This window comes from Rickettsiella massiliensis 20B (assembly GCF_000257395.1).
Classification (GTDB): Bacteria; Pseudomonadota; Gammaproteobacteria; order Diplorickettsiales; family Diplorickettsiaceae; genus Diplorickettsia; species Diplorickettsia massiliensis.
Genome location: NZ_AJGC01000002.1, coordinates 1 through 42,500, shown reverse-complemented (window position 1 = coordinate 42,500; position 42,500 = coordinate 1). Strand labels below are relative to the sequence as shown.

At 38.3% G+C, this 42,500-nt stretch carries 50 protein-coding genes, 1 rRNA gene and 7 pseudogenes; 46 read left to right on the top strand and 12 right to left on the bottom strand.

All coding sequences use genetic code 11. The features are described from left to right. Nucleotides 1-138: 138 nt before the first annotated feature. A 5S ribosomal RNA gene (gene rrf, locus S3O_RS0105820) occupies nucleotides 139-254 on the top strand. Nucleotides 255-388: 134 nt separating this feature from the next. Here the strand turns inward: rrf and S3O_RS0105815 are convergent. The 4 genes from S3O_RS0105815 to S3O_RS20430 form a co-directional block, all read right to left on the bottom strand. Further along, on the bottom strand, nucleotides 389-616 hold the full coding sequence (locus S3O_RS0105815) for a hypothetical protein (RefSeq protein ID WP_033227399.1): 228 nt from the start codon (nucleotides 614-616) through the stop codon (nucleotides 389-391). A 49-nt stretch (nucleotides 617-665) separates the two neighbouring features. Continuing rightward, complete coding sequence (locus S3O_RS0105810; RefSeq protein WP_010598133.1) at nucleotides 666-986, bottom strand: hypothetical protein; 321 nt, start codon at nucleotides 984-986, stop codon at nucleotides 666-668. Nucleotides 987-1,084: 98 nt separating this feature from the next. After that, on the bottom strand, nucleotides 1,085-1,747 hold the full coding sequence (locus S3O_RS0105805) for a gamma-glutamylcyclotransferase family protein (RefSeq protein WP_192805897.1): 663 nt from the start codon (nucleotides 1,745-1,747) through the stop codon (nucleotides 1,085-1,087). A gap of 202 nt (nucleotides 1,748-1,949) precedes the next feature. Then, complete coding sequence (locus tag S3O_RS20430; protein ID WP_156792859.1) at nucleotides 1,950-2,174, bottom strand: hypothetical protein; 225 nt, start codon at nucleotides 2,172-2,174, stop codon at nucleotides 1,950-1,952. 224 nt (nucleotides 2,175-2,398) lie between these two features. On the opposite strand from S3O_RS20430, the gene S3O_RS0105800 reads away from it, so the two are divergent. From S3O_RS0105800 to lysS, 22 genes and pseudogenes are all read left to right on the top strand, one after another. Next, complete coding sequence (locus tag S3O_RS0105800) at nucleotides 2,399-2,755, top strand: NADH-quinone oxidoreductase subunit A (protein ID WP_010598131.1); 357 nt, start codon at nucleotides 2,399-2,401, stop codon at nucleotides 2,753-2,755. Further along, nucleotides 2,746-3,237 carry a NuoB/complex I 20 kDa subunit family protein gene (locus S3O_RS0105795; RefSeq protein WP_010598130.1) on the top strand — a complete coding sequence of 164 codons (492 nt, stop codon included), beginning with the start codon at nucleotides 2,746-2,748 and terminating at the stop codon, nucleotides 3,235-3,237. The genes S3O_RS0105800 and S3O_RS0105795 overlap by 10 nt, the downstream gene beginning before the upstream one ends. Further along, entirely contained in the window at nucleotides 3,230-3,928 is a 699-nt protein-coding gene (locus tag S3O_RS0105790; RefSeq protein ID WP_010598129.1) for an NADH-quinone oxidoreductase subunit C, read from the top strand. The genes S3O_RS0105795 and S3O_RS0105790 overlap by 8 nt, the downstream gene beginning before the upstream one ends. Further along, nucleotides 3,921-5,144 (top strand): annotated as a pseudogene (locus S3O_RS11670) (NADH-quinone oxidoreductase subunit D); the annotation flags it as partial. The gene S3O_RS0105790 and the pseudogene S3O_RS11670, both read left to right, overlap by 8 nt. Next, nucleotides 5,124-5,639: an NADH-quinone oxidoreductase subunit NuoE gene (gene nuoE, locus S3O_RS18865; RefSeq protein ID WP_235776227.1), complete on the top strand. Its 516-nt coding sequence runs from the start codon at nucleotides 5,124-5,126 to the stop codon at nucleotides 5,637-5,639. The pseudogene S3O_RS11670 and the gene nuoE, both read left to right, overlap by 21 nt. Next, nucleotides 5,629-6,887 (top strand): annotated as a pseudogene (nuoF, locus tag S3O_RS13995) (NADH-quinone oxidoreductase subunit NuoF). Before nuoE ends, nuoF begins: the two are co-directional and overlap by 11 nt. 8 nt (nucleotides 6,888-6,895) lie before the next feature. Beyond that, complete coding sequence (locus S3O_RS15540; RefSeq protein WP_010598125.1) at nucleotides 6,896-7,450, top strand: 2Fe-2S iron-sulfur cluster-binding protein; 555 nt, start codon at nucleotides 6,896-6,898, stop codon at nucleotides 7,448-7,450. Beyond that, complete coding sequence (locus S3O_RS13990; RefSeq protein ID WP_010598124.1) at nucleotides 7,416-8,738, top strand: molybdopterin-dependent oxidoreductase; 1,323 nt, start codon at nucleotides 7,416-7,418, stop codon at nucleotides 8,736-8,738. The genes S3O_RS15540 and S3O_RS13990 overlap by 35 nt, the downstream gene beginning before the upstream one ends. Then, nucleotides 8,735-8,986 (top strand): NADH dehydrogenase subunit G, encoded by a 252-nt coding sequence (locus S3O_RS15535; protein ID WP_010598123.1) that lies wholly within the window; start codon nucleotides 8,735-8,737, stop codon nucleotides 8,984-8,986. The genes S3O_RS13990 and S3O_RS15535 overlap by 4 nt, the downstream gene beginning before the upstream one ends. Nucleotides 8,987-9,117: 131 nt before the next feature. Beyond that, the gene (gene nuoH / locus S3O_RS0105770; RefSeq protein ID WP_010598122.1) at nucleotides 9,118-10,131 is read left to right on the top strand and encodes an NADH-quinone oxidoreductase subunit NuoH; all 1,014 of its coding nucleotides are present in this window, start codon (nucleotides 9,118-9,120) and stop codon (nucleotides 10,129-10,131) included. A gap of 5 nt (nucleotides 10,132-10,136) precedes the next feature. Then, complete coding sequence (gene nuoI, locus S3O_RS0105765; RefSeq protein ID WP_408005672.1) at nucleotides 10,137-10,628, top strand: NADH-quinone oxidoreductase subunit NuoI; 492 nt, start codon at nucleotides 10,137-10,139, stop codon at nucleotides 10,626-10,628. Nucleotides 10,629-10,840: 212 nt separating this feature from the next. Then, on the top strand, nucleotides 10,841-11,434 hold the full coding sequence (locus S3O_RS0105760; RefSeq protein ID WP_029463680.1) for an NADH-quinone oxidoreductase subunit J: 594 nt from the start codon (nucleotides 10,841-10,843) through the stop codon (nucleotides 11,432-11,434). Then, entirely contained in the window at nucleotides 11,431-11,736 is a 306-nt protein-coding gene (gene nuoK, locus S3O_RS0105755) for an NADH-quinone oxidoreductase subunit NuoK (RefSeq protein WP_010598119.1), read from the top strand. The genes S3O_RS0105760 and nuoK overlap by 4 nt, the downstream gene beginning before the upstream one ends. Nucleotides 11,737-11,740: 4 nt before the next feature. After that, nucleotides 11,741-13,568: pseudogene (nuoL, locus tag S3O_RS13985) on the top strand (NADH-quinone oxidoreductase subunit L). An 18-nt stretch (nucleotides 13,569-13,586) separates the two neighbouring features. Continuing rightward, nucleotides 13,587-15,140 carry a complex I subunit 4 family protein gene (locus tag S3O_RS0105745; RefSeq protein ID WP_010598116.1) on the top strand — a complete coding sequence of 518 codons (1,554 nt, stop codon included), beginning with the start codon at nucleotides 13,587-13,589 and terminating at the stop codon, nucleotides 15,138-15,140. A 2-nt stretch (nucleotides 15,141-15,142) separates the two neighbouring features. Next, on the top strand, nucleotides 15,143-15,325 hold the full coding sequence (locus tag S3O_RS17320; protein ID WP_029463678.1) for a hypothetical protein: 183 nt from the start codon (nucleotides 15,143-15,145) through the stop codon (nucleotides 15,323-15,325). A gap of 169 nt (nucleotides 15,326-15,494) precedes the next feature. After that, nucleotides 15,495-16,337 (top strand): annotated as a pseudogene (locus S3O_RS18860) (NADH-quinone oxidoreductase subunit N). After that, a complete protein-coding gene (locus S3O_RS15520) occupies nucleotides 16,295-16,594 on the top strand; it encodes a hypothetical protein (RefSeq protein WP_156792784.1) in 300 nt (99 codons plus the stop codon). The pseudogene S3O_RS18860 and the gene S3O_RS15520 overlap by 43 nt, the downstream one beginning before the upstream one ends. Before the next feature lie 15 nt (nucleotides 16,595-16,609). Further along, the gene (locus S3O_RS0105720; RefSeq protein WP_010598113.1) at nucleotides 16,610-17,164 is read left to right on the top strand and encodes a BON domain-containing protein; all 555 of its coding nucleotides are present in this window, start codon (nucleotides 16,610-16,612) and stop codon (nucleotides 17,162-17,164) included. Nucleotides 17,165-17,285: 121 nt separating this feature from the next. Then, nucleotides 17,286-18,464, top strand: coding sequence for a DesA family fatty acid desaturase (locus S3O_RS0105715; protein WP_010598112.1), 1,179 nt, complete (start codon nucleotides 17,286-17,288; stop codon nucleotides 18,462-18,464). Nucleotides 18,465-18,611: 147 nt separating this feature from the next. Beyond that, nucleotides 18,612-19,706 (top strand): annotated as a pseudogene (locus S3O_RS15515) (PCRF domain-containing protein); the annotation flags it as partial. Between the two features lie 278 nt (nucleotides 19,707-19,984). Then, nucleotides 19,985-21,499, top strand: coding sequence for a lysine--tRNA ligase (gene lysS / locus S3O_RS0105705; RefSeq protein ID WP_010598109.1), 1,515 nt, complete (start codon nucleotides 19,985-19,987; stop codon nucleotides 21,497-21,499). Nucleotides 21,500-21,578: 79 nt separating this feature from the next. Here lysS and S3O_RS15510 read toward each other — a convergent pair whose 3' ends face one another. Together S3O_RS15510 and S3O_RS0105695 are read right to left on the bottom strand one after the other, a co-directional pair. Further along, nucleotides 21,579-21,812, bottom strand: coding sequence for a hypothetical protein (locus tag S3O_RS15510; RefSeq protein ID WP_050816848.1), 234 nt, complete (start codon nucleotides 21,810-21,812; stop codon nucleotides 21,579-21,581). A gap of 605 nt (nucleotides 21,813-22,417) precedes the next feature. Beyond that, a complete protein-coding gene (locus S3O_RS0105695) occupies nucleotides 22,418-22,783 on the bottom strand; it encodes a hypothetical protein (protein ID WP_010598107.1) in 366 nt (121 codons plus the stop codon). 315 nt (nucleotides 22,784-23,098) lie between these two features. Here S3O_RS0105695 and S3O_RS19630 point away from each other — a divergent pair. Together S3O_RS19630 and S3O_RS17310 are read left to right on the top strand one after the other, a co-directional pair. Further along, nucleotides 23,099-23,188, top strand: a pseudogene (locus S3O_RS19630) (hypothetical protein); the annotation flags it as partial. A 199-nt stretch (nucleotides 23,189-23,387) separates the two neighbouring features. Further along, entirely contained in the window at nucleotides 23,388-23,675 is a 288-nt protein-coding gene (locus tag S3O_RS17310) for an acetate and sugar kinases/Hsc70/actin family protein (protein WP_156792783.1), read from the top strand. A 65-nt stretch (nucleotides 23,676-23,740) separates the two neighbouring features. Here S3O_RS17310 and rpmG read toward each other — a convergent pair whose 3' ends face one another. The 5 genes and pseudogenes from rpmG to S3O_RS0105665 all read right to left on the bottom strand — a co-directional run bounded on the left by rpmG (nucleotide 23,741) and on the right by S3O_RS0105665 (nucleotide 27,153). Beyond that, entirely contained in the window at nucleotides 23,741-23,893 is a 153-nt protein-coding gene (rpmG, locus tag S3O_RS0105685; protein ID WP_010598106.1) for a 50S ribosomal protein L33, read from the bottom strand. Between the two features lie 13 nt (nucleotides 23,894-23,906). Beyond that, the gene (gene rpmB, locus S3O_RS0105680; protein WP_010598105.1) at nucleotides 23,907-24,146 is read right to left on the bottom strand and encodes a 50S ribosomal protein L28; all 240 of its coding nucleotides are present in this window, start codon (nucleotides 24,144-24,146) and stop codon (nucleotides 23,907-23,909) included. 77 nt (nucleotides 24,147-24,223) lie between these two features. Then, nucleotides 24,224-24,901: a RadC family protein gene (gene radC / locus S3O_RS0105675; RefSeq protein ID WP_010598104.1), complete on the bottom strand. Its 678-nt coding sequence runs from the start codon at nucleotides 24,899-24,901 to the stop codon at nucleotides 24,224-24,226. Between the two features lie 132 nt (nucleotides 24,902-25,033). After that, nucleotides 25,034-25,464, bottom strand: a pseudogene (locus S3O_RS13975) (EVE domain-containing protein). Nucleotides 25,465-25,491: 27 nt separating this feature from the next. Further along, nucleotides 25,492-27,153 (bottom strand): proline--tRNA ligase, encoded by a 1,662-nt coding sequence (locus tag S3O_RS0105665; RefSeq protein ID WP_010598101.1) that lies wholly within the window; start codon nucleotides 27,151-27,153, stop codon nucleotides 25,492-25,494. A gap of 212 nt (nucleotides 27,154-27,365) precedes the next feature. Here S3O_RS0105665 and S3O_RS0105660 point away from each other — a divergent pair, with 212 nt between their 5' ends. The 9 genes from S3O_RS0105660 to ruvA all read left to right on the top strand — a co-directional run bounded on the left by S3O_RS0105660 (nucleotide 27,366) and on the right by ruvA (nucleotide 33,256). Continuing rightward, the gene (locus S3O_RS0105660; protein ID WP_156792782.1) at nucleotides 27,366-27,650 is read left to right on the top strand and encodes a hypothetical protein; all 285 of its coding nucleotides are present in this window, start codon (nucleotides 27,366-27,368) and stop codon (nucleotides 27,648-27,650) included. After that, nucleotides 27,647-28,039 carry a hypothetical protein gene (locus tag S3O_RS0105655; protein ID WP_010598099.1) on the top strand — a complete coding sequence of 131 codons (393 nt, stop codon included), beginning with the start codon at nucleotides 27,647-27,649 and terminating at the stop codon, nucleotides 28,037-28,039. Before S3O_RS0105660 ends, S3O_RS0105655 begins: the two co-directional genes overlap by 4 nt. A gap of 175 nt (nucleotides 28,040-28,214) precedes the next feature. Continuing rightward, nucleotides 28,215-28,541 carry an FmdB family zinc ribbon protein gene (locus S3O_RS0105650; RefSeq protein ID WP_010598098.1) on the top strand — a complete coding sequence of 109 codons (327 nt, stop codon included), beginning with the start codon at nucleotides 28,215-28,217 and terminating at the stop codon, nucleotides 28,539-28,541. An 18-nt stretch (nucleotides 28,542-28,559) separates the two neighbouring features. Beyond that, nucleotides 28,560-30,335 carry an aspartate--tRNA ligase gene (gene aspS / locus S3O_RS0105645; protein WP_029463675.1) on the top strand — a complete coding sequence of 592 codons (1,776 nt, stop codon included), beginning with the start codon at nucleotides 28,560-28,562 and terminating at the stop codon, nucleotides 30,333-30,335. 3 nt (nucleotides 30,336-30,338) lie between these two features. Then, nucleotides 30,339-30,779: a hypothetical protein gene (locus tag S3O_RS0105640; RefSeq protein WP_010598096.1), complete on the top strand. Its 441-nt coding sequence runs from the start codon at nucleotides 30,339-30,341 to the stop codon at nucleotides 30,777-30,779. Nucleotides 30,780-30,831: 52 nt separating this feature from the next. Then, on the top strand, nucleotides 30,832-31,233 hold the full coding sequence (locus tag S3O_RS0105635; protein WP_156792781.1) for a hypothetical protein: 402 nt from the start codon (nucleotides 30,832-30,834) through the stop codon (nucleotides 31,231-31,233). Nucleotides 31,234-31,300: 67 nt separating this feature from the next. Continuing rightward, entirely contained in the window at nucleotides 31,301-32,017 is a 717-nt protein-coding gene (locus S3O_RS0105630; RefSeq protein WP_010598094.1) for a YebC/PmpR family DNA-binding transcriptional regulator, read from the top strand. Between the two features lie 103 nt (nucleotides 32,018-32,120). Beyond that, the gene (gene ruvC, locus S3O_RS0105625; RefSeq protein WP_010598093.1) at nucleotides 32,121-32,657 is read left to right on the top strand and encodes a crossover junction endodeoxyribonuclease RuvC; all 537 of its coding nucleotides are present in this window, start codon (nucleotides 32,121-32,123) and stop codon (nucleotides 32,655-32,657) included. Next, complete coding sequence (gene ruvA / locus S3O_RS0105620; RefSeq protein ID WP_010598092.1) at nucleotides 32,654-33,256, top strand: Holliday junction branch migration protein RuvA; 603 nt, start codon at nucleotides 32,654-32,656, stop codon at nucleotides 33,254-33,256. Before ruvC ends, ruvA begins: the two co-directional genes overlap by 4 nt. Nucleotides 33,257-33,793: 537 nt before the next feature. On the opposite strand, the gene S3O_RS0105615 is transcribed toward ruvA, so the two are convergent. Next, nucleotides 33,794-34,600, bottom strand: a complete 807-nt coding sequence (locus tag S3O_RS0105615; RefSeq protein ID WP_010598091.1) for an outer membrane protein — start codon at nucleotides 34,598-34,600, stop codon at nucleotides 33,794-33,796. 531 nt (nucleotides 34,601-35,131) lie between these two features. Between S3O_RS0105615 and S3O_RS0105610 the strand changes: the two genes are divergently transcribed. The 12 genes from S3O_RS0105610 to S3O_RS0105555 form a co-directional block, all read left to right on the top strand. Next, the gene (locus S3O_RS0105610) at nucleotides 35,132-35,425 is read left to right on the top strand and encodes a hypothetical protein (RefSeq protein WP_010598090.1); all 294 of its coding nucleotides are present in this window, start codon (nucleotides 35,132-35,134) and stop codon (nucleotides 35,423-35,425) included. A gap of 77 nt (nucleotides 35,426-35,502) precedes the next feature. Next, nucleotides 35,503-35,670 carry a hypothetical protein gene (locus tag S3O_RS17305; RefSeq protein WP_156792780.1) on the top strand — a complete coding sequence of 56 codons (168 nt, stop codon included), beginning with the start codon at nucleotides 35,503-35,505 and terminating at the stop codon, nucleotides 35,668-35,670. A gap of 83 nt (nucleotides 35,671-35,753) precedes the next feature. Continuing rightward, complete coding sequence (locus tag S3O_RS0105600; RefSeq protein ID WP_010598089.1) at nucleotides 35,754-36,488, top strand: coiled-coil domain-containing protein; 735 nt, start codon at nucleotides 35,754-35,756, stop codon at nucleotides 36,486-36,488. Beyond that, on the top strand, nucleotides 36,472-37,113 hold the full coding sequence (locus S3O_RS0105595; RefSeq protein WP_010598088.1) for a hypothetical protein: 642 nt from the start codon (nucleotides 36,472-36,474) through the stop codon (nucleotides 37,111-37,113). The genes S3O_RS0105600 and S3O_RS0105595 overlap by 17 nt, the downstream gene beginning before the upstream one ends. After that, the gene (locus tag S3O_RS0105590; protein ID WP_010598087.1) at nucleotides 37,104-37,394 is read left to right on the top strand and encodes a hypothetical protein; all 291 of its coding nucleotides are present in this window, start codon (nucleotides 37,104-37,106) and stop codon (nucleotides 37,392-37,394) included. Before S3O_RS0105595 ends, S3O_RS0105590 begins: the two co-directional genes overlap by 10 nt. 407 nt (nucleotides 37,395-37,801) lie before the next feature. Then, nucleotides 37,802-38,119, top strand: coding sequence for a hypothetical protein (locus tag S3O_RS0105585; protein WP_010598086.1), 318 nt, complete (start codon nucleotides 37,802-37,804; stop codon nucleotides 38,117-38,119). Between the two features lie 94 nt (nucleotides 38,120-38,213). After that, a complete protein-coding gene (locus tag S3O_RS0105580) occupies nucleotides 38,214-38,636 on the top strand; it encodes a hypothetical protein (RefSeq protein WP_010598085.1) in 423 nt (140 codons plus the stop codon). Between the two features lie 173 nt (nucleotides 38,637-38,809). Continuing rightward, nucleotides 38,810-40,213 carry a hypothetical protein gene (locus tag S3O_RS0105575; RefSeq protein WP_010598084.1) on the top strand — a complete coding sequence of 468 codons (1,404 nt, stop codon included), beginning with the start codon at nucleotides 38,810-38,812 and terminating at the stop codon, nucleotides 40,211-40,213. Nucleotides 40,214-40,312: 99 nt separating this feature from the next. Beyond that, on the top strand, nucleotides 40,313-40,828 hold the full coding sequence (locus tag S3O_RS0105570; protein WP_010598083.1) for a hypothetical protein: 516 nt from the start codon (nucleotides 40,313-40,315) through the stop codon (nucleotides 40,826-40,828). Between the two features lie 18 nt (nucleotides 40,829-40,846). Next, the gene (locus S3O_RS0105565) at nucleotides 40,847-41,317 is read left to right on the top strand and encodes a hypothetical protein (protein WP_010598082.1); all 471 of its coding nucleotides are present in this window, start codon (nucleotides 40,847-40,849) and stop codon (nucleotides 41,315-41,317) included. A gap of 25 nt (nucleotides 41,318-41,342) precedes the next feature. Further along, entirely contained in the window at nucleotides 41,343-42,107 is a 765-nt protein-coding gene (locus S3O_RS0105560; protein WP_010598081.1) for a hypothetical protein, read from the top strand. A 13-nt stretch (nucleotides 42,108-42,120) separates the two neighbouring features. Continuing rightward, nucleotides 42,121-42,500 (top strand): hypothetical protein (locus S3O_RS0105555; RefSeq protein WP_010598080.1); only part of this gene is annotated, 380 nt, incomplete at its 3' end.

The window sequence follows — 42,500 nt, the reverse complement described above, 5'->3', positions numbered from 1 at the left end:
TCCAACTGGTTATTTTTAATCAAATTGACAATCAATGAAAGCGACATATCCACATTAAAAATAAAGATACAAACAAACGCTTGTTACAGATTTTATGGTTTAGTAGAAAGCATTTAAAAACGCTTTCGAAATCGATCGCCTGGCGACCTTAGCAAGTAGGTACCACCTGATTCCATCCCGAACTCAGCCGTGAAACTACTTTGCGCCAATGATACTTTGGGGTTCCCCCACGGGAAAGTAGGGCATTGCCAGGCTTCTTACAAAACAAAAACCCCGGTCGTCAAATGACTTCCGGGGTTTTTTTATACCTATATTTTTTTATCTTCGTGCATTGCTTTAAGGGCACACAAGTGATGTTAAGAGAAACAGCGGTGCTACCTGCTTATTATTAGTTTTTTGTTGAAATGTCTCCTCCGTATCCTGAATGCTGAACGGCACGCTGATCAACGTTTTTTGTTGAAATGTCTCCTCCGTATCCTGAATGCTGAACGGCACGCTGATCAACAAGACCATAATAAACCGAATGTTGAGCAATCAACAAAACAGGTTGACGAGCGTCGCCCAACATGTGGTTACGTTGACCACCGACGAAATAACCATTTAAATGTGCATCCAAACGCCTGCCCAACAGTTCAAAGCCTGGGTTCGCTACCCAGAGGTTCGCTTCATGATTCCCACGACTGTATCCACCAAAAAGATAAAATCCAATAATAAAGGCTTTGTTTTGCAGGCCAGCGGTATCCTAAACCTAAATCAGCGTAACCTTGATAATCGCTTCCGAATTCAAGTGTTGGATTTAAGTAAAAAGTATGACCGCTATCACCGAGGAGAGGGAACAAGATATCTGCGTTGCCTAAGGTATAACTGGCCACAGAAAGTTCTCCTGAATAACGGTTTGGTAAAGGTGTAGCATGCAGTGGTAACAAAACAAAGACTAAATTAAGTACGGTAATGCAAAGAATAATAAGGAGAGTGACACGACGCATACCCTATCCATATTAGTTATTAGAATAATGCTATCATCGGTATTAAAAAAGATAAATCGAATTAAAGAGATGGTAGAACAGAACAATACGAAAGAAAATTAATCACGACCTTCTATTTTTACTTGTGAAAACGCTTTAGGTACTTTTTTTGCTAAAAGCGCATCAATTTCGAGTGCTTTGGGTTCAAAAACAAAGGGACGACGTGGATAAAGGCGATCATTGACCCAATATTTAGACCAATTCGTTGTGGAGACCACACATTCTGTTGAAAAATCTTTTAAGTGATATTTTTCAGCAATCTCAAAACAACCCGATAAAAAAACATCTACATAAGATTGGACAATTGGATAGTGTGTTGAGGGGATCGCTTGTGCAGAAGGTTTAAGTATGTAGATCCAAAACTCTCCCACAGGCAACGGCGATCCATCTAATGGTTCAATCGCCGATCGCAAGACTTGTTTTCGACAGTAATAACGTTCACGTTGATCGTAACGAATTAATGATTTTAGACCCTTTACTGAAAAAAAAACGCCGTTAAACTGCCCCAGTCGCTCAGGAATAATTCCAAGGTAGGTTGTACTCAAACCGGTTGAGAGTCCACGGGCGAGCCATCCGCGACGATAACCCGTAACCCGGACTGGTCGACTTTCGCCACTACTTGGATCGGTTTGTCGTTTTGATTTCGATTGAATAATTGAGCCATAACCAATGATATATTGTGCAAGAGTGGGGTTGGGTTTAGGATGACAAATGTTTTGCATTGCTCCGTAGGCAAGTTGGCTGAAGAATAGAAAAAAGAAAGCCAAGCAAATATAACGTAGCACTAACATATTAAAAATGGGTTCTGCTTTTCATGAAATTAAAGCTCAAGGATCATAACGCAGTTTATGGAATTCACTGGTTTTTGTAAACGATACGCTATTTGATAAAGGATAAAAGGGGGAGTGTTTGATGAATACTTCATCAGAAGCGCGATCGTTTGTAATAAAAGGTAGGGAGCGAACGGTGTCTAGAAGGGTTACAAAAACAATCTATTGTGTGATGCAAACAAATTTTACAAAATAATAGAGAATGAAAAGATTGTGCGCACATTTTGACGTTTGGATAAGTCTTGTCCAAGGAAGGCGCGGATTCGCATGAGTGGCGAGGTTCTTTGACAAAGGGGTAAAAAGGATAAGAGAGATCTATCGTTTCTTTTCTTCATGGCTTTTTTCAATACGCGTGAGAATCCGGCCGAAAGAATAAGACAAAAATCTCATGAAAAAGTATTTTTTATCTCTAAATTAATAAAAAACAACCGATTATTTTCATAATCGTCACTTATCCACCTTTTTAGCCAGTTTACGGGTAGAATTATTCACAATGAAAGTTGTATACTACCGCGCAACTCAGTCAAAAGAACAGATATCATCATGTTGCAACCCTATTTTTCAATTCTGATTTTTATGGCTTTTGGCCTATTTATCGGGATCGTTGCGCTGTTGCTTGGTCGTAGCGCCTCCCCTCATCGCCCCGATGTGGCCAAGCTCTCACCTTATGAGTGTGGTTTTCCTGGGGTTGGTAATGCACGCCTTCCTTTTGATATTCGCTACTATTTAATTGCTATCTTGTTTATTATTTTTGATTTAGAAACGGCTTTTTTATTTCCTTGGGCGGTTTCATTAAGGCGTATCGGCCTAGCGGGCTTATCTGCAATGGGACTTTTTCTTGGACTACTTTTAATTGGTTTTATTTATGAGTGGAAAAAGGGGGCTCTGACATGGGAATAGAGTCTGTATTACAACAACAAGGCTTTGTCACCACATCGCTTGACAAACTCCTCGCTTGGGCACGCAGTGGCTCACTTTGGCCGATGTCGTTTGGTTTGGCGTGTTGTGCAGTAGAAATGATGCACTCTGCCGCATCCCGTTACGATTTAGATCGCTTTGGTGTCGTGTTTCGGCCCAGTCCACGGCAATCGGATGTGATGATTGTCGCCGGAACTCTGTGTAACAAAATGGCTCCAGCGTTGCGTAAAGTCTACGATCAAATGGCGGAGCCGCGCTGGGTGATTTCAATGGGCTCTTGTGCCAATGGCGGAGGCTATTACCATTATTCTTATTCGGTGGTTCGCGGATGTGATCGCATTGTTCCGGTGGACGTTTATGTCCCAGGATGTCCACCTACGGCCGAAGCGTTAGTCTATGGTGTTATGCAATTACAAAATAAAATAAAGAAAACCCGTTTTATCGAGCGTGGTGATCATGTCTGAATACCTAACTGAATTGACACAACGCCTTGTTGCTCACTTTGAAAAGTCGATAAGTGCCGTAACGAGTGAGCGAGATGAAATTACTCTGGAACTGATGGCGTGTGATTTGCAAGAAGTCAGTTATCGATTGCGTGATGACCCCGTTTTTAAGTTTGAATTGTTAGTTGATATTTGTGTCGTTGATTATCAAGACTACGGGATTACAGAATGGAAAACTCGTCCAGCCACATTAACGGGGTTTGAGCGTGCTGTGGATAAGAGTCGCCAAAGCCAACCCGTAGTGTGGGATAAGCCGCGTTTTGCAGTCGTTTACCACTTGCTGTCTTTGACACATAATCATCGTTTACGATTACGTGTGTTTGTAGAAGGTGAACCGCCTACGGTGGTGTCGGTCAATGCAATTTGGCCGGCAGCAAATTGGTATGAACGTGAAGCGTTTGACTTATACGGGGTTTTATTTGCAGGCCACCCCGATTTACGACGCTTACTCACTGATTACGGTTTTGTCGGTCATCCTTTTCGTAAAGATTTTCCACTTAGCGGACACGTTGAAGTGCGTTATGATGCAGAACAAGGACGCGTCATTTATCAGCCAGTCACTATTGTGCCGCGTACATTAGTTCCGAAGACGATTCGCCCCCCTTCAAACCATGCGCCGCTTAACCCTTCATCGGAGCAAACCGATGCCTGAAATTCGTAATTACACCTTAAATTTTGGTCCACAACATCCCGCCGCGCATGGGGTATTACGTCTGATTTTAGAGCTGGACGGTGAGGTGATCCAATCTGCAGATCCACATATTGGTTTATTGCATCGTGCAACAGAAAAACTTGCTGAATCGAAACCATATAATCAAAGTATTGGTTATATGGACCGCCTCGATTATGTTTCGATGATGTGTAATGAACATGCGTATGTGTTAGCCATTGAAAAACTGCTCGGAATTACTCCTCCGCAACGTGCGCAATACATTCGTGTTTTATTTGATGAAGTGACCCGGATTTTGAATCACTTGTTATGGTTGGGTGCACATGCCTTAGATATTGGGGCGATGACCGTGTTTCTTTATTGTTTTCGTGAGCGTGAGGATTTAATCGACTGTTATGAAGCGGTATCCGGTTCACGTATGCATGCCACGTATTACCGACCCGGTGGTGTTTACCGTGATTTGCCGAACAAGATGCCACAATATAAAGTTTCTAAATGGCATAATAAAAAAGATGTTCAAAAGATGAATGCCAACCGCGAGGGAGGGTTGCTCGATTTTCTCACGGATTTTGCAAATCGTTTCCCGCAGTGTATTGATGAGTATGAAAATTTGCTCACAGATAACCGCATTTGGAAACAACGAACTGTTGGTATCGGCGTGCTGACTCCAGAACGTGCTGTACAGTTAGGTTGTACTGGTCCGATTTTACGGGGGTCTGGGGTGGCTTGGGATCTGCGTAAAAAGCAGCCTTACGAAGTTTATGATCAGCTCGATTTTGATATTCCTATTGGTCGTCAAGGCGATTGCTACGATCGTTATTTGATTCGTGTCGAAGAAATGCGCCAATCCACACGGATTATTCAACAGTGTATTGCTTGGTTACGTCAGCATCCGGGCCCGGTCATGATTACGGATCATAAAATTGCGCCGCCAAACCGAGTTGAAATGAAAGAAGACATGGAATCTTTAATTCATCACTTTAAGTTGTTTACAGAAGGGTATTGTACGCCTCCTGGAGAAGCTTATGCGGCAATTGAGCATCCAAAAGGCGAATTTGGTATTTATTTGGTTTCAGACGGCGCCAATAAACCGTACCGTGTTAAAATTCGCGCGGCCGGTTTTCCACATCTGGCTGCGTTAAATGAACTGGTTTCCGGGCATATGATTGCCGATTTAGTGGCTATCCTTTCCAGCTTAATAACTCCTGCTGATTTGTTGACCGAATCACTCAAAGCGGCGATTGATCAGCGGGTTGAAAAGTATCCGCCAGAGCGCCGTCAATCGGCCGTATTACCTGCGCTGACTTTAGCACAAGCGTCGAATCAAGGTTATTTATCTCGAGAGTTAATCGATGCTGTGGCTGATTATCTGAACATGTCGCGCGTGGTGGCGTATGAAGTGGCAACGTTTTATTCGATGTATGAACTTGCGCCGGTTGGACGTCATAAAATTGCCGTGTGTACCAATATTTCTTGTATGCTCAAAGGTTGCGATAAAATTGTCCAGCATTTAAAACAGCGTTTGCAGATTGATTGGGGACAAACCACAGCCGATGGCCAGTTCACTTTAAAAGAAGTGGAATGTTTGGGCGCGTGTGTCAATGCACCGGTCATACATATTGGTGAGCGTTACTATGAAAATTTAACGCCACAAAAAACAGACGAAATTTTGGATGAATTAAATGGCCAATGACATTTGTTTTCGGACTTTACATTTAGAAGAACCTTGGAGTTTAGCCAGCTATCGTCAAGTCGGAGGCTATCAAGTCCTTGAAAAAATTTTGCGAGAAAACGTTGCGCCAGAGCAGATCATTGCTGAATTAAAAACCGCTTGTTTACGTGGTCGAGGCGGGGCAGGTTTTCCAACTGGTTTGAAATGGAGTTTTATTACCCGTGCCGCACCGGGACAAAAATATGTGTTGTGTAACTCGGATGAGGGTGAGCCCGGTACGTGTAAAGATCGTGATATTTTACGTTTTAATCCCCATCAGTTGATTGAGGGAATGATTATTGCTGGTTATGTCATGGGTGCGACGGTTGGGTATAACTATATTCGTGGTGAGTATCATGAACCGTTTGTGCGTTGCGAAGCCGCGCTGCAAGAAGCACGCGCGGCCGGTTATCTCGGTAAAAATCTGTTGGGTTCAGGGTTTGATTTTCAGTTACATAATCATCTCGGTGCCGGCGCTTATATTTGCGGTGAAGAAACCGCTTTAATGGAATCTTTGGAAGGTAAAAAAGGATTTCCGCGCTTTAAACCTCCTTTTCCGGCGAATTATGGTTTATATGGCCGGCCAACGACCATCAACAATACGGAAACACTTGCTTCAGTTCCGGTCATTTTACAGCAAGGTGGACAATGGTTTTTAGAGTTGGGTAAGCCTAATAATGGTGGCTGTAAATTATTTAGTGTCAGCGGCCATGTTGAACGGCCCGGTAATTTTGAAATTCCATTAGGCACTCCTTTTGCGGAATTGTTGAAATTAGCCGGGGGGGTCTATGCCGGGCGTAAATTAAAAGCCGTGATTCCCGGCCTGGCGATATCATGCTCAATACCGATATGGATTATGATTCGATCAGCAAAGCGGGTTCGATGTTGGGTTCAGGCGCGGTAATTGTAATGGATGACACCACCTGTATGGTGAAAGTATTAACTCGAATTGCCCATTTTTATAAAGAAGAGTCCTGCGGACAATGTACGCCTTGTCGCGAGGGAACGGGATGGATGTGGCGTGTCTTGCATCGTATTGAAAACGGGGAAGGGCGTATGGAAGATCTCGATTTACTGACCAGTGTGGCTGGGAAAATTATGGGGCATACGATTTGCGCGTTGGGAGATGCCGCAGCGATGCCTGTCCAAAGTTTTATTAAGCATTTTCGTCAGGATTTTATTGACCATATTCAACATAAACGCTGTCCCGTGGGTGATACCCATGAGTGAGTTTTAACGTGAAAAATATAATCGAAATTGAAATCGACGGCCGTTTGTTGCATGTCGAGCAAAACACAACCATTATTGAAGCGGCTGATAAAGTAGGCATTTATATTCCCCGTTTTTGTTATCACAAAAAGCTTTCAATTGCTGCCAATTGCCGGATGTGTTTGGTGGAAGTCGAAAAATCGGGTAAGCCGTTACCTGCTTGTGCAACCCCCGTGACGGCGGGAATGAAAATCTTCACCACTTCCCCAAAGGCGAAAGAAGCACAACGCGCAGTAATGGAATTTTTATTAATTAATCATCCTCTTGACTGTCCGATTTGTGATCAAGGGGGCGAATGTGAACTTCAAGATTTATCATTGGGATATGGCCAATCGATTTCGCGTTTTACGGAAGGGAAGCGTTCAGTTAAGGATGATAATTTAGGCAGTCTGATTGCGACCGAAATGACGCGCTGTATTCAATGTACGCGCTGTGTGCGTTTTGGCCAGGAAATAGCGGGCTTAAAAGAACTCGGTACGATGTATCGGGGTGAAAATTTACAAATCACAAAGTTTAGAATCTGAACTATCGGGTAATATCATTGATTTATGTCCAGTCGGTGCACTGACTTCGAAACCGTTTCGTTTTAGTGCTCGAGCTTGGGAGTTACAACAATTACCTTCCATTGCGCCACATGATTGTTTAGGTTCAAATATTTATTTACATACCCGTCGCAATCAAGTGATGCGCGCAGTACCGAGAGAGAATGAAGCGATTAATGAAACTTGGTTATCTGATCGCGATCGTTATAGTTATTTGGCGATTCACAGTACTGAGCGTTTAACCAAACCCTATATTAAAGAAAACGGGCAGTGGTTTATTGTCGATTGGGATACCGCTTTAGAAAAAGCCGTGCAGGGTTTAAAAAAAATACGCCAAAAGTATGGCCCTCAATCGATGGGTGCTTTAATTTCACCCAGTAGTACCACCGAAGAATGTTATTTACTCCAAAAATTATGGCGAGGCCTAGGTAGCCAACATATTGATCATCGTCTACATCAAACCGATACCTCGGATCAATCCAGCTTGCCGCTCTATTTACCGGGAATTCCGCTTCCTGAATTGGAGCAGCAGCAATCTGTGTTATTGATTGGTTCAAATATCCAGCGTGAACAACCTTTAGCGGCACATCGCTTACGCAAAGCGTATTTGTCCGGGGCAAAAATAACGAGTATTCATTGTGTAGCGATCGGTGTATCATTTCCTTTAACCGAATCGATTGTGGTGCCACCTCACCAGCTTGTCTTACAATTAATTGCCTTAATTAAAGCATTAGCTTGTCAGGAAACTATCCTGCCTAAAGAGTGGTCTGACATCACCGTCACTGCGCAGCATCGCAACATTGCTGAAGAATTGAAAGTTGAAAAAACCACGGTGATATTGGGTGCTTTGGCACATAATCATCCCCAGGCGGCACTCATTCGTCAGCTTGCTCGCTGTATTACGACACAAACCGGCGCACGCCTGATTTTTCTGACCGAAGGTGCAAATAGTGCCGGTGCTTACTGGGCGGGTGCGGTTCCACATCGTTTAGCCGGTGGTATCGATATTGCGACACCGGGATTAGCTGCCCATGAAATGATTAATGCGGCGCTGAAAGCTTATTTTCTTGTTAACATTGAACCACCGCTCGATTGTGCCAACTCTTCACAAGTGACCCATGCGTTGCGACAAGCGGAATGGGTGATTGCGTTATCTTCTTTTAAATCGAAATCACTGCTCAATCATGCGCAGGTTCTTTTACCGATGGCAACGTTTGCCGAAACGGAAGGGAGCTACGTCAATTTGGCTGGAATTCAACAACGCCCGTGATTCCACCCTTAGGACAAGCCAAACCCGGTTGGGAAATTTTACAAACGTTAGGTCAATTACTGGATTTAGATGACTTTGATCAAGCTACTCATCAATTTATTCAGTCTGAGTTAGAAGCAGTAAAACAAAAACCTGAGGTGGTGATGCCTTCAACGCTGTCGACACTTGCCGGATTAACCAATCTTGCGGACTTTGGTGCGTTTACGGGTATTCAACGTCACCGAATGGCCACTTTATCAAGCGGATAGTCTCGTTCGCCGATCAACCGCGTTACAAAATTCGGCGGCAAGTGATTCTATCGGTATTACTATAAATAGTGTTTTAGCGCACCAACGGCAACTCAGTGCAGGACAAGTCGTCCGCGTTGTACAAGGGCGAGGTGAGGCGCATCTCCCGGTTTGGATTAATCGTTTGTATTACGATTCCGTTATTGCTTACGGTTGCTTATTTGACTTTTATCGAGCGCAAGGGAATAGGTTATATTCAATCGCGAATTGGACCGAATCGTGTTGGACCGTTTGGTTTTTTACAACCCATCGCCGATGTAGTGAAACTCCTGACCAAAGAAATTATTCTTCCCACTGAAGCCAATCGCCGTTTATTTATTTTGGCACCAATTATTACTATTGCACCGGCGTTAGCCGCTTGGGCCGTTGTTCCTTTTAGTGAGCGGATGGCGTTGGCGCAAATTAATGCTGGTGTACTGTATTTATTTGCGATTACGTCCCTTGGCGTTTACGGTATTTTAATTGCGGGTTGGGCGACCAATTCAAAATATGCCTTGCTGGGTGCGTTACGTGCCGCGGCACAGACGATTTCGTATGAAATCGCCATGGGGTTTGCTTTTGTCGGTGTTTTATTGGCTGCCGGCTCAATGAATCTCCAGGAGATTGTTCTGAAACAACAAGGCGGTTTTTGGCATTGGTTTTGGTTACCTTTATTACCCTTATTTGTTACCTACTGGATTTCAGGCGTGGCAGAAACAAATCGTGCGCCATTTGATTTGGCCGAAGGGGAGTCTGAAATTGTTGCGGGCTTTCATGTCGAGTATTCCGGTGTGGCTTTCGCGCTGTTTTTCCTTGCCGAATACATGAATATGATTTTGATTGCGGCGATTGCTTCGTTACTATTTTTTGGTGGCTGGTTATCTCCGTTTCAGGGAATTCCTTTTTTAGAAGCCTTATTTTTTTGGGTGCCGGGGATCGCTTGGTTGTTTATCAAAATGGCGAGTTTCCTTTGGTTATTTATTTGGGCCCGTGCCACGTTTCCACGTTATCGCTACGATCAACTGATGCGTTTAGGTTGGAAAATTTTAATACCGGTTACCTTATTCTGGATCGCGGTGGTTGCGATAGCCGTACAATTTAAATTAGCTCCGTGGTTTAGCACATGAACTTGATTAAAAAAGCAGTCCATACATTTAAAACGTATACCCTCTGGGAACTCTTAAAAGGCCTGGGTATTACGGGACGTCATTTGTTTAAGAAAAAAACGACGATCCAATTTCCTGAAGAGGAAACACCGCGTTCAGTCCGCTTTCGTGGATTACATGCCTTGCGTCGTTATCCGAATGGAGAAGAGCGTTGTATTGCCTGTAAACTGTGCGAAGCGGTTTGCCCAGCGTTGGCGATTACGATTGAAGCGGAACCTCGTCCAGATGATGGTTCTCGACGAACCACACTGTATGAAATTGATTTATTTAAATGTATCTATTGCGGATTTTGTGAAGAAGCCTGTCCGGTCGATGCGATTGTTGAAACCAATATCCCGCATTATCATTTTGAAAATCGTGGCGAGCAAGTCATGACGAAAGAAAAATTATTGGCGTTAGGCGATCATTACGAAAAACAAATTGCCGAAGAAAAAGCAGAAGATGCTCCGTTCCGTTAAAGGAAGATTTACTTATTTTATTTGAATGGGCCGCACGAGATTTGACAAAAAATAAAGAACTTAAAACTAGAAAAATGAATGTAATTTTTTTTAAAAAGAGTAAAATTCGCCACATTATCCCGAGCCTGACTTGGCTAAAAGTTGTATCTTGTGGGGGGTTAGGTAACTAACATGACGTATTCTTCTGAAATTTTAGTAGTGTCCTTATGACGATGTCGATTCAGTCACTGATATTTTTTCTCTTTGCTGGGTTACTTATTGTAGCGGCTTTGATGACTGTGCTTTCTCGTAATCCTGTACGTTGCGCGTTAGCGTTAGTGTTGGCTTTTTTTGCCGCGGCAGGTTTATGGATTTTATTAACGGCCGAATTTTTAGGGCTCGTGCTGATTCTTGTTTACGTCGGCGCGGTGATGACGTTATTCCTGTTTGTGATTATGACTTTAAATTTGGAAGTCGCCGAAGGACAAAAGCGATTTACACCCTATTGGCCTTATGTCTTGGTCACCGCCGTACTTTTGCTCGTTGTGCTGTGCTACGTGTTGGGGTCCGATACCGCTTTCTCGACTTGGCATCTTGCTTCATTGAGTCCACACAATACACAAGATTTAGGCGATATTCTCTATACTCATTACGCGTATCCGTTTGAAATTGTCGGTGTTTTATTGCTCGTCGCTATTATTGAGACCATTGCATTAAGCGCAAAAACCAAACGCTTAAATAAATCGATTGCCTCAGAAACTCAAATTCAAGTCACCAAAGCTGAACGGTTACAAATTATTAAGATGGAGGCCCAGTCAAAAAAATGATACCACTTAGTTATTATCTGATTCTTTCTGCGATGGTGTTTAGCGTTGCGTTATTTGGATTGATGATCCATCACAAAAATATCCTGAATTTGTTGATTTGTATTGAATTACTTTTATTGGCAGTCAATCTGAACTTTATCGCTTTCTCACATTATTTTAATGATTTAGCCGGTCAAATTTTTGTGTTTTTTATCCTTGCTGTGGCGGCAGTTGAAACAGCGATAGGCTTAGCAATTTTAATTGTTTTATTCCGAACACTTAAAAATATTGAAATTGATGCGTTGCATCGTTTGAAAGGTTAATGACATGAATTATCAATTACTGACCTTGGCATTAGTTTCTTTTCCACTCTTGGGCGCGTTAATCGCAGGACTGGGTGGCAAAGCTGTCAGTCAGCGTGTCGCACATTCGGTGACAACGCTGGGCGTCACCTTGTCTTTTCTACTCTCGCTTTATTTTGCGTACCAATTTTTTTTTCTACACAGCGCTGCCTACGATGCAAATCTTTATCTTTGGGATTTAACTGCTAAATTTCGTTTTAATATTGGTTTTCTAACGCTTTTTAGTTATATGTCCGCGTTTACGTTCGCGATGCTGATGTTGGTGAGTGCTAATAATTTTTTGCAGCTCTTTTTTGGTTGGGAGGCGGTCGGTCTTGTTTCGTATTTATTAATTGGTTTTTGGTTTAAACGTCCCTCAGCAAATGCGGGGAGTTTAAAAGCCTTTCTCGTCAATCGAGTCGGTGATTTTGGATTTTTACTCGGTATCGCCTTACTGTTTAGTTACTTTGGCAGCCTAGATTATTTGCAAGTTTTTCATTTGGCGCCGCAGTTTCAAGACATCACTGTTCGTCTATTGCCGAATGTGAATTGTGGTTTGATTACGTTGATTTGTTTTCTATTGTTTGTCGGTGCAATGGGTAAATCGGCTCAGGTACCATTGCATGTTTGGTTGCCAGAATCGATGGAAGGTCCCACACCTATCTCGGCGTTAATTCACGCCGCGACCATGGTCACGGCTGGGGTTTATCTGGTTGCCCGTCTTTCGCCTCTTTACCAGTCTTCACCGGAAGTCCTTAACTTAATTCTGATCTTAGGGGGCACGACGGCTTTATTTATGGGCCTGGTTGCATTGGTGCAAAATGATATTAAACGGGTGATTGCCTATTCGACGTTATCGCAACTCGGTTATATGATGGTTGCACTCGGTGCTTCCGCTTACACTGCCGGTATTTTTCAATTTAGTTACTCACGCCTTTTTCAAAGCATTGCTCTTTTTAGCCGCCGGCGCCGTGATTTTAAGCCTTCACCATCAACAAGATATTCGTAAAATGGGTGGTTTATGGAAACGATTACCGCTGACTTATCTCTGTTTTCTCATTGGCGCACTTGCGTTAGCGGCGATTCCACCTTTCTCTGGATTTTACTCAAAAGAAGCGATTATTGATGCCGTTCATGAATCGACGTTGCCCGCGGCCCATTATGCGTATTATTGTGTATTAATTGGTGCATTCGTTACAGCACTGTATATCTTTCGTGTTTTCTTTGTCGTGTTTCATGGACCGTTGCCTAAAGAGTTAACGGTTGAAAAATCACCGCCTGTGATTCAAATTGCTTTAATTGCTTTAGCGATTCCTTCTTTGATTGCTGGTTATTTATTAGTGAATTTATTTTTGAAAAAAGCAGGCTTACTAAGTACTTCGGTGGTCAGTTTAACTTCATTGGCTACGCAAACGACGACTGAGCTTGTTTCTTTGCCGGTAAGGTTAATCCAACATACTGCGACGCTTTTTGCATTCTTCGGAATCGGTAGCGCCTGGTTGGCGTATCGCAAATTTCCGGCTTGGCCGGCTCGCTTAAAAGCGCGGTTTGCTTGGGTTTATCAGATTCTTATTCATAAATATGGTTTTGATGAATTCAACGAGTGGTTCTTTGTTCGCGGTGGACAGCGTTTAGCACAGTGGTTTTTTAAACTGGATGCTCGTTTTCTAGATAACTATTTAGTGGATGGATCCGCACGACGAATTAATTGGTTTTCGCAAGTGCTGCGTCGTCTGCAATCCGGTTATCTTTTCCAGTACGCTTGGATTATGTTGCTAGGCGTGTTGTTGTTTTCCATTATTTTTTTACTATAAACTTAATTACTGTAACAGATGCTATTAAACTTACTGACTTCATTTTCTACTTTTATTCATAGCCATCTGCTAAGTCTGCTGATTTGGTTACCCATCTTGGGAGCGGTGCTTGCGGTGGCTGTAAACGGTGATGAATACCCTCAACGCGCGCGCTGGGTTGCTTTAGTGACTTCACTCGTATCGCTTGCTCTGTGTATACCGCTATATCTTGGATTTGATCCCCATTTAAGCAGTATGCAATTTCAGGAAAATGTTTCTTGGATCAGTGCTTATCGTGTCAATTATGCGTTGGGTGTCGATGGAATTTCTTTGCCATTAATTCTTTTAACTATTTTTACCACCTTGTTGGTAGTGTTAGCGGCTTGGAAAAGTATCAAATTACGTGTTGCCCAGTACATGGCAGCGTTTTTGGTGATGCAAGGAATGATGATTGGTACCTTTGCCGCCACCGACTCTATTCTGTTTTATGTATTCTGGGAAGCGTTACTGATTCCCATGTATCTTAGTATTGGTGTGTGGGGGAGTGCTAACCGTTCTTACGCCTCGATTAAGTTTTTTATCTATACCTTTCTCGGTTCAGTACTGATGTTAATCGGGTTACTTTATCTCGGATTGAAAAGCGGTATTCCGGATTTTACGATTGCCCATTTTTATCCGTTAAAACTGACCATGACCGAGCAGCTTTGGATCTTTTTTGCATTCTTAATTGCCTTTGCTGTCAAGATTCCGATGTGGCCATTTCATACTTGGTTACCGGATGCACACACTGAAGCGCCTGCCGGAGGGTCGGTTGTGTTAGCGGCACTGATGTTAAAACTTGGGGGATATGGTTTCCTGCGTTTTAGTTTACCGATTGTTCCCGATGCGTGTCGTTATCTAGATGTATTCATGATTACGCTTTCACTGATTGCGATTGTATACATTGGTATTGTGGCGTTAGCGCAAGTGGATATGAAACGCTTAATTGCTTACTCATCGATTGCGCATATGGGATTTGTTGTGCTCGGTTCATTTATGTTGTTTGAAATCATCAAACATAGCCATAACACGTTAATGGCTTATATGAGCTTAGAAGGCGCGATGGTGCAAATGATTTCTCATGCCTTTAGTTCTGGGGCAATGTTTTTAGCGGTGGGGATGCTCGCACATCGTTTTCATACCCGGCTTATCAAAGATTACGGCGGACTGGCCTTGCGTATGCCGGTCTTAGCCAGCTTTTTTATGCTGTTTGCGATGTCGAATGTCGGCTTACCGGGTACATCCGGATTTGTCGGTGAATTTATGATTCTGCTGAGTGCGATGCAAGGCAGTTTTTGGATTACATTCATTGCGGCAACCACCCTTATATTGAGCGCCGCGTATACACTGACCCTCTATAAACGCGTATTTTTTGGTGAAATAACCAATCCAAAGCTCGCTCAAAGTGAGGATATTCATGGATTTGAAAAAACAGTTTTTATCCTCTTGAGTGTGGCGATCATTTTCTTAGGGGTTTATCCAGCACCACTTTTAACACTGATGCATGCATCCATGGATTCGATTTTCCATCTGAGTTTACAATCTAAATTATGATTATGTACCAACAACTATTTCAATTTACGGCACTTCCAGAAATTGTATTACTCGTCATGACGTGTGGAGTATTGCTAGTTGAACTTTTCGTTAAACAAAAGGAGGGTATCTTTACTTATACATTGGCGCAACTGAGTTTAATTGTTACGTTAGGGTTAGTGCTATTTTTTTCATCAGATACCTAGCCAGACCCTATTTAATCAACATTTTATTTGGGATCCGGTGAGTTATCTCATTCAAGCCGCCTTACTTTTTTTCTCTTTATTTGCTTTGGTTTATGCGCGTAAAGCGCTAAAAGACTATGCACTAAATCCAGGTGATTTTTACTTATTGGCTTTATTTTCAGTGTTAGGAATGTTGGTATTGACCTCCGCCAATAGTTTACTGACCCTCTATTTGGGCTTAGAGCTGTTATCGTTTCCTTTATATGCTTTGGTAGCGTTACAGCGCCATTCCCAATACAGCGCAGAAGCGGCGATGAAGTATTTTATTTTAGGTGCCTTGGCTTCTGGGTTATTTTTGTATGGCCTCTCTTTGTTATACGGTGCAACCCATTCCCTGATTTTGTCAGATATTCAGCAAATTATTTTACAAGGTAGTCTTGTTTCTCAGCAGGTGCTTGCGTTAGCCCTTATTTTTATTGCAGCCGGATTTGCGTTTAAGCTGGGTGCGGCACCTTTCCATTTTTGGGTCCCGGATGTTTATCAAGGTGCCGACTCCGGTGACCCTGTTTATTAGTGCTGCCCCAAAATCGCAGGTTTGGCGATGGCGATACGCTTGCTCATTAATGCTTTGCCTAGCTTACAGAGTCATTGGCATCCTCTGCTGGCGAGTATGGCGATTCTTTCCTTTGCCTTGGGAAATCTCGTCGCGATTGTTCAAACCAATTTAAAACGAATGTTGGCCTATTCAGCCATTGCCCATATGGGTTATGCCTTATTAGGCTTTGTCGCTGGGTCGGCGTTTGGTTACGCCATGGCGCTGTTTTATATGCTTATCTATGGTCTGATGGCGTTGGGTGCTTTCGCATTGCTAATCGTTGTCAGCCAACCTGGAAAACCGATTGAAGAAGTGAATGATTTTACGAGGGTTGAATGCACGAAGTCCTTGGTTAGCATTTTTAATGCTCCTAATTATGTTCAGGCATTCCACCGATGGCTGGCTTTTTCGCTAAAATGGGTATCCTCCAAGCTTTGATTGAGGCGCACCAACTCTGGTTAGCCACTTTAGCGGTTATTTTTGCGATAATTGGCTCTTATTACTATCTAAATGTCGTTAAAGTGATGTATTTTGAGGAGCCAGAACCCACTTTAATGACAATTCATGTTACTAAAGATGCCTACCTTGCGCTAAGTATTAATGCTATACTATTACTCGTTCTGGGCCTATTTCCCAGTCAGTTGATTTGGCTTACAAAAGCAACTTTTTTAACAATTACTCATCCAGTTTACTAAAGGTGAATTTTATAGATGAAAAAACTTGGCTTGGCTTTATTGTTTACTTTCCTGCTTCAGGGGTGCTTGGCCGGTGCGTTTGTAGCGGGCAGCGCAGCAACCGGTGGTGTTGTGACCGACCCACGTTCCTTAGGAACGATTAAGACGGATGAACAAATTAATTTTAAAGTAAATCGTAAGCTGGTAAATGATCCGGTAATTTCGGCAGTCAGTTACAATCGGGTCGTGTTATTGACTGGCCAGGCTTACGATGAAGAATTGCGTCATAGAGCTGAGGAATATGCGCAAGCTGTTCCAAACGTTAAGCGAGTGTTTAATCGTATTACCCTCGGCATTCCGACTACGGCTTACAGACGTGCCAAAGACATCGCGATAACATCCTCCGTAAAAACGCGGATGTTTGCAGACTCGAGGCTCAAATCGAATAATTTTAAGATTGTGACGGAAAATGGGGTCGTTTATATCTTAGGTTTGGCGACCAAAAAACAAGCCAATATTGCCGTTGCCATTGCAAGAAAAGTATCAGGTGTGCAACAGGTGGTGAAGTTAATTGAGTATAAAGAAGAATAATTTTTTGTTAAAAGGCGAGTGTACGCTTTTTTGTTTGTCCAGTTTAACTGAATAGAAGCGGAACATCGCCTGTTGAAAGACAGGTCTTTTCCGTCTTAACTTATATCAAGAGGTTTCCAATATGCTATTTGGATTGTTAAATTTATCGTTTTGGGGTTATGTGATTGCCCTGTTAATTTTGACTCATATCACTATTGTTGGGGTAACGGTCTATTTACATCGTTGTCAGGCACACAGAGCGCTAGTGCTTCATCCGATTATTAGTCATTTTTTTCGTTTTTGGCTCTGGTTGACAACCGGTATGGAAACCAAAGAATGGGTCGCGATTCATCGTAAACATCACGCCAAATGTGAAACACCCGATGATCCTCATAGCCCGCAGGTGAAAGGGATTCGGAAGGTTTTTTTTGAAGGTGCTGAGCTTTATCGAGAAGAATCGAAAAATGCCGAAACCATGTCACGTTATGGTCAAGGTACGCCTGATGACTGGTTAGAACGTAACCTCTATACGAAACATAGCGTTGCCGGGATTATCACGATGTTTGTGATTGATGTGGTGTTATTTGGTGTGCCAGGGGTGACGATTTGGGCGCTACAAATGATGTGGATTCCTTTATTTGCCGCTGGAGTAGTGAATGGTATCGGCCACTATTGGGGCTATCGTAACTTTGAATGTGGTGATGCGGCACGTAATCTTTTCCCTATTGGTGCATTGATTGGTGGGGAAGAGTTGCATAATAATCATCATACCTTTCCAACCTCGGCGAAATTGTCAGTTAAACCCTGGGAATTTGATTTAGGCTGGTTTTATATTCGTCTGTTCCAAATCTTAGGATTGGCGAAAGTTAAACGGGTATCACCTAAAATGAAAGTGATTCCTGGAAAAAAACAAGTTGATCTTGAAACCTTATCGGGATTAATTACAAATCGTTTCCAAGTGATGGCACGTTATAGCAAAGAAGTGTTGTTACCTGTTTGGCGTGAAGAAACACAGAAAGCGAATACACTAATGAGTAAAGCGTTACTCAAACGTGCAAAAGTGCCTCTGATTCGTTCAGAAGCTATTTTAAATGATGAAAATAAACGTCAAATTAAAGATATTATTGATAAGCATCAAGTCATCGCGCTGGTTTATCAGTATCGTGTTAAACTGCAAGCGATTTGGAATCGTACTACGGCAACACAGCGTGAGCTTTTAGAAGCATTACAAGAGTGGTGTAAACAGGCTGAAGCAACCGGTGTTGAAGCGCTAAGAAAGTTTGCTGTTAACTTACCAGCCGTTGTGACGGAAAAGAAATAAGCATTGATCTTCTAAGAACCTGATTTTTTCAGATGAGAAAATCAGGTTCTTTTTTTGAGTTAAGAAAAACCTTCTGCGTTCGTAGCCAGGTATTGATAAATTAAAGATTGAATAGAGAAAAAGAGAAAAGTTTTTAAGTTAAACATTATGCTTGAAGTTGCGCCGATCATCCAGAAAATAAAAGAACTTGAGCAAAGAACCTCTGAACTGCGGAGGTATCTTTGACTACGATGCCCAATATGAACGCCAACAAGAGCTTGAACAAGAACTCCAAAATCCGGAAATTTGGAATCAGCCTGAAAAAGCCCAAACATTAGGTAGAGAACGTGCCCAGTTAAGTGAATTAATTGATACGTTTAATCAACTTGATCACGCGTTTCGTGAAGGTAAGGAGTTTATTGAATTAGCGCTCAGCGAGGATGATCAAGACCTCGTCCATTCTGTTGTTCGCGATCTAGAACAAGTAGAAAAAAACTTGAAGTTCTTGAATTTAGACGTATGTTCCCTAATCCAATGGATAGCCATTCTGCTTACTTGGATATCCAGGCCGGATCGGGCGGCACGGAAGCGCAAGATTGGGCAGAAATGTTGCTTCGTATGTATCTACGTTGGGGCGAACAAAATAAATTTAAAGTCACCTTAATTGAAGTTTCGGCGGGTGAGGTAGCCGGGATAAAGAGCGCGACAGTTAAGTTAGAAGGTGACTATGCATATGGTTGGCTACGAACTGAAACCGGGGTTCATCGTTTAGTTCGTCTTTCTCCTTTTGATGCCAATAAGCGCCGCCATACCTCGTTTGCAGCGGTTTTTATCTCGCCAGAGGTGGATGAAAATATTGATATTGATATTAATCCAGCAGATTTACGTATTGATACCTATCGAGCCAGTGGTGCCGGTGGCCAGCATGTCAATCGTACGGACTCAGCAGTGCGTATTACTCACTTTCCTTCAGGAATTGTTGTTCAATCACAAAGTAATCGGTCGCAGCATAAAAACCGCGATCAAGCTTTTAAGCAATTACGCGCTAAATTATATGAGTTAGAACAACGAAAACGCGCGGAAGAAAAGCAAAATCAAGACTCATTGAAACGAGAGATTGGCTGGGGCAGTCAAATACGTTCTTATGTTTTGGATGATGCCCGTATCAAAGATTTACGAACCGGTGTTGAAACCGGTAATACGCAGTCTGTACTCAATGGAAATATTAATCTTTTTCTGATTGCCAGCTTAAAATCGGGTTTGTAGTAGGTCTTCTGTCGAGGTAAAATAACCACCGTCTTGCTAGAAGCGGTTTACTTCAACTGAGCGGCCCTTTTATTTTTACTAATGTTTCCAATGCTGTTTGATCGGGATCTTTATCGATCAATAAAGTGAATGTTCAGAAAACAGAAAAAGTGAGTGATAGTGAATGACTTCGCTCTCAGTGAATAAAAAGAAAAGGATACGGTTCTCGTTGGCCACTGATCAGAATGCTTTTTTATCGAATCTAAATATATAAAATTAATGTTGGAATAATCAAAATGACTGATGAAACGCTAACCAACCCGATATCAGATGATGTGTTTGCACAACGTCGCAATAAGTTAGCGCAGTGGCGTGAAACCAACCAGGCGTATCCTAATCAGTTTCGTCGTAATACGTTAGCAAGCGAAGTATTCACTACTTACGAACAGCAAACGGCGGAGTCATTAGCACAAACAAATCAGCCAGTTTGTTTAGCGGGACGCATCTTATTAAAAAGAGATATGGGTAAAAGTCTTTTTTTAGATATACAAGATATGTCTGGAAAAATACAAGTGTATGTTAAAAAAGAAAACTTGTTAGATGGATCAATCGAGGCGGTAAAAAATCTAGATTTAGGGGATATTGTCGGTGTATACGGTTATGTATTTAGAACAAAAACAAATCAATTATCCATCAAAGCCGAACGGCTTGAATTATTAACTAAATCACTGCGACCTTTGCCCGATAAATTTCATGGGCTATCAACGTCCGATAAAGAACAGCGTTATCGTCAACGCTATTTGGATTTAATGACCGATGAAAAAACCCAACAAACGTTCCGTATTCGTTCGCAGTTAGTTCAAGAGATTCGTCAATTTTTAAATGAACGCGGCTTTCTCGAAGTGGAGACTCCGATGATGCATGCTTTACCCGGTGGTGCATTAGCGAGACCCTTTGTAACCCATCATAATACATTGGATATGGAACTATTTTTACGCGTTGCACCGGAGCTGCATCTTAAGCGTTTGGTTGTGGGTGGAATCGAAAAAGTATACGAAATTAATCGTAACTTTAGAAATGAAGGCATTTCAACGCGTCATAATCCTGAATTTACGATGTTAGAATTCTATCAAGCGTATGCGGATTACCATGATTTAATGGATTTAACCGAACAGCTATTACGTCAGTTAGCACAGACTATTTTTAATAAAGCAAAAATTGATTATCAAGGTGAAACCATTGACTTATCGAAACCGTTTCAACGCCTGAGTGTATTAGAAGCGATTCACGCATTTAATCCACAGTGGAGTTTAGAAGAACTGACTACGCTTTCTAGTTTGCAAGCGATTGCTCAAATGCTAAAATTAAAACCAGAAGTGGTGCAGAGTCAATCAATCGGGAAATTACAGTTTGCTCTTTTTGAAGAGACCGTGGAAGAAAAACTCAAAGAACCGACGTTTATTACCGAACATCCGATTGAAGTTTCGCCTTTAGCGCGTCGCAATAGCCAGAATCCAAACTTAGCGGATCGCTTTGAACTATATATCGCAGGCAGGGAATTGGCGAATGGATTTTCGGAATTAAATGATCCAGAGGATCAAGCCGCACGTTTTGCAGAACAAAGTCGCGCTAAAATGGCGGGTGATGAAGAAGCCATGCCTTACGATAAAGATTATATTGTTGCCCTAGAATATGGATTGCCCCCTACAGCGGGAGAGGGTATTGGTATTGATCGACTCACTATGTTATTTACAGATGCTCCTTCAATTCGAGACGTTATTCTATTTCCTTTGTTACGTCCTGAAGATTAGATTCTCGTCGTAGCTCTCTTTTTAGATCGGTAAGTAAAAAAAGAGAGCTACTTTCATTGAAAAATGAATGATCAATCGTTTAACAGATGGTTTGATTTAGACGGTCCACGACTTCCTCGGCAAAGGATTTATTTTCTGTAAGTCCTAAATCAGGTTTACTTAATGGTTCTTTAGGAGAAGGGTCTAACAAGGCATTAAAAAACATCGATAGATGAGTTGAACCGGAGTAGACGCGTTGACTTGGAAAAAACGAAGGTTTCGATGTATCGTGCACATAAGCCGGTTTTCCTTGGAGAATAGCGAGACTAGTCAAAGTAGCGGGGCATACCGAAGCGACACCGTCCGCGGCGGTGGTGATTTGTTCACTACTTAAAACCTTATCTGAATGTTTTGGTATGTTGGTGACATAATTTTGAGAAAATATACCCTCATCAATTTCAGTTAATGAATGATTATCATTGTTCGATATCAGTATTTTAATGTGTGTAGAGAGTGCAGGGAACTGCTCAATGAGTGTGCAAACTCGGTGTAAATAGGCTTGTTTATCGCTTAGCCCAGGATGAATACCTAAACGTAGTGCAAAATTAAAAGAAGGATATGCAGAAAGCCCTTGAAAAAGGGCTGTTAAAAACTCGATATCTTGATCGGGATCTTTGCTTCCCGAAATATATACAAAAGCATCGTGTTCATTGATTTCTAATACTTGGCGTACAGCCTCGGCATCGATGGTTTCCCGAGTGAATGCTTCATCAATGATTGGGTGACCTACCTCACTGACGGTTAATTCACTATTTTTTTCAGTTTATTTTTTGGTGAACAGTCTGTAAAGGGACGAGCCAGTGAATTTGTTTTTGCCAAGAAGAATCTTTATTGAGTATCGTCCAATAGGCATGCGCTTTTTCTTCAAATAAATAGTCATTATAGATAAAGACATGTTGGTTCGAGAAATATTTGTGCAATATCAAAAGAACGTGTTTCTGTAGTCTGTGAAGGGGTGCCGACTAACGCATTTTGAATTTGATGATTATCAACATATTGTATCACTTGCTTGTTTAACTGAGAGTTAGATATTTCTTGGATAGAGGACTCAAAAAGTTCATCGATGCTTGTAATATGTATGCGCTCTTGGTCCAGCAAAGCCAGTGAATTCGCTAAACGTTTTTGCGCAGTTGGATGAATTGCTAAAAAGAATACTTCATTTTGTACGTTTTTTAGTAATTCTTTGGCGACTTTTATCGCAGCATTGGTGTCTCCCACACTGTGACAAACAAATAAAGTTTTCATTCCCTGATACCACCTAGTAGATTAATGAATAATTTACTTATACATTAAAACATATACAAGATATTTTTTAAAGTAAATAGATAAAAATATCTTGATTGAAAATAGATTGTGTATAGCGCAACATAATCCATATCGTTATTTTTAGTTTTGAGTAAAGATCGGAGTGAATAGCGGCTTAATGAAAAAATATTTTTTTAGTAAGAATTTTTTACTTTGAAAGTTTAGCGAAGTCAACGTACCTTAAATTTTTATTTTTTTCTATATTCTGCTGCATTGCTTAGTAATACGATTAGTTTTTGAAAAAACTATCCTTTTTCCCTCAGTAAAATAGAAACTATTTCTGGGGAAAAAGAGGGGCTTTATGGTTGGTTAGCGGTCAATTATCCTCAGGGAACGCTTCAGTAGAATTTACCGACCGTCGGTAGTCTCGATATGGGGAATGCTTCAAGGCAAATTATATTTTGAAGGATAAGAATATACAAGAAAATGATCACGTATTTAAATAATGTTATTCAATCCTATCCCATTAATACGACAATTGCTTACCCTGAAAATATATCATTTATCGCTTATGGTGCTTTTTATGGCTCACTTCATTTTTTAAATGTCGAGAATCCTGTTTCTGAAAAAAAACATCAATGCGGCCATTAAGAATATTTGTTATAAGTCTTGGGAAAGTTTAGAAGAAGATTATCGCGAAAAAATAAAACCAGATTATTTACCCTATAATTGTGTCGAGGCCAGCGCCATTAAGGTATTACTCTTCAATCCCTATCAATTAAAGAACCATTCCATCTTCATTAAAAAAGAAATTAATAAACATCAGATAACTTGGACATATGGTGCATTACTGTATGACTATCTTCATACACACGCGACAATAAAAAGATGAATCAATACCCATAAAAAAAACAGCGCCTTTTGGCGCTGTTTTAAGTAAGAGGTAAAAAATAAGTGTTATTTTATTTTACTTTCTTCAAATAACTCATGCTTTCTCGTAATCGGATCATATTTTCTGAAGCTAAGTTTGCCGGGTTTCTTTTCTTTACTTTTATAAGTGGTATAAAAGTAGGCACTTGCTTTGGACTGTAACTTAATTTTAATACGCATAATTAAAAATCCACTACTTAGACGTTTTATTCGCAAGACGCAATTTTGCAAGCACCGCGTCAATACCTCTTTTTTCAATGATACGTAAACCATGTGCGCTGACACGAAGTTTCACAAATCGTTTCTCAGAGGCGACCCACAGGCGATGAGTTTGTAGATTTGGTAAAAAACGGCGTTTTGTTTTTCGGTTCGAGTGGGACACATTGTTGCCCACCATCGGGTTTTTCCCCGTGACTTCACATACCCTGGCCACATTAGCCTCCAAAATGAATGATTTAATTCAAAAATAGGGATGCTTTATACCAAAATGCGACAGATTTGTCAAAGGATCTAGAGCAGCCCCTGGTGGACAAATGAAGTAAATTGTCCCGCCCCGATAATAATATGGTCCAGTAAACGTACGCCAATGGCGGACAAAAGTACTTTAATTTGCTGGGTAATCCGTTTATCGGCTTCGCTTGGTTTGGCTACTCCGGAGGGATGATTATGCGCTAGAATCACCGCGGCCGCATTGGTTTGATAGACATAACGGAGTAATTCACGGGGGTAAATCGGTGCTTCATTAATACTTCCATAAAAGAGCTCTTTAAATGAAATCAGCTGATGTTGATTATCGAGAAAAAGGCAACTAAATACCTCAAAGGGATACAACCGTAGCTTAGCATTTAAATAACGTTGTACGGTTTGAGGATTCTCCATCACGTGGCCATGATAAAGATTTTCTTCAAGACAGCGCTGGGTCAGTTCCCACGCAGCTTGCAACTGTACATACTTGGTTAAGCCTAAACCCAGGATAGCGGTAAATTCTTGAATATCCGCTGTCATGATTTTCCGAAGGCTACCAAAGGTACTTAATAAGGCTTGGCTAAGATCGAGAGCAGTTTTTCCAGGGACGCCTGTTTGTAAAAATACAGCCAATAACTCCAAATCTGAAAGTGTACCGGCACCTTGTATGAGTAACTTTTCGCGAATTTGTTTGAGCGTGAGTTCTTTGCATCGTGTGGTCATCCTTTCCCCTATTTTTGTTTTTAGTAAAACACTCGCCGTGTACAGAACGTAAAATAGCTTTATTTACTCAATAAAGCGCAAAAACGCTTGTCAGTATTTAGCCTTAATTTTAATACAGCTTGAAAATCGATACTAGCGTAAAGAGAGAATCGTTTGCCATTCTTGTTCGGTGACCGGCATAATCGACAACCGATTTCCTTTTTTGAGTAAAGTCATATTCGCTAATTTGGATTGTTTTTTTAAATCGACTAAGGAAATCGGCGTAAACCATTTTTCTATTAATTTGACATCGACACAAAACCAACGCGGTGGTTGGTGGGTATTGTTTGGATCGTAATGTGGATTCATTGGATCAAACGCCGTGTCATCGGGGTAGGCAGTTTTGACAATTTTCATAAGACCCATAATGCCGGGATGCGCGCAACTTGAGTGATAAAAAAAGCGAGATCGCCGTATTGCATCGCGCGCAAAAAATTACGTGCTTGATAATTACGGACGCCGTCCCATGGTGTGTGGCGTTGCGCAAGGTCATCAATACTAAAACAATTCGGTTCTGACTTCATTAACCAATAAGACATGGTACTTTTCACTTATAGGGTAAGGTGCGCCGGCGAGGCTTGTATCCGCTGCTGTTTCAAGAACGGGATTAATTCAGCTTGCAGGCGATGTGGAATGCCGATGAGATCCATGTCGGCAAACAAACAGCCAGGACTTTCTTTTCGATCATCCAATAACACTTCGAAACCGGCTTCAGTCAATTGTTGATACAATGCCTCAGCGGCTTGTTGAACAAGCGTACTGCGATGATAACCAATCGGAACCAGCGCAAGTTGAAAGGGGGCGAGCGTTTCTGGCCAAACGATTCCTCGTTCATCATGATGTTGTTCAATTGCCGCCGCCACAATCCGTGAAATACCAATCCCATAACAGCCCATTTCTAAGGGCGCGCTTCGACCATTTTCTAAACGAATCAAGGTATTCATTGCGACGCTGTATTTAGTGCCTAATTGAAAAATATGGCCTACTTCAATCCCGCGTTCCATGTGTAAATGACCTTGGCCATCTGGGCTGGGGTCCCCGACCACGGCATATCGTAAATCCGCTTGTTCTGGTAAGGGTAAATCACGCTGCCAGTTCACATTTTTGAAATGCTGATCGACTTCATTGGCCCCACAAACAAAATTTGTGACCACGGCCGCATCTCGATCAACAATGAGCGGGATCGATAGACCAAGGGGGCCAAGATAGCCGATCGGTGCGCCAAGCTGTTGAACCACTTCACTTTCTTCGGCTAAGCGCAAAGGGTGGGCAATCCCTGCGATCTTTTCAGCTTTGATCGGATTGAGGGTATGATCTCCGCGTAATATCAGACCGACTAACGGTTTTTTCGGATCGCTTCCGACAACGACCAATAACTTAAGGCATTGCATGGGTGAAACAGCGAGATAAGTGCTGACTGCTTCAATGGTTTTTTGTCCTGGTGTCGCGCATTTTTCGAGAGAATGTTGTGCTTCAGATGAGGCGGGAGGAGCACTTAAATATTCCGCTAATTCTGCATTGGCAGCATAATCACTTTTATCGCTATAGAAAATGGTATCTTCACCCACTTGTGCTAATACTTGAAATTCTTGTGAGGCACTGCCTCCAATATTGCCAGTATCTGCGAGCACTGCACGAAAATTCAAGCCAAGACGCGTGAAAATACGTTGGTAAGTCGCATGCATGTGGTGATACGTTTCAACTAAAGAGGCCTTGTCACGATGAAAAGAATAGGCGTCTTTCATCAAAAATTCGCGTGCCCGCATAACCCCGAAACGAGGGCGTATTTCATCGCGAAATTTGGTTTGAATTTGATACAAAACGATAGGGAGTTGTTTATAGCTTTGGACATCCTGGCGTAACAACTGCGTGACGATTTCCTCATGGGTGGGGCCCAAACAAAATGGACGATGATGTCGATCCTCAAGGCGTAATAATTCCGGACCGTAGGCCGCCCAACGTTGCGATTCTTGCCAGAGTTCAGCCGGTTGTAAATTGGGCATTAAGATCTCTTGTGCACCCATTCGGTTCATTTCTTCACGAACAATCGCTTCGGTTTTCCGCAAGACTCGGAGCCCTAAAGGAAGCCAGGTATAAATACCCGAAGCCAGCGCACGAATCATCCCCGCACGCAGCATAAGTTGATGGCTAATGACTTTGGCCTCGGAAGGGGGCTGTTTTAAGGTTGGGAAATAAAGTTGGCTACAACGCATAGAGGTTTAATGTTTTTAAGATAAAAATCGACAATCAGCGATTTATCATACGGATTTATGCACAGGTTTTCCAGTTTTTATGTTTCAAAAGCGTTAATAATCAGGCGGTTAATCTAATTTCCCCATTTATAGAAATACTACTTTAAATATATATAAAAAAATTATTAGATGTGTTTTTTTAATATATGTGTATTATATGTGACATTATAAACTTGACTTACTTACAAAAAATAAAAATATATATGGTGTACCTTGATTTTGAAGCAGTAAAGACCTATTTAAATGTGGATCAAGATTGCGCTGTTATCACTATTGCTGAGCTAATCCAAATAACAGACGCATATCTTTTGGGGCTAAGTTTACTTGTAGAAAAAAGTAAAAGTCTTGAACTTGAAAAAGCTATTCAGCGTATTAAATTGTATAGAGAGGAAATGCAACAGGAAGTTAAACAAGACAATAAGGATAATCATATTGATGTGTTATCAAAATTACTTTGAAATCCACATCAGAGCAGTTAGCAAAGCTTGTACATTATTTGTATAGAACACATGAGCAAATTAAAGATCAACCAGAATTCCCGGAAAATAACAAAAATATTCTACAGCAGATCTATATTTTATTGAAAAAAATCTATAACGACATCATAGATTTTCTAAAACTCAATGAGAAAACAAATGGTGTCTTTCAAAAAAAGAACAGTTTTAGTCTATCCTGCTGTTTTTTTAATAAGATGGTGTCTTCTGTCCAGGCGATAGAAAAAAATTTCTCTGAACAATTGAGTCCTGAACGTACATTGCAAAATTTTCAATGGAAACAAACTGCTCAAAATCGAGATAATATGTACCACCCACCAGAGTTGTTGGTGAACCCTTGCTTAATAAAATGAGTAAACCTGTTATCAAAATATCGTAAGACCCTGTTTAAATCACTGGTCAAAGTATACGCTCTCGATTAAAATAACCCTCACTTACCATGGGGGACTTTTTTTATCTCTCTGTGGTTAAAAAATTGATTTTTTTTCTTTATACTTAGCTTTCAACGATCAGGAGAAGATTGGTTTTATGCCTATTTATGAGTATCAATGCACCGCATGTCACCATCACTTTGATACCATTCAGCGTTTTAATGATAAAGTCTTGGAGATATGCCCCTCTTGTCAGAAACCGACGTTACAAAAGTTAATTTCGGCCCCTTCCTTTCATTTGAAGGGAACCGGCTGGTATGTTACCGATTTTAAAAAGCCCAAATCGACGGAAGCCAGCCCAAAAGGCACGGAGACTTCTAAGCAAGAAACCGCCAAAAAAGAGGGGGCGGTGTCTAAAAGTGCAGACAATACGTCTTCGCCAGCAACGAAAAGCGATGCCTCTAAAACAGACGAATCCTCTTAGTTAACTAGAATTTTTACTATGAAAAGAACACATTACTGCGGGCAGGTCACTGAGAACCAAGTGAATGAAAAAGTTTGTGTCAGCGGTTGGGTGCACCATCGCCGCGACCATGGCGGAATTATTTTCATTGATTTACGCGACCGCAGTGGTTTGCTGCAAGTGGTTTTCAATCCTGAACAAGCGGCGCTCTTTGCACAGGCAGAAGGCTTGCGGAATGAATATGTTATGACCGTCACCGGCCCGCTTGTTTTACGGCCTTTAGGGACTGAAAATAAACAATTGACGAGCGGAAAAGTCGAATTACATGCCACGGACTTAATGATTCATAATAGCGCGTTACCGCTTCCTTTTTCGATCGATGGCTATACCCCAGTCAGTGAGGAAGTGGCGCTGCGTTATCGTTATCTTGATCTACGTCGTCCAGAAATGCAGGCTCGTTTTTTGTTACGAACCCAGGTCGTCGCGTTTATCCGCCGTTTTCTTGAAGAACAGGGTTTTTTAGAGTTAGAAACGCCGATTCTCACCAAAGCAACGCCAGAAGGCGCGCGAGATTATTTAGTACCGAGTCGAGTACATCCGGGCGAATTTTATGCGTTGCCGCAATCCCCACAGTTATTCAAGCAGCTTTTAATGATGGCAGGTTTTGATCGTTATTATCAAGTGGTCCGTTGTTTTCGCGATGAGGATCTGCGCGCCGATCGTCAACCTGAATTCACCCAGTTAGATATGGAGCTTTCTTTTTGTGATGAACAAACAATCCAAGCGATTACCGAAACATTGATTGTTCAGTTATTTAAAACCGTTTTAAATGTCGATCTTCCACAGCCTTTTCCTAAAATGAGTTATGCCGAAGCCATGCGGCGTTATGGGAGTGATAAGCCTGATTTACGTATTGCATTAGAATTGGTGGACATTGCTGATTTGGTGAAAGAAGTTGAGTTTAAAGTATTCTCGGCACCGGCAAACGATGAAAAAGGACGGGTTGCGTTGTTACGGGTTCCCTCTGGCGCCGAGTTTACCCGCAAAATGATTGATGACTATACGGCACATTGTGCTATCTATGGTGCGAAAGGTTTAGCCTATATTAAAGTCTTGGATCGTGCCCAAGGTGGTCTGGCGGGTCTGCAATCACCGATTCTTAAGTTCCTTCCTGAGCCGGTCATTGAGGCAATTTTAGAGCGTGTGCAAGCACAAACCGGCGATATTCTGTTTTTCGGCGCGGGCGATTTTAAACTAGTCAGTGAATCCTTAGGGGCTTTACGTTTAAAAATAGGTCACGACTTAAATCAAGTTCAACCGGGTTTTCATCCGTTATGGGTGGTTGATTTTCCTTTACTTGAGTTTGACGATAAAGCACAACGTTGGCAGGCATTACATCATCCGTTTACGGCGCCACAAATTAGTGACGTCAGTACTTTTCAAGCCCATCCTGGGGCGTGTTTGTCGCGTGCTTATGACATGGTATTGAATGGCTGTGAAATTGGGGGCGGGTCAATTCGTATTCATGATGCCGCCTTACAATCCGCCGTATTTGAGCTATCAGAGCAAGAACAACAAGAAAAATTTGGTTTTTTATTAGAAGCGCTCAAATTTGGTTGTCCGCCGCATGGTGGGATTGCTTTTGGCTTGGATCGCTTAGTGATGTTGATGACCGGTGCGCGCTCTATTCGTGAAGTGATTGCGTTTCCTAAAACACAAACCGCTTCTTGTCCGTTAACCCAGGCACCCAGCGCCGTGAGTCCAGAACAGCTCAAAGAGTTATTCCTACAAATTCAAAAAAAACAGACAAATTAAGCGATGTCAACTTCTCACCTCCCGTCAGATTTATGCCAAGGCATGCAAGGCCAGTATAAGCTAGATAGCCGTGTTATTTTTGAACAAGCATGGATCAAGCTCTATGGATTTAAAGCGTCTTTTTGGGGGGCGTTTATTTTAGGATTTTTGACTTTATTGCTGATTCACTGCACGGCTTACGTTATTTTCTTATTATTAGCCTTTTTAACCAAGGCGCTCATACACAATAGTGATTTATTACAGTTTCTTTTTTTATGTTATCTCGTTGTTGGGTGGCTATGTCTTTTTTTTGGTGAGGCACTTAATTCACTTTTTCTGATCTCTTTAATGCATTGTTCACTTCAGTGGCTGCGTAATCAATCAGTGAAAGCCAAGGATATTTTTGCGTTTCGTTATCGTTGGAAGCCTTTAATTGGCCTGATGCTCGTTTTTATTTGTGATTAAGATCACTCTTACATGCATTCAATTAGTGAGTCTGGATTTTTCAAGTGTGTTTTTGCACACATTCAGTGCCCATTATCTTGCCACGTGGTTTAATTTTTTTATGTGGCTTATTATTTATCTATTTTTTATTACCTTATTTGTATTCGCCTTTTTATATTGTATTTTACTTTTTTCTTTTGCGGCATTACTGAGTTTTGACAAAAGGACAACGGATATCAAAACAAGTTTGCGGGTTGCCTTTAAGGCACTCAATGCACGGTTGGTGAGTAATCTACGTTTATTCTTACTCGCCATCCTGATTTTTATGTTAGGTGGATTTTTAACCCTCGGTATCGCAGTAATTTGGCTTTTACCCTGGTTTTTCCTGGTCATTGCATGGCAATATCAAACTGTTTTTGGAGAAAGAAAGCACGAGGCGCCGGGAAACGAGCAAAATAAGGCGATAGTAACCTAGGTGAGGGTTTAATAATGTTATTAAAAATGAAACGAGTGTAATGATAAAAATTGCAAAAAGGTAAGATATGGCTGGTCACAGTAAATGGGCAAATATTCAACATCGGAAAAATGCACAAGATGCCAAACGAGGTAAATTATTTACGAAGTTAATTCGTGAAATTAACGTCGCCGCTCGTATCGGGGGTGGAGATATCAATACCAATCCCCGCTTACGTTTGGCAGTAGATAAAGGTTTAGCAGCGAATATGACCAAAGATACCATTGAGCGCGCCATAAAACGAGGTGCCGGGGGGTTAGATGGTCAGCAAATGGAAGAAATACGCTATGAAGGATATGGCCCGAAAGGTTTAGCGGTGTTAGTGGATACATTAACCGATAATCGCAATCGAACCGTTGCGGAAGTTCGTCATGCGTTCACAAAATGTGGGGGTAATTTAGGAACTACCGGTTCTGTGGCTTATTTGTTTAGTAAAAAAGGTGTGATCACTTTTGCACCCGGGATCAACGAAGAAAAAGTGCTTGAGATTGCTCTGGAAGTCGGTGCCGAAGATGTGATCCATCATCCCGATGGAAGTACCGATATTTTGACTTCTGAAACCGTGTTACCGACGTTAAATCAACGTTTCGTACAAGAAAAGCTCGACCCTGTACAGAGTGAAGTGACGTGGATAGCCAGTATCCAGGTTGAACTGAATCAAGAAGATCAAGAAAAAGTCGAGCGCCTACTGAATATGCTCGAAGATCTAGATGATGTACAAGCCGTTTACACCAATCAAGCCTAAAGATGATCATTATTTTCAGTTAAAAGTTGCTTAGGCGACCGGGTTAGAATAACCTGAATAATCCGTCGCATAAGTTTTCAATTGGAATAGGGTGAAGCGCTAGATGACTGTTATTTTAGGCATTGATCCAGGTTCTCGTTTGATGGGCTATGGTATTATTCGTCATGAGCGCTCAGAATCCATCCGTATCGCCAGTGGTTGCATAAAATTGCCAACGACCAGCCCTTTTGCGACCCGTTTAAAAAAAATATTTATTGAATTACAGGAAATAATTCAGTGCTATGCGCCGACGGAAGCGGCGATAGAACAAGTTTTTTTTCATATTAATCCGAACTCAGCGTTAAAATTAGGGCAAGCGCGCGGTGCGGCATTGGTCGCAGCGGCGGTGGCTGAACTTGCCGTCCATGAATATTCTGCTCGCCAAGTAAAACAATCGATGGTCGGGTATGGTGCCGCTACGAAACAACAAATTCAACATATGGTGCGTCTATTACTGAAGCTTGAAAAACTTCCGCAGGAAGATGAAGCCGATGCGTTAGCTATTGCGCTGTGTCACGCACAATCGCGTTCTTTGCCCAATAATGGCGCACTCAAGTCATTTACTTTAAAACACGGTTTTCGAAGAGGGAGAATGCGATGATCCATCGACTGCGTGGCCAGTTAGTCGAAAAACAACCACCTCGGTTGTTAGTAGAGATTTTCAATGCGTTAACTTATGAAGTGTATGCGCCGATGCCTACTTTTTATCATTTACCCGAGGTAGGGCAAGAAGTACTCTTGTATATTCATTTTATTGTTCGTGAGGATAGCCATACTCTGTATGGTTTTTTTGATCCGCAGGAGCGCGCTTTATTTATACAGTTGCTAAAAGTAAATGGGATTGGGCCAAAAGTGGCATTAGGTATTTTGTCAAAAATAGAAACCATGGAGTTCATTACTTGTATTGAACAACATAATATCGTTGCTTTGCAGCAAATTCCGGGTATTGGTAAAAAAACTGCAGAACGTCTTGTGATTGAAATGCGTGATCATTTAGCGCAATGGCAAGACAGTACCGGTCAATTTTCACAAATAAACACCTTAACGTCGCCCGCGCAACGCCTGCAACAAGACGCGATTGCGGCACTTATGGCGTTAGGTTATAAAACACAAGAAGCGACGCGTGCTGTTCAGCAAATCCAGAAGGATAATCTTTCCGTAGAAGAATTAATTCGTAGTGCATTGCATGTGATGAGTTAATTATACTCAGTATGACAGCGATTTTTCTAAATTTAGTGATAAATTAAGCAAAAATAAATTTTTAATCAATCTCAATAAATTACTTATTTTAAATTAAATATTCACAATATTTTGTTCAGCAGTTTTATTTTATAGACATAATTGACGGCTTTTTATAATGAGAAATGGCTTTGTAAAAGCCATTTCTCATACCACCTATACGCTACTATTATAGATATTTTAGTTTTATATCAATACTTGATAATGCTCATGCGGTATGATTTATAAACCTAAGTTTATTTTTGCTGTTTGTTGGCATGGATTTTTTGTCGTTCCACTTATCTTTTTTATAGCGAAACAGGATTTTATTTTTTAGTAGTAGTAGAGGTATTATTTATAAATAACTATCTTTTATTATCGTATCCTAATACTGCTTTTATTTTATTGTATACTACTTATTTTTCTTTTTGTGAGACGATATGATTAATTTTTTTCTAATTCTGGTTGTTTTTTATAAATTATTTTTAAGGTAATATGATATTTTTTTATAAGTAATGTTTATGAAAATAAGTAACGCCCTGTAAGCAGTAAGGTATTAGAATTTAAAGTTTCATTTAAATGATTATTTTTATACTGACCAATTGCTAATCCAGTTTCATTTAAACCAAAATTATCGTAACGATAGCCTACGCTAAGTATAAAATTTTGATTACTTCGATAATCTATTCCGATAGTTGCGCTATAACTGAAAGCAAATTTTTTTGAGTCTTGAAATGTTGTAGGTATCATACGAGGGAATTCCATTGTTTTTTCTTTATACTCATTCATATAATTCCATGAACCACCAACACCTATTTCAACATAAGGCATAAATGATTTCCAGCAATATAAATTCATTTTTCCAATTAATCTAAGACTGGTATGACTAACATTATATTGGTAGATGAATCCAGGAGGCTGATCTCTATCATTTAAATCATAGATATTTCCACGAATAGATATTTCAGGCATATAACTATATTCTAATCCTACGCTTGCAGTAGGAAATAATAGTGAATTAAATCGCCAAATATAACCACCTGATATTAAAAAAAGACTACCTTTTTCAGTTGATATAGGGGTAAATCCATCTGGACCTTCAACAGTAGGTGTTTTCTTTATTTGATTTATTTCAGATCCGAAGTAATTGTTAGTTCTTCCTAAACCAAAATCAAAATAATAAACATTATTTTGACAATTTTTTTTTAGTAAATTTATTAGTAAATTAATATTATTTCCTAAACAGATATTTTTTTTAGCTAGGCAGGCAGGTATATTTTTGTTTGATTTATATGAAATGCAAAGTCTGTCTGATCCTATCGTCACATTTTTATGTGATACTGGGTAACAAATTTTAGAGTTTCTTTTAAAATTTAAATTTATTGAGTTTGTTTCAGCGTGTACAACAGAAATAAAACCTATACCATTAAGAATAATAATAAATGATAAGTAAATTGAATGGTTTTATTAATGGGTTAGTAGTTAGCATGCCCTCTCCAGGTAAATATATCTTTAATAGATTAATTAAGGTTATATTTTTATAGTTCTTTAAAACTTAAATTAGGATAATTTATATGATTAATCAAAATATAATTTAAGATAATATTATTAATCACATATAAATATATATTAGTAACATAAATATTATTTAAATATATTATTGACGTGGTAGATCAAACTTAAATTTATATTAAGATATATTGATTTTGCTTGATAAGTGATAAAAATTAAATTAATTTAAAAAAATATTAGTAATTAAATTATAAGAGATAAAAAATGGAATTTTTTAAATAATAATGATTTAATAAAAAATGGAATTTTTTAAATAATAATGATTTAAGTTATGACAAGCACTTTATGTTGACAGAGGATCATTTGGTAGAGAGTACCATTTTTAATGAATTAAATAATACAATTCGTCAATTAAAAATTAAGTTAAAAAATTTGAATAAAGATAATGAAGAACTCGAAGAGAAAATACAACAAGAAAAAAATAATACAGCACATGTTAAATTAGAAAATCAAGATCTAGCAGAAAGACTAGAAATAAGTAAGAAAAATTTAGAAAAATTAAAAAATGAGTTGCAAGTTAGTCAAAACCGTCTAAAAGAACTACAAAAGATCTCAAGAAAAAAGATGAAGAAAATTTAAAATTAGATATTGATATTAAAAAACAAAATTTATTATTAGGTCAATTAAATAAAGAAAAATGTGAAATAGAACTTGATTTGACGAAAGCAAAAGAAAATTTAAAAACAGTTAATGATCAAAAAGATAAATTAAGTAATGAACTGTCTAAAATAAAAATTCTGGTAAAAGAATTAGAATTTGATAAGAGTAGCTTACTTAAAAAAATAGAGGAATTGAAAAAAATAATAAAGAAGATAAAGATATAGAAGGAAAGGTTGTCATACAAATTCAAGAAATAAAAAAAGAATTAGAAAAGATTACACAAGAAAAAAGTAATTTAACAATAGAGTTGGAAAAAAAGAAGTTTGAGTTAGATAATTTACAAAAAGATAAGGAATCTTTAATAGATCAAATTGCAAAATCTGCAGATGAGTTAATAAAAATTGAGCGAGAAAAAGAGGAATTAAAAACTAGCTTAAATAGTTCAAATCTACAGATAGCTAAATTAGAAAATGATAAAGAAAATATCGATCAGCAACTTAAATATGTGAAAAAAGAGTTACATAAAACACAAATTGAAAAACAAAAATTAAGTGAACAAGTAGATATAGGACGTGAAAATTTTCAAAAATTGCAGATTGAAAAAATAGGAGTCGATAAACGATTAGCAGAACTTCAAGCGCAGTTAATGATCCTTCAAAAAGAAAAAGATAAGTTGAGTAATCAGTTATTAGATTTACAAAGTCAGTTAAATAAAGAGCAAGAAACAGAAAAAATTTTACGTAATGAAATTAGTAATCATCAAACAAAGATTCAACAGTTAGAAGAAGAAAGAAAAGGATTACAAAATGATTTAATTCATAATAAAAACAAAACAAATGAATTAGATGAATCTATAAATAAGTTAACAAAAGAGTCTAATGAGCTACAGATTAAATTAGTTAAAGTAGAGTCAGAAAACAAGAATTTACAACAGAGAATAAAAGAACTAAGTAAAACACAAAAACAATTAGAAGAAGATAAAGAAAAATTACAAAACCAGTTAGAGATTTGTAAGAAGTCAGGAAATGATTTTTTTAAATAAATCTGAGTTATATTCTCTTCAAGAAAAAATATCAGTATTAGAGAAAGAACTAGATAAAAGTAAAGAAGAGTTAAGAAAGATAACTGAAGAAAAGAGCCAGTTATCAACAAATCTAAAAGAAGCAACCGTATTGAATCAGCAATTAATAGATAAAGAAGCAGTTCTTAACAGACAGATAGAAAATTTTGAAAACGAACAAGAACGTCTTGAAGCAGAAAAAGCAGAATTAAATAAAAATCTAGTGAATCAAGAAATTGAATTCATTGCACTAAAAGGCAAACAAGAAGAATTAGAAAAAGAAGCAGTCCAGTTGAATGCTAAATTAGAAGGTTTACAACAAGATAATGAAGAATTACAAAATCGTATAGTCATATCTGATGAGAAGCTAACTCACTTAGATAATAAAATAAAAGAACTTACAATTAACTTAAATAGTAAAGATGCGCAGTGTATTGAAAAAGAAGAACATATAGAGAATCTGAATAGACAACTAGAAGATAAAGAGGATGAAATAAGTGAATTAGAAGATGAAAAAACTAGTTGGAAGAAAAAGTATAAGAAAATTAACTCAGATTATGATATGGCAATTTTAGAAAAAACTAAATTAAAAAACAGTTGGATATAAAAGATAGTGAAGCTAATCAATTACATGAAAAAAAAGATAAGTTACAACGGGATTTAGATGACTTAACTGTTGAAAAAGAAAAAATATATGAAGAAAAAATAAATCTTCAACGAAAAATTGGTGAGAAAGAAATAGATCTTCATGAACTTTATTTAAAAAATAAAATTTTGGAAAAAGAAAAAAATGATTTAAAAGAAGAAAAAAATAAAATCTTAGAACAGTTAAAAGAAATTCGTATTGAGAAAGAGCTGTTAGTACAAGACAAAGCGAAGTTAGAATAATGTAAAAATAAAATTGAATTAAAATGAACAGAAGTTATTAAGATGAGATAAGAATAGCCTTCGCATAAGCGATGCATAATCAATAGCCTGTGATAGACGTGCGTTGGTAACGACGTAGGACACGTATTATATAAAGTTATAGTAGGAGACGTCACACAGGCATAAATCACTAGTGAACTAGTGAGACGAGTGTGTGGCAGATTCCAGATGAATCTGCAGCTAATTTTAGTTGTGTGATATAAATTAAATTTTGGGTCACGATAGTCAAAATTTTTCATGAGTATAGCACATTTCTTATTATAGATGAAATTTAAATTTATATTGAAATATATTGATTTTGCTTGATAAGTGATAAAAATTAAATTAATTTAAAAAAATATTAGTAATTAAATTATAAGAGATAAAAAATGGAATTTTTAAATAATAATGATTTAAGTTATGACAAGCACTTTATGTTGACAGAGGATTATTTGGCAGAGAGTACTAGTATTAATGAATTAAATAACACAATTCGTCAATTAAAAATTAAGTTAAAAAATTTAAAAAAAGATAATGAAGAGCTCGAAGATAAAATACAACAAGAAAAAAATAATACAGCACATGTTAAATTAGAAAATCAAGACTTATCAGTAAGATTAGAATCAAGTAAGAAAAATTTAGAAAGCTCAAAAAATGAGTTGCAGATTAGTCAAAACCGTCTAAAGATTACAGAAGATCTAAGATAGATATGAAACTTAAATTAGATGTTGATATAAAAGCAAATATATAGTATCTAATTCAGAAAAGATGAAATAGCGGTGCTTTGGACAAAAATTTTAGTTGCAGATTAGTCAAAACCGTCTAAAAGAATTACAGAAAGATCTAAAGAATAAGAATAATGAAAACTTAAAATTAGATGTTGATATTAAAAAGCAAAAATTATTATTAGATAATCTAAATCAGGAAAAAGATGAAATAGAGCGTGGTTTGACGAAATCAAAAGAAATATTAAAAATAGTTAATAATCAAAAAGATAAATTAAGTAACGAACTATCTGAGCTAAAAATTCTGATAAAGGAATTAGAATTTGATAAGAGTAGCTTACTTAAAAAAATAGAGGAATTACAAAAAAATAATAAAAACGATAAAGATACAGAGGGAAAAGTTGTTGTACAAATTCAAGAGATTAGAAAAGAGTTAGAAAAGATTAAAAAAGAAAAAAATAATTTAGCAATAGAGTTAGAAAAAAGAATTTTGAGTTAGATAATTTACAAAAAGATAAAGAATCTTTAGCTAATAAAATTATTAAATCTGAGGATAAGTTAAAAATAATTGAAACAGAAAAGAATGAATTAAAAACCAGCTTAAATAGTGCAAATCTACAAATAGCAAAATTAGAAAAAGATAAAGAGGATATCGATAATCAACTTGAATATGTGAAAAAAGAGTTAGATAAAGTACAAGTTGAAAAACAAAAATTAAATGAACAAGTAGATATCGGTCGTCAAGATTTTCAAAAATTGCAGATTGAAAAGACTGAAGTTGATAAACGATTAGCTGAACTTCAGGCACAGTTGATGATCCTTCAAAAAGAAAAAGATAGTTTAAATACTCAAGTATTAGACTTACAAAGTCAGTTAAATAAAGGACAAGAAATAGAGAGAAATCTACGTAATGAAATTAGTAATCATCAAACAAAGATTCAACAGTTAGAAGAAGAAAGAAGAGTATTGCAAAATGATTTAACTCAGAATAAAAATAAAATAAATGAATTAGATGCATCTATAAGTAAATTAACAACAGAGTGTAATGAACTGCAGATTAAATTAGTTAAGGTAGAGTCAGAAAATAAGAGTTTACAACAGAGAATAAAAGAATTAAATAAAGTACAGAAACAATTACAAGAAGATAAGGAAAAGTTGCAAAACCAGTTAGATCTTTGTAAGAAATCAGGAGATGATTTACGTGTAGAGAAAAATGATTTAGAACATAAATTAATTTTAAAGGAGTCTGAATTAAAGGTTATCCAAGGAAAAAAATCTGAGTTAGAGAAAGAATTAGATCAAGGTAAAGAAGAGTTAAAAAAGATAACTGAAGAAAAGAATCAGTTATCAATAAATCTAAAAGAAGTAACCGTATTGAATCAGCAATTAATAGATAAAGAAGCAGTCCTTAACAGACAGATAGAAAATTTTAAAAAAGATCAACAACGTCTTGAAGAGGAAAATACAATATTAAATAGAGATCTAACAAGCAAGGAAGTTGAACTCATTTCAGTAAAAGGTAAACAAGAAGAATTAGAAAAAGAAATAGTCCAGTTAAATGCCAAATTAAAAGGTTTGCAACAAGAGAACGAAGAATTACAAGGTCGTATAATAACCTCTGATGAGGAAATAACTCGTTTAGATAATAAGATAAAAGAGCTTACAGGTATTCTGAATAGTAAAAATGCGCAGTTTATTGAAAAAGAAGCACAGATAGATAATCTGAAGGAACAACTGCAAGAAAAAGAAATAGAAGTTACTGAATTAGAAGATGAAAAAGATAAATGGAAAAAGAAACATAAGGAAATAAATTTGGATTATGATGCGGCAATTTTAGAAAAATCTAAATTAGAAAAACAATTGAATGCAAAAAATCTTGAAGTCAATGAATTAAGCGAACAGCAAGGATTTTTACAGAAAGATTTAGATAGCTTAACTATCGAAAAAAATAGATTATATGAAGAGAATATTAAACTTCAACGACAAATTGGAGAGAAAGATTTAGAAATAAAAAGAATTGGTCTAGAGTATGAAAAATTAAAAAAATTAAATAAAGATATTATAAATAATGAGTAATTAATTTAAGCTAAGTATACTATATAAGTTCATTATTAAATAAAAAGTATAATACAACCGTTACTAATATAATTATATTAACAATCAATGGAGTAAACAGTGAGTAGAGATAGAGGTAAACCAGAAGAAAAGGTAAATAAAAATATAAATGATGATGAAAGTAAAAACTTAGAAGAGGGTAAAGGGCAAAAGGATGAAATTAAATCATTTTCTGGAAAAGTAAAAACTATTAATTTAAATCTAGTAATACCAAATATTAGCCGAGATAAATTAATAGAAATAAAAAATAAAGGTACGAAAAGTGTCTTTTTAAAATCAGTGTTAGGTAGTGATTACCAGTCTAAATTAGATATATCATCTATTAGCAATAAGTTATTTGAATACCCAGTTTCTCAAATAATGATAGGTGAAAGTTCCTTTGTTATAAAATCTTATATTTATGTTGTAGACCCAGAAAAGTTTTTAGTTAAAACAATAGGTATCTATTGGGTTGATGAAAAATTTTTAGGTAATGAAAAATATCAGGAGATCTTATTAGGTTTTTATTCTCAAGAAGATTTTTTTCTTTTGGAAAATGCCAAACAAATTGATTTAACTTTAACAATTAACTATTAAAAATAAAGAATAATTTTTATGAAAAAAATAGAATTTAAAGATGAAAGTATTAATATAAATATTAATGAACGTTCTCGGGCACGTGTTCCGAATACGATTAGCCATATCGAAAAAATTTGGGATAATAAACATGCTCTCATGTATAGTGGACCTATTATTTTTTCTTCTTCAGTATCTAATGAAGAAAAAATAAATTATTACAAAAAATTTAAGAGCCAAGCTCAAGATAAAGGGGATAAAAAAAGACTTACTTTAAAAACAAGGGAAATTGAGAGTTGGATTACTAAAGTCAAAAAAGCAACTATTAGTTTAGATAGTATAGCGTTAACATCTCGCATAGATAATATTCGAGGGGGTAGAGGGGGACGATCTAGAGAGCGATCGCGTTATCCTGAAATAGATTTTTTAGATGCTATTGGTGCTCATTATGATGGAATGAATCTTATCTATATTCTCTTTTATAATAAAGATGAAGGGGTATTTGTATGAGAAGGGAAAAAATGATAGGAGTTCCTTGAAATATCCTAATGAAGGTGTCTGTTCAGCAAGTTCCTTTTCTTGTAAAGATAATAAAATTTATTGGTATGTTCAAGGTACGATAAGTAATATTTGGATTGCTGAGCATGATGCTATTAATTTTGAAGGGAGTGTTAAGCATTATGTTTCTTTCAAAGATCACATCGGTCGACATATAGAGCAAGCTACTTTGCTTGCTATTAATGGTAGTGCTTATTTAGCGGCAGTACAAACTAGTAAGGAATGTAGAACAACACTATTTTGTACTGACAATATTACTGCTAATCATTGGGTTTGCTTAAATAAATCGCGTAATAAACCTTTGGTTTGTTTGTTGGGCGAAAATATTTACCATATCGGTGGGATTGAAAATAAAGATCAACCATTTGTTGAAATACACACTATTTATTTGAAAGATACCTGTAATAATGTGCATCAGTACCATCCTACGCAACGTATGCATTGGCCAAGAAATACTTTTTTGCATCCCGATATTGAAAATATAAATGTTAATAATAGTATTTATGTACAATGTGACAATAATGTTTATATTTTTAAAGATAAATTATTTAATGAAAATGAAGAATACATCGTTTATTCTTTATTAGAAAATAATTGTGAAATTTTAAGATTACCTGAAGACGTAGCTCCTACTTTCGATATTGATTCAAAGTTAGCTGTAAAAGTAGGAAAACAAATTTATTTGTTTTTATTTAATAGCGAAAAAGGTGAGCTAAGTTATAAAATTATAAATAGAAATTAAAGAGTAAACTAAGATGTTAAAGGAATCAGGATTAGATAGAGAATCACTTATTGGGACAAGGTTATTCGAACAAGGAAGAGATAGAGGAGGAGGAGAAAGAATACGAGGTGATAAAGAGTCATTAGATGAACTTAATCATGATTTAGAAAATTGTAAGAAAGAAAAAAATAAATTAGATGATCAATTAACGAAGCTTGAGAAAGAACATCGTGAATGTAAAGATCAAATTACAGAAGAAAAAGAACGGTGTCGAAAAGAACGGGAACAATTAGAGAAAGAGAAAAAAGGTTTAGATGATCAATTAACCAAGCTTGAGAAAGAACATCGTGAATGTAAAGACCAGGTTACAGAAGAAAAAGAACGGTGTCGAAAAGAACGGGAACGATTAGAAAA

What these genes read in the sequence shown, in the direction of transcription:
- S3O_RS0105565 (WP_010598082.1), top strand. Translation starts at nt 40,847, where the DNA reads ATGAAAAAAATAGAATTTAAAGATGAAAGTATTAATATAAATATTAAT.
- S3O_RS0105650 (WP_010598098.1), top strand. Translation starts at nt 28,215, where the DNA reads ATGCCTATTTATGAGTATCAATGCACCGCATGTCACCATCACTTTGAT.
- S3O_RS0105610 (WP_010598090.1), top strand. Translation starts at nt 35,132, where the DNA reads ATGTTGACAGAGGATCATTTGGTAGAGAGTACCATTTTTAATGAATTA.
- S3O_RS0105800 (WP_010598131.1), top strand. Translation starts at nt 2,399, where the DNA reads ATGTTGCAACCCTATTTTTCAATTCTGATTTTTATGGCTTTTGGCCTA.
- S3O_RS0105790 (WP_010598129.1), top strand. Translation starts at nt 3,230, where the DNA reads ATGTCTGAATACCTAACTGAATTGACACAACGCCTTGTTGCTCACTTT.
- S3O_RS0105695 (WP_010598107.1), bottom strand. Translation starts at nt 22,783, where the DNA reads ATGAAAACTTTATTTGTTTGTCACAGTGTGGGAGACACCAATGCTGCG.
- nuoK (WP_010598119.1), top strand. Translation starts at nt 11,431, where the DNA reads ATGATACCACTTAGTTATTATCTGATTCTTTCTGCGATGGTGTTTAGC.
- S3O_RS0105745 (WP_010598116.1), top strand. Translation starts at nt 13,587, where the DNA reads ATGCTATTAAACTTACTGACTTCATTTTCTACTTTTATTCATAGCCAT.
- radC (WP_010598104.1), bottom strand. Translation starts at nt 24,901, where the DNA reads ATGACCACACGATGCAAAGAACTCACGCTCAAACAAATTCGCGAAAAG.
- S3O_RS0105715 (WP_010598112.1), top strand. Translation starts at nt 17,286, where the DNA reads ATGCTATTTGGATTGTTAAATTTATCGTTTTGGGGTTATGTGATTGCC.
- S3O_RS0105665 (WP_010598101.1), bottom strand. Translation starts at nt 27,153, where the DNA reads ATGCGTTGTAGCCAACTTTATTTCCCAACCTTAAAACAGCCCCCTTCC.
- S3O_RS0105760 (WP_029463680.1), top strand. Translation starts at nt 10,841, where the DNA reads ATGTCGATTCAGTCACTGATATTTTTTCTCTTTGCTGGGTTACTTATT.
- ruvA (WP_010598092.1), top strand. Translation starts at nt 32,654, where the DNA reads ATGATCCATCGACTGCGTGGCCAGTTAGTCGAAAAACAACCACCTCGG.
- S3O_RS0105630 (WP_010598094.1), top strand. Translation starts at nt 31,301, where the DNA reads ATGGCTGGTCACAGTAAATGGGCAAATATTCAACATCGGAAAAATGCA.
- S3O_RS0105810 (WP_010598133.1), bottom strand. Translation starts at nt 986, where the DNA reads ATGCGTCGTGTCACTCTCCTTATTATTCTTTGCATTACCGTACTTAAT.
- S3O_RS0105805 (WP_192805897.1), bottom strand. Translation starts at nt 1,747, where the DNA reads ATGCAAAACATTTGTCATCCTAAACCCAACCCCACTCTTGCACAATAT.
- S3O_RS17320 (WP_029463678.1), top strand. Translation starts at nt 15,143, where the DNA reads ATGTACCAACAACTATTTCAATTTACGGCACTTCCAGAAATTGTATTA.
- ruvC (WP_010598093.1), top strand. Translation starts at nt 32,121, where the DNA reads ATGACTGTTATTTTAGGCATTGATCCAGGTTCTCGTTTGATGGGCTAT.
- S3O_RS0105795 (WP_010598130.1), top strand. Translation starts at nt 2,746, where the DNA reads ATGGGAATAGAGTCTGTATTACAACAACAAGGCTTTGTCACCACATCG.
- S3O_RS0105640 (WP_010598096.1), top strand. Translation starts at nt 30,339, where the DNA reads ATGTCAACTTCTCACCTCCCGTCAGATTTATGCCAAGGCATGCAAGGC.
- S3O_RS17310 (WP_156792783.1), top strand. Translation starts at nt 23,388, where the DNA reads ATGTCGAGAATCCTGTTTCTGAAAAAAAACATCAATGCGGCCATTAAG.
- S3O_RS15520 (WP_156792784.1), top strand. Translation starts at nt 16,295, where the DNA reads ATGGCTGGCTTTTTCGCTAAAATGGGTATCCTCCAAGCTTTGATTGAG.
- rpmG (WP_010598106.1), bottom strand. Translation starts at nt 23,893, where the DNA reads ATGCGTATTAAAATTAAGTTACAGTCCAAAGCAAGTGCCTACTTTTAT.
- S3O_RS0105585 (WP_010598086.1), top strand. Translation starts at nt 37,802, where the DNA reads ATGGAATTTTTAAATAATAATGATTTAAGTTATGACAAGCACTTTATG.
- lysS (WP_010598109.1), top strand. Translation starts at nt 19,985, where the DNA reads ATGACTGATGAAACGCTAACCAACCCGATATCAGATGATGTGTTTGCA.
- aspS (WP_029463675.1), top strand. Translation starts at nt 28,560, where the DNA reads ATGAAAAGAACACATTACTGCGGGCAGGTCACTGAGAACCAAGTGAAT.
- S3O_RS0105720 (WP_010598113.1), top strand. Translation starts at nt 16,610, where the DNA reads ATGAAAAAACTTGGCTTGGCTTTATTGTTTACTTTCCTGCTTCAGGGG.
- S3O_RS0105595 (WP_010598088.1), top strand. Translation starts at nt 36,472, where the DNA reads ATGATTTTTTTAAATAAATCTGAGTTATATTCTCTTCAAGAAAAAATA.